Genomic DNA, 44,081 nt, shown 5'->3' with positions numbered 1-44,081 from the left:
GGGGAGGGCTGGGCCCGGGGGTGGGGGCGCAGCGACCGTGTGGCGCGCCCAACCAGAGCGAGAGGAGGTGCAGCGAAGCAAACCGTAGGCGCTGCGCCCGGATCGATCCCGGAGCGAGGGGCCCCGGGGCCCCAGCGAGCGGGCCGTACGTAGGAGCAAGCCTTTTGGGTTACCTTTTCGGCGTTGGGAAAAGGTGACCCGCCGTAAGGGCGGAACCCTGAGTGGCCGTTACCGCAGGAAAGGATATGTACCCAAAACGAAAGACAGCAGCGCATCCAAGATCCATCCCCCTCACCCCAGCCCTCCCGAAACGTCGGACCGCCCCCAAGGGGGCGAGGGGGAAAGGGAGCAGATCTTCGTGCAGTTCAAAATCTCAGCCCGGCTCGGTCAGTTGCTGAGAAACTCGGCTACTTTCTGCGCGGCGCTGGCCAAATGCTGTTCTTGGGTAAACCCGGAAACCTTCAATGGCTTGAGGTCATGATCGCCGGCAGCTAACCACGCCACCTCAATACTCGGTGACAAGGTGTAAGCCTCAACCGCCTCCCGATTGCCAAGCGCATCCCGCTCCCCCTGCACAATCAACGTCCGAGTCTGCAAAGAAGCCAAATGCTCAACCCGAGGCTTCTCCGGCTTCCCCACCGCATAAAACGGATACCCCAGACACACCAACGCATCCGCACCCAATTCGTCAGCCAAAAGACTCGCCATCCGCCCACCCATAGACTTCCCGCCCACGGCCAAAACCCCAGTGACATGACGCCGCACCTCGGCATACACCTCACGCCAACATTCCTGCAGTTTCGCAGCAGGATTCGGCGGCCGCTTCACCCCATCCACCCGCCGCTGCGCCATATACGCAAATTCAAACCGCAACACATTCACCCCAAGCCCGGCAAGGCGCGCAGCCATATCATTCATCCAGTCACTGTCCATCGGCGCCCCGGCACCGTGGGCCAGGATCAACGTCGCCGCAGCCTCACCACTGGCAGCATCCCAAAGCCACCCACGATCCCGCACACACTGCGCCCATTGATCCCCGTCAATACTGGCCTTGTGCTGTTTGTCCATGCTTGCCTCGCTTTTAGTCTGCCTATAACTCCAGACGAAGGATTCGCCGCGTGTTTTGCGCGCGCTCACTTCGGCTGAACCGTGGATGGGGAACCATGAACACTTTTATCAGTACCGCCTACAACTACAAGGTGGTCCGCCAATTCGCCATTATGACGGTGGTGTGGGGCATCGTCGGCATGGGGCTCGGGGTTTTTCTCGCGGCCCAATTGGTCTGGCCCGAACTCAACTTCAATTTGCCCTGGACCAGTTTCGGCCGTCTGCGCCCGCTGCACACCAACGCGGTGATCTTCGCGTTCGGTGGCTGTGCGCTGTTCGCCAGTTCGTTCTACTCGGTGCAACGCACCTGCCAGACCCAATTGTTTGCGCCAAAAATCGCCGCGTTCTGCTTCTGGGGCTGGCAACTGGTGATTCTATTGGCGGCGATCAGCCTGCCACTGGGTTACACCAGCTCCAAGGAATACGCCGAGCTGGAATGGCCGATCGACATCCTGATCACCATCGTCTGGGTCGCCTACGCCGTCGTGTTCTTCGGCACGATCATGCAGCGCAAGACCAAGCATATCTATGTGGGCAACTGGTTCTTCGGCGCGTTCATCATCACCGTGGCGATTCTGCACATCGTCAACAACCTTGAGTTGCCAGTGAGTTTCACCAAGTCCTACTCGGTGTACGCCGGTGCAACCGACGCGATGGTGCAATGGTGGTACGGCCACAACGCCGTAGGTTTTTTCCTCACCGCCGGTTTCCTCGGGATGATGTACTACTTCGTGCCGAAACAGGCCGAACGTCCGGTGTATTCGTATCGCCTGTCGATCGTGCACTTCTGGGCCTTGATCACCCTGTACATCTGGGCCGGCCCGCACCACTTGCACTACACCGCGCTGCCGGACTGGGCACAGTCGCTGGGCATGGTGATGTCGCTGATTCTGCTGGCACCGAGCTGGGGCGGCATGATCAACGGCATGATGACCCTCTCAGGCGCCTGGCATAAGTTGCGCAGCGACCCGATCCTGCGCTTCCTCGTGGTCTCGCTGGCGTTCTACGGCATGTCGACCTTCGAAGGTCCGATGATGGCGATCAAGACCGTCAACGCCCTCTCCCACTACACCGACTGGACCATCGGCCACGTACACGCCGGCGCCCTCGGCTGGGTGGCGATGATTTCCATCGGCGCGCTGTACCACATGATCCCGAAAATCTTCGGCAAGGCGCAGATGCACAGCGTCGGTTTGATCAACGCGCACTTCTGGCTCGCAACCATCGGCACCGTGCTCTACATCGCCTCGATGTGGGTCAACGGCATCGCCCAAGGCCTGATGTGGCGCGCGGTGAACGAGGACGGCACGCTGACCTACTCCTTCGTCGAAACCCTGGTGGCCAGCCACCCAGGCTTCGTCGTGCGGCTGATTGGTGGGGCGATCTTCCTCAGCGGCATGTTCCTGATGGCTTACAACACCTGGCGCACCGTGCGGGCCTCGCAGCCTGCTGACGTCGTCGCTGCCGCGCAGATGGCCTGAGGAGTCGACCATGAAACACGAAACGATTGAAAAGAACGTCGGCCTGTTGATGTTGCTCATGGTGTTTGCCGTGAGCATCGGCGGCCTGACCCAGATCGTCCCGCTGTTCTTCCAGGACGTCACCAACAAACCGGTCGAGGGCATGAAGCCCTACACCGCGCTGCAACTGGAAGGCCGCGACATCTATATCCGCGAAGGCTGCGTCGGTTGCCACTCGCAGATGATCCGCCCTTTCCGCGCCGAAACCGAGCGCTACGGGCACTACTCGGTAGCCGGTGAAAGCGTGTGGGATCACCCGTTTCTCTGGGGGTCGAAACGTACCGGACCGGATCTGGCCCGGGTCGGCGCGCGCTACTCGGATGACTGGCACCGCGCGCACTTGTACAACCCGCGCAACGTCGTACCGGAATCGAAAATGCCGGCCTACCCGTGGCTGGTTACGCAAGCGGTCGACAGCAGCCATACCGAAACCAAGCTCAAAGTCATGCGTACCCTCGGCGTGCCTTACACCGACGACGACATCAGCGGCGCGGTGGCCAGCCTCAAAGGCAAGACCGAAATGGACGCCCTCGTCTCCTACCTGCAAGTGCTCGGCACTGCGATCAAGAGCAAGAGGTGAGCACGATGATCATTGAGATGAGTGCAGGCCTGATTCGCGGTCTCGGCACGGTCGTGGTGTTCGTCGCCTTCGTCGGCCTGACCTTGTGGGTGTTCAACCGCAAGCGCACCCCGGAATTCGCCGAAGCACGTCTGCTACCGTTTGCCGACGAGCCGCAGCCCGAACAAAACCAAGCATCTGAAACAAGGAGTACCCGGCCATGACCACCTTCTGGAGTACGTGGATCTGCGTACTGACCATCGGCAGCCTGATCGGCCTGACGTGGCTGCTGATCGGCACCCGCCGGGGAGAGACCAAAGGCAGCGTCGACCAGACCATGGGCCACAGCTTCGACGGCATCGAGGAGTACGACAACCCGCTGCCGCAGTGGTGGTTCATGCTGTTCGCCGGCACGCTGGTGTTTTCCGTGGGCTATTTAATCCTGTATCCGGGTCTGGGCAACTGGAAAGGCATCCTGCCGGGTTACGAGGATGGCTGGACCGGTGTGCACGAGTGGGAAAAGGAAATGAACAAGGCTGATGCCAGGTTCGGGCCGATCTTCGCCAAGTTCGCCGCCATGCCGGTGGAGGAAGTGGCGAAGGATCCGCAGGCGTTGAAAATGGGTGGCCGCCTGTTCGCTTCCAACTGCTCGGTGTGCCACGGCTCCGACGCCAAGGGCGCGTTCGGTTTCCCTAACCTCGCCGACAGCGACTGGCGCTGGGGCGGCGACGCCGACACCATCAAGACCACCATCATGGGTGGCCGGATGGCGGCGATGCCGGCCTGGGGCGAAGTGCTCGGCGAGGCCGGGGTGAAGAACGTGGCCGCGTATGTGCGTCACGAGCTGGCCGGTCTGCCATTGCCCGCCGACAGCAAGGCCGACCTGCAAGCCGGACAGCAGGCGTTCAGCACCACTTGCGTAGCCTGTCACGGGGCAACCGGCCACGGCACTGAAGCCATGGGCGCGCCGAATCTGACGCACCCGGCCGGGTTTATCTACGGAACCAGCCTGACCCAACTCGAGCAAACCATTCGCCATGGTCGTCAGGGTCATATGCCGGCGCAGAACGAGCTGTTGGGTAACGATAAAGTGCAATTGCTCGCCGCTTATGTGTACAGCCTGTCGCACGGATTGAATACAGAAAAACTGATTACCGAAGACAACAAGAAGTAATCATTGCATACACCTCTGCCGCACCTTTCTCGGTGCGGCAGCATCCTGCCCCTTTGCGACGCATTGTCGCACCCCTTCGCACCCTCTCCTTTCGGTTCCCCGGATTCGGGTCTACGCTTGCTCGATGCGGACTGGCTTGTGCCGGTTCCAGGTCAACGCTGACTGCTGTGTTCTGCGAACCGGCTGACTGATGTGGCCGCAAACGCCGGTAGATACCGGCTGTCGTGCCATTTGCCATCCGTCACCCGAACTGAGCGTTTGAACACACCCCGTTACAAGCGACCTGAACCCCTCGCTTTTTTCGTCCGCTGCGACATTTTGTCCGAGGCCGATTTTGTCCTTACGCGGCGCATGGAAAGGCCGCAGAATCAGCGTTGGAAAGCATTGACCCAGGTCATGGCGCGTTGCAATGACCCCCTGCTCTCTGCATACTTGCGGCCGATTTTAATCCTAATAAAACACCCAAACCGTGGAACCTTAGAATGAGCACAGCAATCAGTCCGACTGCTTATAACTATAAGGTAGTCCGCCAGTTCGCCATCATGACGGTGGTCTGGGGGATCCTTGGCATGGGGCTCGGTGTCTTCATCGCCTCGCAACTGGTCTGGCCGGAATTGAACTTCGGTCTGCCGTGGACGAGCTTTGGACGCCTGCGCCCGTTGCACACAAACCTGGTGATTTTCGCCTTCGGTGGTTGTGCACTGTTTGCCACTTCCTACTATGTCGTGCAGCGAACCTGCCAGACGCGACTGATCTCCGACAGCCTCGCGGCCTTCACCTTCTGGGGCTGGCAAGCGGTGATCGTCGGCGCGATCATTACCTTGCCGCTGGGTTACACCACCACCAAGGAATATGCGGAACTGGAATGGCCGATCGCCATTTTGCTGGCCATTGTCTGGGTCACCTACGGTCTGGTGTTCTTCGGCACCATCACCAAGCGCAAAACCAAGCACATCTATGTGGGTAACTGGTTCTACGGCGCGTTCATCGTCGTCACGGCGATGTTGCACATCGTCAACCACGCTTCCCTGCCGGTGAACCTGTTCAAGTCCTACTCCGCCTACTCGGGCGCGACGGATGCGATGATCCAGTGGTGGTACGGCCACAACGCGGTGGGCTTCTTCCTGACCACCGGTTTCCTCGGGATGATGTATTACTTCGTGCCGAAACAGGCTGAGCGTCCGATCTACTCCTATCGCCTGTCGATCGTGCACTTCTGGGCGCTGATCACCCTGTATATCTGGGCCGGCCCGCACCACTTGCACTACACCGCACTGCCGGATTGGGCACAATCTTTGGGTATGGCGATGTCGATCATTCTGCTGGCGCCAAGCTGGGGCGGCATGATCAACGGCATGATGACCCTGTCGGGCGCCTGGCATAAGTTGCGCACCGACCCGATCCTGCGCTTCCTCGTGGTGTCGCTGGCGTTCTACGGCATGTCGACCTTCGAAGGTCCGATGATGGCGATCAAGACCGTCAACTCGCTCTCGCACTACACCGACTGGACCATCGGCCACGTACACGCCGGCGCTCTCGGCTGGGTAGCGATGATCTCGATCGGCGCGATCTACCACATGATCCCGCGTCTGTTCGGCCGTGCGCAGATGCACAGTGTCGGCCTGATCAACGCGCACTTCTGGCTCGCGACCATCGGCACCGTGCTCTACATCGCGTCGATGTGGGTCAACGGCATCACTCAGGGCCTGATGTGGCGTGCAATCAACGACGACGGCACCCTCACCTACTCGTTCGTTGAAGCGCTGCAGGCCAGCCACCCGGGTTACATCGTTCGTGCCCTGGGCGGCGCTTTCTTCGCCAGCGGCATGTTCCTGATGGCTTACAACGTCTGGCGCACCGTGCGCGCCTCGAACCCGGCTGAAGCCGAAGCCGCTGCCCAGATCGCTGTCGTTGGAGCTCACTGATGAAGCATGAAGCTGTCGAGAAGAATATTGGCCTGCTGGCCTTCTTCATGGTCATCGCCGTCAGCATTGGCGGCCTGACCCAAATCGTTCCGCTGTTTTTCCAGGACGTCACCAACAAGCCGGTCGAAGGCATGAAGCCGCGTTCGGCACTGGAGCTGGAAGGCCGCGACGTTTACATCGCCAACGGCTGTGTCGGCTGCCACTCGCAGATGATCCGTCCGTTCCGTGCTGAAACCGAACGCTACGGCCACTACTCGGTGGCGGGTGAAAGCGTCTGGGATCACCCGTTCCTGTGGGGTTCCAAGCGTACCGGTCCGGATCTGGCCCGGGTCGGTGGTCGTTACTCCGATGACTGGCAGCGTGCGCACTTGTACAACCCGCGCAACGTGGTGCCTGAGTCGAAAATGCCGGCTTACCCGTTCCTCGTGGAAAACAAGCTCGACGGCAAGGAAACCGCCAAGAAAATGGAGGTTTTGCGCACCCTCGGCGTCCCTTACACCGACGAAGACATCGCCGGTGCACAGGATGCCGTGAAGGGCAAAACCGAAATGGACGCGCTGGTGGCCTATCTGCAAGGCCTGGGCACCATCATCAAAAGCAAACGGTGAATTAGATGGATATCGGGATGATTCGTGGCCTGGGCACCGTTGTTGTGATGGTGGCCTTCATCGGTCTGGCGTTGTGGGTGTTCAGCCCCAAGCGCAAGTCGGAGTTTGAAGACGCGACCTTGTTGCCTTTTGCGGATGATCCCGAAGCCATCAAGCACGTCGAGCAAGCTTCTAGGAGTAACAAAGAATGACTACATTCTGGAGTCTGTACGTCACAGTCCTCAGTCTCGGTACGATCTTCGCCCTGACCTGGCTGTTGCTGTCGACCCGCAAGGGCCAGCGCAGCGAACAGACGGACGAGACGGTCGGGCACTCCTTCGACGGGATCGAGGAGTACGACAACCCACTGCCGAAATGGTGGTTCATGCTGTTTGTCGGCACCATCGTTTTCGCCTTGGGTTACCTGGTGCTGTACCCGGGTCTGGGCAACTGGAAAGGCCTGCTGCCGGGTTACAACTACCTCGATAACGACAAGCAGACCGCGTTCGCCAACGGCCAGACCGGCTGGACCGGCGTGCACGAGTGGGAAAAGGAAATGGCCCGTTCGGACGCCAAGTTCGGTCCGATCTTCGCCAAGTTCGCCGCCATGCCGATCGAAGAAGTCGCCAAGGATCCGCAAGCACTGAAAATGGGTGGCCGCCTGTTCGCCTCCAACTGCTCGGTGTGCCACGGTTCCGACGCCAAGGGTGCCTACGGTTTCCCGAACCTGACCGACGCCGACTGGCGCTGGGGCGGCGAGCCGGAAACCATCAAGACCACCATCATGGGCGGTCGTCACGCGGTTATGCCGGCCTGGGCTGAAGTGATTGGCGAGCAAGGCGTGGCCGATGTCGCGGCATTCGTCGTGACCAAACTCGATGGCCGCAAACTGCCGGAAGACACCAAGGCTGACCCGGAAAACGGCGGCAAACTGTTCGCCGCCAACTGCGTGGCCTGCCACGGTCCGGCCGGCAAAGGCACTCCCGCCATGGGCGCGCCTGACCTGACCCACCCGGGTGCATTCATCTACGGCTCGAGCTTCGCGCAACTGCAGCAGACCATCCGTTACGGCCGTCAGGGCCAGATGCCGGCGCAGGAACAACTGCAAGGCAACGACAAGGTGCACCTGCTGGCGGCTTACGTTTACAGCCTGTCCCACGGTGAAAAAGCTCCGGAAGCCGACGCCCGATAAGCCCGGTTTGCGTTGCAACGAAAGCCCTCGCCACTCACCTGGCGGGGGCTTTTTTATAGTCGACTGGTAAAGATCGACTTTACCGGCACCGTTGCCACCGGCGTACGTTTACGCCACTGGTTGCCCTCCACCAGACTCACTTCCAGTTGTTTGCGATCCCTGGAAAAACTGGCAGTCAGGTACGTTTGCCGCGAGGCCCCACCACTGAGGAACATCGGCACGCTGCCGATGTAACTCATGCTGCCGCCATCGGCATGGAAATGGCCGGCGAACATCGCCGTCACCTGGTACTTTTCGATCATCGCGCGAAAGCGCTTTTGCTCATCCCAACTGCCCGCCCAATCATAGGGTTTGTGCATGTTGATAATGATCACCGATCCCTGCATCCGCGCTATCCGCAAATCATTCTCCAGCCAGTCCAGCGACTGCTTGATATCGAACGTGGTTGGATTCAAGGCATGGGAAATCTTCACTTGGTAAGTCGGTTCATTGTTCAGTTGCACCAGATGCACTTCACCAATGCTCTTCGAGTAAGCCAGACTTCCCAGATAATGCTTATTGAGAAATCCTCCGGTAACTGCAAGATCCATCTGATCGACCTTATCAACATGATGATCGCGATAATCGACGATACTGCCCGCTGCGCAACTCTCGCTAAAGCAGTCATTGACATTGTTCTGATAGTCGTGATTACCCAGCCCGTAAAGATAGTCATCAGCAAAATATTTCTGCAGCATCCCCCCCATAAACGAGCGTTGCCAGCCGTGGCCGAACGCGGTCATGTCGCCGTTGATCATCAGCGGTACTGTGCTCTGCCCGCCCATCTCGTTGCGGAACTGTGCAATGCTCGCGAATTGGCTTTCAACCAGCCATTTCGAGCGTTTTTCAAAGTCCGCGCTCGATTCCTCTTCGCCGCTGTCCGATTTTTCCGTCCACGGATATTGGGGGTCCGAGGCAAATACCATGTGCTGTGGAACGCCTTCGTCTGCATGGGCAAAAGAAGCCAGCGATGACAGGCACAGCCCGGCGAGAGTTTTTTTAACATCCTTTATATTCATGAAACTCCATTGTTACCTTGTTCTATAAACATCAATACGCAACTGCCGAAGAACAGCGCAAAAAACTAAGTTATTCGAGAAGCCCGCAACTTTAAAACCTGACAATTAACTGATTATATTTCCAGCACATGGATATCACGCACATAAAGCGGCAAGCAGACGGCCCCGCCAATGTGTATTGGTGGGGCTATTCTGTTGGCGCTTCATACCTTGAGACACTTGTCTGATGGACTCGATTGACCATCGGCGATAGGGTTTTCAGCAGCCCGATGATCCGCATCGGAGTAACTTCAAGGATGAAGCTGCCATGTTGAATGATGACAACACGCAACTACCAGACGAGCAGGACCTCGCTGAAACCGAGCAGTCTTGCGACTCATCGAATCACGCCCTGAGTCCCGCTGTGCTGAGCCTCGGCACGCCGCTGCAACCCGATGCCAACAGCACCACGAAACCGCACAGGAATACCGGCAGTCTCGACAGCCTGGGCGGTGGTCGGCTTCCCTGAGTTTTGAAACGAAGCCTGATTCAAGCCGAGATGGCTTCTACTTCGCGCGAAGCCGTCTCCACACATGCCAGCCATCGCCCGACCAACGGACGTATGAGCCCTGCTCCTTCCAATTGCCGCACTGACGGTGAAGTAGTAACGTTGCTACATCTGCAATCCGAGAGGTCGACCATGATGGCAATCACCACCATCTCCAGCCGTGAGTTCAATCAGGACACCAGCAGCGCCAAGAAGGCTGCACGCCTGGGCCCTGTGATCATTACCGACCGCGGCAAGGCTTCTCACGTCCTGCTGAGCATCGAGGAATATCAGGAACTGAGCGGTACAAACGCAAACATTGTTGATTTGCTAGTCATGCCGGAAGCCGCCGACATCGAATTCGAAACCGAGCGTGCGGTCATCATTCATCGTCCCGTGGATCTATCCTGATGTATTTACTCGACACCAATGTGATATCCGAACTTCGCAAGCCGCAAGCTGATGCCAATGTCGTCAATTGGGCGAAAAGCGTGCTGGCTCCAAGCCTGTATCTTTCGGCCATTACCCTGAAAGAACTGGAAACCGGGGTGCTACGCATGGAACGGCGCGATCCTGCTCAAGGCAAGGTTTTGCGCAGCTGGCTGATGCGCCACGTCATGCCGGCATTCGACGCACGAATCCTGCCGGTGGACGCTGCTGTGGCACTGCGTTGTGCCAGTCTGCATGTACCCGATCAGGCCAATGAAAGCGACGCATTGATTGCAGCCACCGCGCTGGTTCACGGACTCACTGTCGTTACTCGCAATGTCGGTGATTTTCAATCGAGTGGTGTTTCCCTGATAAACCCCTGGGAACAATGAATTAGCGACCACGCCAAAACTGTCCATACTCAACAAGTCAATTGACCTGCATCAGGCTTTGCTACATTCGCTACACCATTCAGGCTTCGCCCCCAACGCGACCAAAGGTCGCACCCTTGAGCCAGAGCGACAGGCGTATCATTGCGCCACTGCAACACCCCATTTTGACCGCGGTTGGCACGTATCGACCGAGGCATTTTTCCACTGCCGTGGGATGCAATGATGAGCAACCAGATTCCGGTACACGACGTCACACCACCGAGCAAAAACGCGAACAACAGCGTCGACCTTTACGCCTCACGAGAAAAAATCTACACCCGCGCTTTCACCGGCCTGTTCCGCAACTTGCGGATGATGGGCGGCGCCGCATTGTTCCTGCTGTATTTCGGTACGGTGTGGCTGAACTGGGGCGGCCACCAGGCCGTGTGGTGGAACTTGCCAGAGCGCAAATTCTTCATCTTCGGTGCAACGTTCTGGCCACAGGATTTCATCCTGCTTTCGGGCCTCTTGATCATCGCTGCGTTCGGCCTGTTCTTCATTACCGTTTATGCCGGCCGCGTCTGGTGCGGGTACACCTGCCCGCAAAGTGTTTGGACATGGATTTTCATGTGGTGCGAAAAGGTCACCGAAGGCGACCGCAACCAGCGCATCAAGCTCGACAAGGCGCCGATGAGCGCCAACAAATTCCTGCGTAAAGCCGCCAAGCACGTGATGTGGCTGCTGATCGGTTTCGTCACCGGCATGACCTTCGTCGGTTACTTCTCGCCGATCCGCGAACTGGTCTTCGAATTCTTCACCGGCCAGGCCGATGGCTGGTCGTATTTCTGGGTCGGCTTCTTCACCCTCGCCACCTACGGCAACGCCGGCTGGTTGCGCGAGCAGGTGTGCATCTACATGTGCCCGTATGCGCGCTTCCAGAGTGTGATGTTCGACAAGGACACGCTGATCGTTTCCTACGATCCGCGTCGCGGCGAAAGCCGTGGCCCGCGCAAGAAAGGTATCGACTACAAGGCCCTGGGCCTCGGTGACTGCATCGATTGCACCATGTGCGTGCAGGTCTGCCCGACCGGCATCGACATCCGCGACGGCCTGCAGATCGAGTGCATCGGTTGCGCCGCGTGCATCGACGCCTGCGACAGCATCATGGACAAGATGGATTACCCGCGCGGCCTGATCAGCTACACCACCGAACACAACCTGTCGGGACAGAAAACCCATAAACTGCGGCCACGCCTGATCGGCTATGCCGTGGTGTTGCTGGCGATGATCAGCCTGCTGGTCACCGCGTTCGTCATGCGTTCGCTGGTCGGTTTCGATGTCAGCAAGGACCGTGTGCTGTACCGCGAAAACGCTGAAGGCCGGATCGAAAACGTTTACAGCCTGAAGATCATGAACAAGGACCAGCGCGATCACACCTATGTGCTGGAAGCCGCCGGGTTGCCGGATCTGCGCCTGCAAGGCAAGCGCGAGATCAAGGTCGCGGCCGGCGACATCGTCAGCATGCCGGTCGAGTTGTCGAGCGCACCGGAACAACTGCCATCGAGCACCAACGAGGTGAAATTCATCCTCAAGGATGCCGATGACGACAGCGTCCACGTTGAAGCCAAGAGCCGATTCATCGGCCCCCAAATCCGTTGAGAGAACTGAACATGCCCGCAGCAAACGCCGCAAGTCCTTGGTACAAGCACCTCTGGCCATGGATCATCATCGGGATTCTGGCCTGTTCGGTGACCCTGACTCTGTCGATGGTGACCATTGCGGTGAACAACCCGGACAATCTGGTCAACGACAACTACTACGAGGCGGGCAAGGGTATCAACCGTTCGCTGGATCGCGAGTTGTTGGCGCAGAATTTGAAGATGCGTGCGGCGGTGCATCTGGATGATGTTACTGGTGAGGTTGATTTGCGCCTGAGCGGCGACAGCCAGCCGAAGACCCTTGAATTGAACCTGATTTCGCCGACACAACCGGAAAAGGATCGCAAGATCGTCCTGACCCGCAGCGAAACCGAAGCAGGCCGCTACATCGGTCAATTGGGCGACAAGGTCGAAGGTCGCCGGTTTGTCGAATTGCTCGGCAGTCAGGATGACCATGTGTGGCGCATGTTCGAAGAAGAGCTAGTGAGCCATGACAAGGATCTGCTGCTGGGTGACGAGCCGCTGCAAGGCGCCGAAGACCTCAAGAAGTAACCCGATACCCCTATGTAGGAGCTGCCGCAGGCTGCGATCTTTTGATCTTGTTTTAAAGTCAAAAGATCGCAGCCTGCGGCAGCTCCTACACGGGGGTGTAGTGAATCAGCAGTATTAGTGAACACTCGATGACCAGCCCACTCCCCTGCTACCACTGCGCCCTGCCCGTTCCGTCTGGCAGCCGCTTCACCGCTGTCGTGCTCGGACAATCCCGCGAGTTCTGCTGCCCGGGCTGTCAGGCTGTGGCCGAAGCCATCGTCGCCGGCGGTCTGGAAAGCTACTACCAACACCGCAGCGAAGCCTCAGCCAACCCCGAAGCATTGCCGGTGCAATTGGTCGATGAACTGGCGCTGTACGATCGCGCCGACGTCCAGCAACCCTTTGTGCGCCACCAAGGGGAGCTGGCCGAAACCACCCTGCTGATGGAAGGCATCAGTTGCGCCGCGTGTGGCTGGCTGATTGAAAAACACCTGCGCACGCTGCCCGCCGTCGCCGAGGCGCGGCTGAACCTGTCCAACCATCGCCTGCACGTGAGCTGGGCCGACGCGCAATTGCCGCTGAGCCAGATCCTCGCCGAACTGCGCCACATCGGTTACGCCGCCCATCCCTATCAGGCTGATCGCGCCAGCGAACAACTGGCCAGCGAAAACCGCCTGGCCCTGCGCCAGCTCGGCGTCGCCGGGCTGCTGTGGTTCCAGGCGATGATGGCGACCATGGCCACCTGGCCGGAATTCAACATCGACCTCAGCCCCGAGCTACACACGATCCTGCGCTGGGTGGCGCTGTTCCTGACCACGCCGATCGTGTTCTACAGCTGCGCGCCGTTCTTCAAAGGCGCGATGCGCGATTTGCGCACACGACACCTGACCATGGATGTCTCGGTGTCGCTGGCGATCGGCAGCGCCTACATCGCCGGGATCTGGACCTCGATCACCGGTGTCGGCGAGTTGTACTTCGACGCAGTGGGCATGTTCGCGCTGTTCCTGCTCGCCGGACGTTACCTGGAACGCCGCGCACGGGAACGCACAGCGGCTGCAACGGCCCAACTGGTCAATCTGTTGCCCGCTTCGTGTCTGCGCCTGGACAACCACGGCCAGAGCGAACGCATTCTGCTCAGCGAATTGCGCCTGAGTGATCAAATCCTCATCCCGCCCGGTTCGATTCTGCCGGCAGACGGCAAGATCATCGATGGCCAATCGAGCATCGACGAATCGCTGCTGACCGGCGAATACCTGCCGCAACCGCGCATGCCCGGTGATGCTGTGACCGCCGGCACGCTGAATGTCGAAGGCGCGCTGACCGTGGAAGTGCAGGCGCTGGGCCAGGACACACGACTGTCGGCTATCGTCCGCCTGCTCGAGCGCGCTCAGGCGGAAAAACCGCGTCTGGCAGAAATTGCCGCCCGCGCCGCGCAATGGTTCCTGCTGCTGTCGCTGATCGCCGCTGCCGCCATCGGCCTGCTGTGGTGGGAGCTGGCTTCTTCGCGCGCGTTCCGGATCGTCCTCGCCATGCTCGTCGCGCCCTGCCCGTGCGCCCTGTCGCTGGCAACGCCGACTGCCCTCACCGCCGCCACCGGCACCCTGCACAAACTCGGCTTACTGCTGACGCGCGGGCATGTGCTGGAAGGCTTGAATCAGATCGACACGGTGATCTTCGACAAGACCGGTACGCTCACTGAAGGCCGGCTGGTACTGCGTTCGATTCGCCCACTCGGCGCGCACGACAGCGACCAATGCCTGAGCCTCGCTGCCGCGTTGGAAAACCGCTCGGAACACCCGATTGCCCGCGCCTTCGGCCGTGCGCCGCTCGCCGCTGAAGACGTCCAGAGTACGCCGGGACTTGGCCTCGAAGGGCTGGTCGGCGAGCAGCGCTTGCGCATCGGTCAGGCCGCGTTTGTCTGTGCTCTCAGCGGCGCCGGTGTGCCGGCCATGCCGAGCGGGGCTGGCCACTGGTTGCGGCCCGGCGACGCTCAAGGCCCGCTGGCGTGGTGCGGCCTCGACGACCGCTTGCGCGACGACGCCCCCGCCCGGCTCGCCGCGTGCAAGGCGCGTGGCTGGCGCACATTGCTGTTGTCCGGCGACAGCTCGCCGATGGTCGCTAGCGTGGCGGCGGAACTGGGTATTGATGAGGCTCGTGGCGGTTTGCGCCCCGACGACAAGCTGCAAGTGCTGCAACAACTGCACAAGGAAGGCCGCAAGGTGCTGATGCTCGGCGACGGCGTCAACGATGTGCCGGTGTTGGCTGCCGCTGATATCAGCGTGGCCATGGGCTCGGCCACGGATCTGGCGAAAACCAGTGCCGATGCCGTGCTGCTGTCCAATCGTCTCGACGCCTTGGTCCAGGCCTTCACCCTCGCGCGGCGAACCCGTCGGGTAATCATCGAGAACCTGCTGTGGGCGGCGCTGTACAATGGCCTCATGTTGCCATTCGCCGCCCTTGGCTGGATCACTCCGGTGTGGGCCGCCGTCGGCATGTCGATCAGTTCGTTGACCGTGGTGCTCAATGCCTTGCGCCTGACTCGCTTGCCGAGCCCGGCGCCAGTCAGCCACCGCTCAGAAACCCGCCCGCTGCCGGCCTGAGCCGCGCGGGCCTGGAGTACAGATGCCAGCTCTCTACGTGATGATCCCGGCCGCACTGCTGATCGTGGCCATCGCCGTGTACATCTTCTTCTGGGCGGTGGACAGCGGTCAGTACGACGATCTCGACGGCCCGGCCCACAGCATCCTGTTCGACGATCAGGATCCGAACCACACTGCTGCGGTGGACGAAGCCAACGCCAGCAAAGCAGACGACAAGGCCCCGCCCGATGCTTGAACTGGTGCCACTGCTGATCTCGGCGCTGATCCTCGGCTTGCTCGGTGGCGGCCATTGCCTGGGCATGTGCGGCGGCTTGATGGGCGCGTTGACCCTGGCGATTCCCAAGGAGCAACGCAGCCGACGTTTCCGCTTGTTGCTGGCGTATAACCTGGGCCGAATCCTCAGTTATGCCACGGCGGGCTTGCTGATCGGGCTGGCGGGGTGGGCGGGGGCGAACAGTCCTGCAGCGTTATTCATGCGTGTATTGGCCGGGTTGTTACTGATCGCCATGGGTTTGTATCTGGCCGGCTGGTGGAGCGGGCTAACGCGCATTGAAAGTCTCGGACGCGGTTTGTGGCGCTACATCCAACCCGTCGCCAACCGTTTGCTGCCGGTGTCGAGTCTGCCCCGCGCGCTGCTGCTTGGCGCGTTGTGGGGCTGGCTGCCGTGCGGGCTGGTTTACAGCACATTGTTGTGGTCGGCGAGTCAGGGCAACGCGCTGGACAGTGCGTTGTTGATGCTTGCGTTTGGGCTCGGCACCTGGCCGGTGCTGCTCGCCACGGGCCTCGCGGCAGAACGCGTCACGGCCATTTTGCGCAAACGCAGCGTGCGCATGGCGGGGGGTTTGCTGGTGATTCTGTTTGGCATCTGGACATTGCCGGGGCCGCATCAGCATTGGTTGATGGGCCATTAAGATCAAAAGATCGCAGCCTTCGGCAGCTCCTACCTTTGGAATGCGTTTCCCTGTAGGAGCTGCCGAAGGCTGCGATCTTTTGATCTTATGCTGTTGATGCAAATCAAGATGCCCCTGCGCGCCCTCCCCTAGACTCGCCACACTGCCAGCCTATCCGGGGGAATGCCCGCATGCTCGACGCCATTCGTTGGGACTCTGATCTGATCCGCCGCTACGACCTGGCGGGGCCGCGCTACACCTCTTATCCGACGGCCGTGCAATTTCACAGTCAGGTCGGCACCTTCGACCTGTTCCATGCCCTGCGTGACAGCCGCAAGGCCCTGCGCCCGTTGTCGCTGTATGTGCATGTGCCGTTCTGCGCGAACATTTGCTACTACTGCGCCTGCAACAAGGTCATCACCAAGGATCGCGGCCGCGCCCTGCCATACCTGCAACGGCTCGAACAGGAAATCCAGCTGATCGCCTGTCACCTCGACCCGACGCAAAAGGTCGAGCAACTGCACTTTGGCGGCGGCACTCCGACTTTTCTCAGCCACGACGAACTGCGCCAGTTGATGGCGCACCTGCGCAAGCATTTCAATTTGCTCGATGACGATTCCGGCGATTACGGCATCGAAATCGACCCGCGCGAAGCCGACTGGTCCACCATGGGCTTGTTGCGCGAGCTCGGCTTCAATCGGGTCAGCATCGGCCTGCAAGACCTCGACCCGACGGTGCAGCGTGCGGTCAATCGCCTGCAAAGCCTGGAAGAAACCCGCGCCGTGATCGACGCCGCGCGCACCCTGCAATTTCGCTCGATCAACATCGACTTGATCTACGGCCTGCCCAAGCAGACCCCGGACAACTTCGCCCGTACCGTGGAAGAGGTGATCAGCCTGCAACCGGACCGGCTCTCGGTGTTCAACTACGCGCACCTGCCGGAGCGCTTCATGCCCCAGCGGCGGATCAATGCCAGTGAATTGCCTGCGCCCGCGCAGAAACTGGAAATGCTCGAGCGCACCATCGAACAGCTCACCGCCGCCGGCTATCGCTACATCGGCATGGATCACTTTGCCCTGCCCGACGACGAACTGGCGATTGCCCAAGAGGAAGAAACCCTGCAACGCAACTTCCAGGGTTACACCACTCACGGCCATTGCGACCTGATCGGCCTGGGCGTTTCAGCGATCAGCCAGATCGGCGACCTGTATTGCCAGAACAGCAGCGACCTCAACGAATACCAGCACACCCTAGCCGCCGCGCAACTGGCAACCAGTCGAGGCCTGGTATGCAATGCCGACGATCGGCTGCGGCGCGCGGTGATTCAGCAACTGATCTGCAATTTCAGCCTCGACTTCGCCGAGATCGAACAGCAATTCAATGTCGATTTTCAGGGATATTTCGGTGCGCTGTGGCCGCAACTGCAAGGCATGGCCAACGACGGCCTGATTGAGCTTGATCGCGAAGGGATCAAGGTGTTGCCGGCCGGGCGCCTGATGGTGCGCTCGGTCTGCATGGTGTTCGACGCCTACCTGGAACAGCAGAACCGACAGCGGTTCTCGCGGGTGATCTAGTTTTTCATCAGCAGCGAACCGACTTTCAGGTTCTGATCTGCCGTGAGGCCCGACTGCCCGACCACTTTCGACAAGGCAAGATTGGCCGTGATCAACCCGGTGTTCAGCGCGGCGATGGCGCCGCGCAGGGTGGCAGTCTTGGTGATCTTTTCTTCGTTGGAAAGACGCTTGTCAGCCATCACCGCTTCGATGAGCGCCTTTTTCTCGGCAATCTCTTTTTGAAATTTACGGATCATCTTCAACAATTGCTGGATGTTCTCAGGCAGACCGCTTTCTTCGATATCGCGATTATCGCCGCCAGCGCCGGCAGATTTTTCGATGGACGCTCCAGACAGCGACACTTTGACACCTTCGACCAAGGTCGGGGTTGCTTCCTCGGTCGAGCCCGCGTCGCGTGCACTGCCCGAAGACGCTTTAAACGTCTCCGGCAATGCCGCAACGTCGCTGCCAGCGGGGCCCAGCGTGCCAATGGCGGCCATCGAATCGTTCCTTGTATGCGTTCTGATACCTGTTTATCGGCGGCTTGCCCTGCGGCTTTATGGCTGTGGGACAAAGTCGCCGTAGACTGGCCTGAATGTCCTCTCGTGGGTTACCCTTACAGCTTATGTGTGTTTTCCCACAAGGATTTAAGAAATGTCCGAGCCAGTCAAACTGCGCGCTCATAACCAGGCCCATTGCAAGGATTGCAGCCTGGCCCCTCTCTGCCTGCCACTTTCTCTGAATCTGGAAGACATGGATGCGCTGGACGAAATCGTTAAACGCGGCCGCCCGCTGAAAAAAGGCGAGTTCCTGTTCCGTCAGGGCGACACGTTCGATTCCGTTTATGCAGTACGCTCCGGCGCCCTGAAAACCTTCAGCCTGAGCGACAGCGGCGAAGAACAACTGACCGGTTTCCACCTGCCGAGCGAACTGGTCGGCCTGTCCGGCATGGACACCGAGAAACACCCGGTGTCGGCCCAGGCGCTGGAAACCACCTCGGTCTGCGAAATCCCCTTCGAACGCCTCGACGAACTGGCCCTGCAATTGCCGCAACTGCGCCGTCAGTTGATGCGTGTGATGAGCCGCGAAATCCGCGACGACCAGCAAATGATGTTGCTGCTGTCGAAGAAAACCGCCGACGAGCGCATCGCCACGTTCCTGGTCAATCTGTCCGCCCGCTTCCGCGCGCGCGGCTTCTCAGCCAATCAGTTCCGCCTGGCAATGTCGCGTAACGAAATCGGCAACTACCTCGGTCTCGCGGTGGAAACCGTGTCCCGGGTGTTCACCCGTTTCCAGCAGAACCAATTGATTGCCGCCGAGGGCAAGGAGATTCACATCCTCGACCCGATCCAGCTCTGCGCGCTGGCCGGTGGCTCGCTCGAAGGTTAATGTCGATCTGCGGTTGAGCGAAGCGTTTCAGCCGCGGGTATACTGCGCCGTTTGCAGCCCTGCCAGGACACCTCGACGATGGTCTTCGACTCCTTCGACATCAAATCGCTTATCCGCCCAGTGATCGACTTCCCGAAACCGGGCGTGATCTTTCGCGACATCACCCCGCTGTTCCAGTCGCCAACCGCCCTGCGCCTGGTGATGGACAGCTTCGCCCACCGCTATGTCGAAGCCGACTTCACCCACATCGGCGCGATGGATGCCCGTGGTTTCCTGATCGGTTCGGTGCTGGCCTATCAGTTGAACAAGCCGCTGGTGTTGTTCCGCAAGCAAGGCAAACTGCCAGCGGACGTGTTGGCCGAAGGTTACGCAACCGAGTACGGTGAAGCGTTTCTGGAAGTGCACGCCGACAGCCTGTGCGAAGGCGACTCGGTGGTGATGTTCGATGACTTGATCGCCACGGGCGGCACGCTGATCGCAGCAGCCAACCTGATTCGCCGCATGGGCGCGCGGGTGCATGAGGCGGCGGCGATTATTGATTTGCCGGAGTTGCAAGGTTCGCAGCGTCTTGAGGACATGGGTATCCCTACCTTCTGCCTGACGCAGTTTGCCTTGACCGATAAGTAAGTAGCGCCCTTCAGGCCGCCATCGCGAGCAGGCTCACTCCTACAATTTGGAATGCGTTCCCCCTGTAGGAGTGAGCCTGCTCGCGATGAGGCCAGTAGCCCCAGCAACCATTCAAAGCCCCATCTGCTTACTGATGATCTCGTTCATCACCTCCCGCGTCCCGCCGCCAATCGACAGAATGCGGTTATCCCGATACAGCCGTTCCACCAGACTCTCACGCATATAACCCAACCCACCCAGAATCTGCACCGCCTCGGTGGTGATCCGGTCCGAAGTGTCCGTGGCAAAGTTCTTCGCCATGGAAATCTCCTTGATCACACTCTGCCCCGCCGCCATCTTCGCCGCTTGCCGGTAAGTGAACTCCCGCGATACCTCCAGTGCAGTCGCCATCTCGGCGAGCCGATGTTTGATCACCTGAAACTTGCCGATCGGTTTGCCAAACGCTTCACGCTCGCGCGCCCATTTCAGGCTCTGTTCCAGCGCAAGCTGTGAGGTCATGTTGGCCATCAGTGCCAGCGCCAGTCGTTCGCTCTGAAAGTTGCCCATGATGCAGGCGAAGCCCATGTTCTCGGCGCCGATCAGATTGCCCACAGGTACACGGCAATCGTCGAAGAACAATTCAGCGGTGTCCGACGCCCACCAGCCCATTTTCTTAAGCTGACGGCCGACGGTGAAACCGGGCGTGCCCTTCTCGATCAACAACAGACTGATACCGCCGAAACCCGGCGCACCGGTACGCACCGCGACGGTGTAGAAATCCGCGCGCACGCCACTGGTGATAAAGGTTTTGCTGCCGCTGACCCGGTAGACATCGCCGTCGCGCACGGCGCGGGTTTGCAGGTTGGCAACGTCAGAGCCACCACCGGGTTCGGTGACTGCCAAGGCGCTGATTTTCTCGCCGCCAAGCACTTGAGGCACAACACGATCCCGCACCTGGGGACGGGCCCATTTGACGATCGGCGGCAAACCGATATCCAGCGAGCCAAGCCCTGCTACCAGCCCGCCTGAGCCACAGCGCATCAGTTCCTCACTGGCGGCAACCTTGGCGAACAGATCGCGTTCATGGCTGCCACCCAGCGCCTCGGGGTAACCGATGCCGAGGATGCCGGCGGCGCCAGCTTTCAGGTACAGCTCACGGGGGAAGCTTGCGGCTTCTTCCCACTGATCGATGTCCGGCAGGATCTCGCGTTCGACGAAACGTCGGACACTGTCGCGGACCAATTGGTGGCTGGGATCGAAGTATTCCTGAAAGGCAAGCATGGGCGAGCTCCACGGAAGGGTTCGCCGAACTTAACCGAGCGCTTGCTTGGTTTACAAGATGCAGAAGATCAAAAGATCGCAGCCTTCGGCAGCTCCTACATTGGAAATACGCGTTTCCCTGTAGGAGCTGCCGAAGGCTGCGATCTTTTGATTTTTATCAGAGAGAAATGGGTTTGCGCCCGGCAAACGAATGCGCCAGCGTGCCGCCATCGACCAGTTCCAGCTCACCGCCCAACGGCACCCCATGGGCAATGCGCGACGCGATCAGGCCTTTGTTCTGCAACAACTGCGCGATGTAATGCGCTGTTGCCTCACCTTCCACGGTCGGGTTGGTTGCGAGAATCACTTCGGTAAACGTCCCCGCTTCTTCAATCCGCGTCATCAACTGCGGAATGCCGATCGCCTCAGGCCCGAGGCCATCGAGCGGCGACAAATGCCCCTTGAGCACAAAGTAGCGCCCACGGAAGCCGGTCTGCTCGACGGCATACACATCCATCGGCCCTTCCACCACGCACAGCAACGTGTCGTCGCGGCGGGTATCGGCGCATTGCGGGCACAGATCGTCTTCGGTCAGCGTGCGGCACTGACGGCAGTGCCCGACGCCTTCCATGGCCTGGCTGAGGGCCTGCGCCAGGCGCAAGCCGCCGCTGCGGTCACGCTCGAGCATCTGCAACGCCATGCGCTGGGCGGTTTTCTGACCCACGCCCGGCAAGGTGCGCAGCGCGTCGATCAGTTGGCGAATCAAAGGGCTGAAGCTCATGGGTAAAAAGTCCGACAAAACAACGAGACGCGGTTTATACCCGCGCCTCTGGCCAGCGTCAAATACTCAGTCCGGTGCAACCCGCACCACCAGTTTGCCGAAGTTGCGCCCTTCCAGCAGACCGATAAACGCCTCGGGCGCCTGCTCCAGACCATCGACCACGTCCTCGCGGAATTTCACCTTGCCGTCGCGCACCCACGGCACCATGTGGCTGATGAACTCCGGCTGACGATCACCGTAGTCGTCGAACACGATAAAGCCCTGAATGCGCACGCGCTTGGTCAACAATGTGCGTTGCAGCATCGGCAGGCGATCCGGGCCTTGCGGCGCCTCGGAGGCGTTGTAACCGGCAATCAGCCCGCACAACGGGATGCGCGCCTTTGGGTTAAGCAGCGGCACTACGGCATCGAATACGTGACCACCGACGTTTTCGTAATAGATGTCGATGCCATCAGGGCAGGCTTTGGCCAGTTGCTCGGCAAAATCGGCAGCCTTGTGATCGATGCAGGCATCGAAACCCAGTTCCTCGACCACGTATTTGCACTTCTCGGCTCCGCCCGCCACGCCGACCGCCCGCAGGCCTTTGATCTTCGCCACTTGACCGACCACTGAGCCCACCGCGCCGGATGCAGCGGCTACGACTAGCGTTTCGCCTTCTTTAGGCTGACCGATGTCCATCAACCCCATGTACGCGGTCATGCCTGGCATGCCCAACACACCCAGGGCCATCGACGGGCTCGGCAGCCCGGCCGGGATCGGAATGATGTTGCGGCCGTCGCTGATGCTGTGGCTCTGCCAGCCGGTGGCGCCAACGACCAGATCACCTTTATGGAATTTCGGATGACGCGAATCCTCGACACGACTGACAGCGCCGCCGGTCATCACTTCGCCGATTTGTACCGGGGCAGCGTAGGACGGTGCATCGCTCATGCGTCCGCGCATGTAGGGATCGAGGGACAGGTACAGGGTTTTCAGCAACACCTCGCCATCCGCAAGATCCGGCAGCGCCTCGCGTTCGAGACGAAAGTTTTCCGGGGTGGGTGCGCCGACCGGGCGCGAGGCGAGGACGAAACGTTGGTTGAGCGTGAGAGGGTCGGACATGTCAGCGTCTCCTGTGAAGTGTGAATTCAGCGGGTATAGGGAGCAGACCGTTGAGGCTTTTGCGCGTTCGATGTTTATTCAGGTGCCGGGGCTGATCGTTCCCATGCTCCGCGTGGGAACGATCAGTCAGAAACAAAAATGCCAGGCGCAAGGCCTGGCATTTGTGTAGCTCATCTGCCGCCGATTGGCGAATCAGAATGGCAGTTTCATACCGGCTGGCAGGTTCATGCCGGCGGTCATGTTGCCCATTTTGTCCTGGCTGTTCTTTTCGATCTTGCGCACAGCGTCGTTGACGGCGGAGGCAATGACCGCTTCCAGCATTTCTTTGTCGTCTTCGCTCATGCCTTCGACCAGGCTTGGGTCGATGCTCACGCTTTTGACGTCGTGACGACCGGTCATCACCACGGTGACCATGTCGCCGCCGGCCTTGCCGGTGACTTCAGCGTTGGCCAGTTCTTCCTGCATCTTGGCCATTTTTTCCTGCATCTGCTGCGCCTGCTTCATCAGGCCGGCCATGCCACCTTTCATCATGGGAATCACCTCAAAAGTACTTGGATCAAAACAGCGCCCGGCCTTCGAGGCCAGGCACCTTCAGTTATTAGCCTTGGGCGACCAAGGCATCGACAGGTTCAATAGTATCGTGTCGCACGACGGCACCGAACTGCTGCACCATCTGCTGGATGAACGGATCACCATGGATCGATTCCTCCGCCTCACGCTGACGGTTGGCACGGCGACGGGACGCGGCCTGAGCCGGGGTTTCCTGCTCGGGCTTGATCAGCTCGATGGTCAGGGTCAACGTGCGACCGTGGAACTGGTTCAACGCATCGTTGAGACGACGCTGTTGCGTGGCGTTGAACAGTGCGCTGTGCGCCGGGTCGAGGTGCATCAGCCAATGGTCGCCATCGACGCCGATCAACGTGCAATTGGCGGCGATGCTGCCGGTCATGCCGGAGATCGGCAATTTCGGGAACAGCTCCAGCCATTGCAATGCCAGACCGGTGGCCGGTGCCGCAGCCGGTTCTGGCTCGGGCTCAGGGGCTGGCTCGGCAGCGTGTTCACTAGCCAGTTCGTCGAGGTAGCTGTAAGCCGAATCCATGTCCGGTTCGATATAGTCCTCGTCGAGCGGCGGCTCGTCGTCCAGGTCCATGCCTGGTGTAGCGGCATCGACGTCGGCGACCGAAGGCTCGGGAATCGGTGCTGCAGCCCATTCTGGGGCCTGCGGAACGACGCTGTCCGGGGTCGGCAACGGCATCGGCGGCAACTCGGGTTGCTCGGCGGCGGTTTCCAGCACCGGTTCGACGGCAGGTTGCTGCGCGGGTTCGGGCTCTGGCTCCGTCTCGGGCTCTACCGGGTCATTCCACGGCAGGTCGACGACGGCTTCGGCAACGACAGGCGCGGGCTCAGGTTCTGGCGCGGCAACAGGAGCAACCGGCGCGGGCTCGGGAGCCGGTGCAGGCGCTGGTACCGCCACGGGTGCCGGAGCTGGAGCCGGCGCAACAGCAGCAGCGACTACCGGCGCAGGTTCAGGCGCGGCAGCCACTGAGTTTGCGGAATCAACTGTGGCCTGGCTGATCCCCACTGGCTTTAGCGGTTGCCTCGGCGCGTCCGCTGTATCAGCGGGCCGGAAGGCGAGCATCCGCAGCAGGACCATCTCGAACCCACCGCGCGGATCCGGCGCCAGCGGCAAATCGCGGCGACCGATCAGGCCCATCTGGTAATAGAACTGCACGTCTTCGGCTGGCAAGGCCTGCGCCAGTGCCAACACGCGATCGCGGTCGCCATGGCCGTTGTCGACACCTTCCGGCAGCGCCTGAGCGATGGCCACACGGTGCAGCACGTTGAGAATTTCCGAGAGCACGCCGTTCCAGTCCGGGCCTTGTTCGGCCAGGTGACGCACGCCTTCGAGTAGCGCTTTGGCGTCCCCCTCGATCAACGAATGCAGGACATCATAGACCTGACCATGATCCAGCGTGCCGAGCATCGCCCGTACGTCGGTAGCGAGCACCTTGCCTTCACCGAAGGCGATCGCCTGATCGGTCAGGCTCATGGCATCCCGCATCGAACCGTCAGCGGCGCGACCGAGCAGCCACAGTGCATCGTCTTCGAACGGCACGTTTTCGGCAGTGAGGACGTGGGTCAAATGCTCGACCACGCGCTCCGGCGTCATGTTCTTCAGCGAGAACTGCAGGCAGCGCGACAAAATCGTTGCCGGAAGTTTCTGCGGATCAGTGGTCGCGAGGATGAACTTGACGTACGGCGGCGGCTCTTCAAGGGTTTTCAGCAGCGCATTGAAGGAATGGCTGGAAAGCATGTGCACTTCGTCGATCAGATAGACCTTGAAGCGCCCACGGCTCGGCGCGTACTGCACGTTGTCGAGCAGCTCGCGGGTGTCTTCGACCTTGGTGCGGCTCGCGGCGTCGATCTCGATCAGGTCGACGAAACGACCTTCGTCGATTTCCCGGCACACCGAGCACTCGCCGCACGGGCTGGAAGTGATACCTGTCTCACAGTTCAGGCATTTGGCAATGATCCGCGCAATCGTGGTTTTACCCACCCCGCGCGTACCGGTGAACAGGTACGCGTGGTGCAGCCGCTGGCTGTCCAAGGCATTGATCAGAGCCTTGAGCACATGGGTCTGGCCGACCATTTCGCGGAACGAGCGCGGACGCCATTTACGTGCAAGAACCTGATAACTCATCGAAAACCGTCGCAGCGAAGGAAGCAGAAGCGGCTAATGCTAGCGGAGCAAGGGCAAAATTGCATCCGGTGTCCTCGTCTAATATGGCTAAGCTGCATCAGCAGAGGCTTTTATCGGCTCAGGAGCGGGAATTACCGGAGCGTTTATGCGGTGGGCTGTGGGGGCGTTGCTGGGAATCAGCCTGAATGTGACGGCAGCGGAAACCCCGTTGCGCTTCGCCATGCCCGACAGCTGGGCCATGCCGATGGTGCAATACGAACGCGGCCGCCCGACTCAGGGCATTCTCTATGATCTGATGCTCAGCCTGGCCACGCAGGTCGGCGTACCGGCCGAGTTTCACGTCCTGCCCCGCGCCCGCGTGCAGACGTCTATGGAGCACGGCGAGATTGATGTGCGCTGCTATGCCGCGCAGTCGTGGCTGCCGAATCAGTCAGGGGATTACATCTGGAGCCTTCCGCTGTTCTTCCAGCGCGATCTGTTGATCAGCCGCAAGGATCAACCCGCCAGCGCCGACCCTGCGCATTTGCCCCGCCAATCCATCGGCACCGTTCTCGGCTACACCTACCCGACCCTGCAACCGTTGTTTGATGCTGATCGACTGCAGCGCGAAGATGCGCGCAACCAAGAACAGGTGCTGGAGAAGCTGATGGCCGGGCGTTATCGCTATGCGGTGAGTAATCAGTGGACGCTGGACTGGTTTAACCAGCGGTTGATGCCGGAGCAGCAACTGCAAGGGGTGGCGGTGCTGCAGGAGCAGAAGGTCGGTTGCTATGTGCGCAATGATCCGAAGGTACCGGTGCAACGGATATTGCGCACGTTGTTGCGGATGAAGATGTCGGGGGAGATTGATGAGATTATCCGGCTCTATACCGGATCCTCTGAAGGCACCCCATAACCCCTGTAGGAGTGAGCCTGCTCGCGATGGCGTCCTGTCTCCCAAAAATGAACTGACTGACACACCGCCATCGCGAGCAGGCTCACTCCTACAAGGAATTTGTGCCGACCTGACAAATCGCAGACACAAAAAAACCGCAGTGGGCGAAACCCATGCAGTTCTGGTTGAAGCGTTCGATTGTTCGTTAAGGTGGTAACCCCACCAGCCACACCCCGGCACACAATGTTCCCGCTGTGGCTGCTGCCTTCCGGCTCTGACCAGGTTCACGGGTAATCGTTGCGGGGGGACCGATGGGGTCACCATAACGACGCTTGCCTGTCGGCGAGCCGCGCCATTGTACCTATCTGAGACGAAGTTACAACCGTTGGTTGTAGATTAAAAATATGAATCGCTTCAAGGACATAAAGATCGTCCGATCGCGGCCCGAGCCTTCGGCAGCTCCTACAGGGCCAGAACCTCGTCCGCCCTGCCGCCCGCCTGCTGGATCACCAGATGAATGAAGTGCAACTTGGCAATCGCCGGTGCCGGCAGCACGAACGGGTAGAAATCCGGCTGGCCCATGCTGCGCGACAATTCGTTGAGCATGCCGGCCAGTTCAATCCAGGCATTGACGAATGACAGAAACGCCGCGCCACCGGGATGCTCAGGGTCGTAGAGCGTGCTGGTCGGAAACGGCTGGTAGTCGAAATCCATTTCCCGCGCGCTCATGCCGAAGCCCAGTGCGGTGTCGACGGCGTCCATCATGTGCAGGTAGTGCGCCCAGGTTTCCGCCCAGTCTTCCCAAGGGTGCATGGTTGCGTAGGCGCTGACGTATTGTTGCGGCCAGTCGAGTGGCGCGCCTTGTTGATAATGGCGACCCAGCGCCTCGGCGTAACTGGCGCGCTCGTCGCCGAATAGATCTCGGAATGAACCGAGCCAGGGGCCGTTGGCGATCAGGCGATCCCAGTAATAATGGCCGACCTCATGGCGAAAATGCCCGAGCAGCGTGCGGTAGGGTTCATGCATCGCCGCCCTCACCTGCTCGCGGTGGGCGTCGTCAGCCTCTTTGATGTCGAGGGTGATCAGGCCGTTGGCGTGGCCGGTCATCGGCGCATTGCCTTCGAGGTCGACACCGATGAAATCGAAGGCCAGACCGGTGTCTTCATCCACGGTTTTCGGGATGACGGTCAGGCCCAGGGTAATCAGTTGCGCGACGAGACGCCGCTTGGCGATTTCGACTTTGCGCCAGCGCTCGGGGTTGTCTGGATCGGACAGGTCGGGGATGGTGCGATTGAGGCTGCAGGCGACGCACAGGCTGTCGTGATCGTTGGCCGGCAGCAGCCAGTTGCACGCAGCAGCGGTGTCGAGGTTGGCGCAACGGCGGAACAATCCCGAGTCGGGATCGGCGTCGAGCGTCCAGGTGCCCTCGTACGGTCCCGGCTGCAGAGAGGTCAGGCGACTTTCTTCGGGTTGATAACCGAGCAAGGCATTACACGCCAGGCACTGGCTGTTGCGAAAGAACAGCGACTGACCGCAGCGGCACGGCCAGACTTTGCTGTTGCGTGAGGATTCGCCCATGAACGGCGCGATGATGCGGGAACTGAGCTGCTCGAAAAAGCGGTGCATGGCGATCTCTCCCTGGGGCTTGCCAAGACTAGATCATTCTCGCGGGTTGATCGTTCCAACGCTCTGCGTGGGAATGCATCCAGTGACGCTCTGCGTCACAACGGACGCGGAGCGTCCGGGGGCGGCATTCCCACGCGGGAGCGTGGGAACGATCACTCAGGCGGAGATACCGTGGGTTTTGAGGAAGGCGATGAAGGTTTCTTCGTCCATCACTTTTACGCCCAGCTCATTGGCCTTGGTCAGTTTGGAGCCAGCGCCGGGCCCTGCGACCACACAATGGGTCTTCGCCGACACCGAACCTGCGACTTTCGCCCCCAGGCTTTCCAGATGCTCCTTGGCGACATCACGGCTCATCAGCTCAACCTTGCCGGTCAGCACCCAAGTCTCCCCGGAAAGCGGCAAGCCCTCGACGACTTTCTTCTCGCTCTGCCAATGCATGCCGAAATCACGCAACTGCTTCTCGGAGGCCTCGGCCAGTTGCCGGTTCTCAGGCAAGGCAAAAAACTCGCGAACAGAATTGGCCTGTTTTTCCGGCAACGCCTGACGCATATCCAGCCAATCGGCGTTCATCACCGCTTCCAGCGAACCAAACTTGTCCGCCAGTTTCTGCGCGCCACCAGGGCCGACCGAAGGAATGTGCAGCTTGTCGAGGAAACCACCCAGCGTGGTGCTGGCGGCAAACTCGGCGCCCAACTCGCCCTGATCCTGAATCTGCAAACCATGACCGAGCAACTCGGTAATCACCTGCTGGTTATGCGCATCTTCGAAGAAACTGTGAATCTCATGCGCCACCTCCAGACCAACGTCCGGCAGGTAAGTCAGCACTTGCGGCAGCGCCTGCTGCACACGCTCCAGTGAACCCAGCGAGCGTGCCAGCACCTTGGCGGTCTCTTCGCCGACATCAGGAATGCCCAGCGCATAAATGAACCGTGCCAGTCCAGGCTTCTTGCTGTCCTCGATGGCCGCCAACAGCTTGTTGCTCGATACCTCGGCAAAACCTTCGAGGTCGACGATGTCGTCGAACTTCAGCGCATACAGATCCGCCGGCGAACTGACCAGACCTTCATCGACCAATTGCTCGACACTTTTGTCGCCAAGGCCTTCAATGTCCATCGCCCGACGCGAGACGAAGTGGATGATCGCCTGCTTCAACTGCGCACCGCAGGCCAGACGCCCGACGCAACGATACACCGCGCCTTCACTGACGGTTTCCTTGCCCTTGCTGCGCTTGATCAGTTGCGTGCGCTCGACGTGGGAGCCACACACCGGGCAGCTCTCGGGAATCTGCACCGCGCGCGCGTTTTCCGGACGCCGATCCATGACCACTTGTACGACTTGCGGAATCACATCACCGGCGCGGCGGATGATCACGGTATCGCCGATCATCAGGCCCAGGCGCGCGACTTCATCCATGTTGTGCAACGTGGCATTGGCCACAGTGACACCGGCAACCTTGACCGGCTTCAGTCGTGCGACTGGCGTGACAGCCCCCGTGCGGCCGACCTGAAATTCGACGTCGAGCAACTCGGTGAGCTCTTCCATCGCCGGGAATTTGTGCGCGATTGCCCAACGCGGCTCACGGGCGCGGAAGCCCAGTTCGCGCTGATCGGCAATGCTGTTGACCTTGAACACCACGCCGTCGATTTCATAGGCCAGATCATTACGTCGCGCGCCGATATCGCGGTAGTAATCCAGGCACTCGTCGATGCCTTTGGCCAATTTCAATTCGTGGCTGATCGGCATGCCCCACTGCTGCAACTGCTTGAGGTTGCCGATGTGGGTGTCGGAAATATCGTGGGAAACCTGACCGATGCCGTAGCAGCAGAATTCCAGCGGACGGTTGGCGGTGATCTTCGAATCGAGCTGACGCAAGCTGCCGGCCGCGGCGTTGCGCGGGTTGGCGAAAGTCTTGCCGCCGACTTCCAGTTGCGAGGCGTTGAGACGCTCGAAACCGGCCTTGGACATGAACACTTCACCGCGCACTTCCAGCGTCGCCGGCCAGCCTTCGCCGTGCAGCTTCAGCGGAATATTGCGCACGGTGCGCACGTTGACGCTGATGTCTTCGCCCGTGGTGCCGTCGCCGCGCGTGGCGCCGCGCACCAATACGCCATCCTGATACAGCAGGCTGACCGCCAGGCCATCAAGTTTCGGTTCGCAGCTGTATTCCACTGCCGCGCCACCGCCGAACAGATCGCCCGCGGGGATATCCAGACCTTCGGTGACGCGGCGATCGAACTCGCGCATGTCGCTTTCTTCGAAGGCGTTGCCGAGGCTGAGCATCGGCACTTCGTGGCGCACCTGGGTGAACGCGGTGAGTGCCACGCTGCCGACACGCTGGGTCGGCGAGTCGCTGCTGATCAGTTCCGGGTTGGCCGCTTCCAGCGCCTTGAGCTCGTGGAACAACCGGTCGTACTCGGCGTCCGGAATGCTCGGCTCGTCGAGAACGTGGTAACGGTAGTTGTGCTGATCGAGTTCAGCGCGCAGCTCGAGAATACGGTTTTTGGCGGCGGTCATGGGTGTTCTCTCATAAAGCAAAAGAGCAGCCGAGGCTGCTCCAGTTTCATCCTTAAAAGATCGCAGCCTCGTTGCACTCGTCAGCTCCTACAGGATCGCGATCCTTTGTAGGAGCTGCCGCAGGCTGCGATCTTTTGATCTGGCCTTAGCGCTTCTGGGTCAGGGCGCGACGTTCGAATTCGACGATGCGCTGACGGTAGTGCTCGATGGTCTGCGCGGTCAGAACACTGCGCTGGTCATCTTTCAATTCACCGTTCAGTTCCTGCGACAGCTTGCGGGCTGCGGCCACCATCACGTCGAAGGCCTGCTTCGGATGACGCGGACCTGGCAAGCCGAGGAAGAAGCTCACCGCCGGGGTGCTGAAATGGTCGATATCGTCCAGATCGAAGATGCCCGGCTTGACCGCATTGGCCATGGAGAACAGTACTTCACCGTTGCCAGCCATGCTTTCGTGACGGTGGAAAATATCCATCTCGCCAAAACGCAGACCGCTTTCCAGGATGTTCTGCAACAGTGCCGGGCCTTTGAAGCCGGCAGCGTCACGGCAGATCACACTGATGACCAATACTTCTTCGGCTTGTGGCTGGTCTTTGTCGACCACCGCCGGCGAAGGCTTGGTGTCTTCAACGAAATCGTCGTCACGGCTGCTGAAGCTCGGGCCGTCGTCCAGATCCAGATCCAGATTCAAGTCGCCCTGCGCCGAACCCTTGCCGCCGCGCTTGCCACGTTTCGAGGCGGTTTCGCGGGGGTCGCCTGCTTCGCGGGCCGGCCTGCTCACCGACGGCAAATCGTGTTCGTCCAGTTGCGGCTCTTTATGCGTATCCAGAACGCGGGCCGGGCCCAACAGCTCAGCGCTGGTGTCCTCGTCCGGCAGGTTGGACAGACTTCGGTCAAGACGGAATTTCAGTTTTCCCTTGCCGCCGCGCATACGGCGCCAGCCATCGAAAAGAATACCGGCTATCACAATGATGCCGATGACGATCAGCCACTCGCGCAGACCGATTTCCATGTAATCCCGTGCCTCTATAAAAAATGCTGAAAAATAAGGGGTTTACATTGTGCAAACCGCTTTAAAACGTGGCGCCAACTCTATGTTCTGACAGGCGTTTTGCCCACGTATACGAAAAATTGACATTAAACTAGCACGACCAAAGACAACTTTACACCGTCTGTCTCATTGGCTTGCACGAATATGTCGATTGGCCAGCAAGTCGAACCCGGTAAAAAAGTCCTACAGCCCTCAATTACCTTTCCGACACCACGCTGGCTCAGGCGTCCACCATCGCCATCGCCTCCTCGACATCCACGGCTACCAGTCGCGAACAACCCGGTTCATGCATCGTCACGCCCATCAACTGCTCGGCCATTTCCATGGCGATCTTGTTGTGGGTGATATAGATGAACTGCACGGTCTGCGACATCTCTTTGACCAAGCGTGCGTAGCGTCCAACGTTAGCGTCATCCAGTGGCGCGTCAACCTCATCGAGCATGCAGAACGGCGCCGGGTTCAACTTGAAGATGGCAAAAACCAGTGCCAGCGCGGTCAGGGCTTTTTCCCCGCCGGAGAGCAAATGGATGGTGCTGTTCTTCTTCCCTGGCGGCTGCGCCATGATCGTTACCCCTGTATCGAGTAGATCTTCGCCCGTCAGTTCCAAATACGCCCGTCCACCACCGAAAACTTTTGGAAAAAGTGCCTGTAAACCGCCATTGATCTGATCAAAGGTATCTTTGAAACGATTACGGGTTTCCTTGTCGATCTTGCGGATGACGTTCTCGAGCGTCTCCAGCGCTTCGACCAGATCGGCGTCCTGAGCATCCAGATAACGTTTACGCTCGGATTGTTGCGTGTATTCGTCGATGGCCGCGAGGTTGATCGCGCCCAAGCGCTGAATCCGCGCATTGATGCGTTCGAGTTCTTCTTCGGCTTCGCGTTCACTGGCCTGCGCGGTTAATGTCGCGAGCACGCCGTTGAGATCGTAGCCGTCTTCGAGCAATTGATCCTGCAAGGCCTTGCGGCGCACGGTCAGGGCTTGCCATTCCATGCGCTGCTGTTCGAGCTGGCCGCGAATCAATTGTGATTGCTGCTCGGCCTGGGTCCGGCGTTTTTCTGCATCGCGCAATTCGCGGTCGGCATCTTCGAGAGCGATCTGCGCAGTCTTGAGTTCTTCGTCGACGGTCATGCGTTTGTCGAGCAGCTCTTCGAGTTTCAGGCGCAGCTCTTCCAGCGGTGCCTCGCCCTCCTCCAGGTTCAGACTCAACTGTTCGCGCTTTTCGGTCAGGCGTTCGGCCTGCATTTCCAGACGTTCGAGGGCCTGACGCGTGGAGTCATGTTGCGCGCGCAACGAGCCAAGACGCACGGCCAATTGATGCGCGTGATCCTTGTGCTGGCGCGCTTCCTGACGCACGCGATCGAGGCGCTCACGCAGGCTGTCACGCTGGGCCAGCAGCAACTCGCGCTGCTCGGTGTCGAGCGCCATGGCATCCAGCGCTTCCTGCAATTGCATGCGCGCTTCGCCGACCTGTTCGTGCTCAAGCTCGCGTTGTTCGCCGAGCTCGACCAGCTCTTCATCGAGACGGGTACGGCGCAATGTCAGCTGCTCGGCCTTGGCTTTACCGGCGGACAGTTGCGCTTTCAACTCGCCCTGCTGACGCGCTTCGTCTTGCAGCAAACGACGCAAATGCTCGCGGCCGTTTTCCTGCTGACGCTGTTGCGCGCGCAGGGTTTGCAGACGGGTTTCCATGGCCTCGACCGTGGCTTCTTTCTCTTCGCGCTCGAGGTGCAGCGCTTCGATTTCCTGGCCCCGGGCGAGCATGCCGCTTTCCGCTTCGCTGGCACGGCGCACACGTAAAAAGTGCCGGCCGACCCAGTAACCGTCGCGACTGATCAGACTCTCACCGGCGCTCAACTGCCCGCGCAAGGCCAAGGCCTGCTCAAGGCTGTCGACCGGTTTGACCTGACCGAGCCACGGCGACAGATCGATCTGCGCATCAACCTTGTCGAGCAAGCTACCCGCGACGCGCACGCCATCGCTGGCCGGGCTGAGCAGGCGCAAATCACCTTGGGTGAAACCGGACAAATCGAAACCGCTGAAATCGTCGACCAGCACCGCTTGCAGGTCAGCGCCGAGCACGGTTTCCACCGCCAGTTCCCAACCGGCCTCGACCTTCAAGCCTTCGGCCAGGCGCGGACGCTCGGCGAGATTGTGCTCCTTCAGCCATTCGGCGGTGCCGGTGCCCGGGTCGAGCGCGGCTTGCTGCAACGCTTCAAGGGACGCCAAGCGACCGTTGAGACGCTGCAAATCACCCTGTGCCTGTTGCTGTGCGGTCAGCGCTTGCTGCAATTCCTGACGCAGTTGTTCGAGTTTTTCGACCTGCGCTTCTTCGCTGGTCTGCAAATCTTCGAGGGTCGCTTCGGACTCGGCGAGCTGCTCGTTGAGTTCCATGATCGCCGCGTCTTCGGGATCAGCCGAGAGCAACGCGCGCTCTTCGCCAAGACGCTTTTGCCGATCAGCCAGACGCTCCATGCTGGTTTCCAGCTGCTGGATGCGCGACTGCTGGACTTCGGCCTGACGGCGCGGCTCGGCGGCGGTCAGGTTGAAGGCGTCCCACTGCTCTTGCCAGCCGTGCATCACGGATTCGGAATCTTCCAGCGCAGCGGCGGCTTCTTCGGCGGCAGCGCTGGTGACTTCCTGCTCGGGGGTGAGCATGTCCAGCTCTTCGCCGAGGGTCAGCAGCAAGGTGCGGTCGTGGCCCAGATGGGATTCAGTTTCCAGACGCGCGCGCTCGGCTTCTTTCAGATCGTCCTGCAACTGACGCAGACGTTGCTGGCCATGCTGGATGCTCTGCTCGACCCGGGCGATATCACCACCGACCGAATAGAAGCGCCCCTGCACCAGATTGAAGCGCTCGGACAGGTCATGGTGACCGTCGCGCAGGCGCTCAATCGCCGCATCGGCATTACGCTGCTCGGCAACCAAGGCTTCGAAACTGATTTCCTGAGTGCCGATGATCGACTCGCGCTGGCCGACCTGATCATTCAGATCCTGCCAGCGCAACGCCGACAGTTGTGCCTTGAGCTGACGCTCCTCGGCTTTGAATTCCTGATACTTCTTCGCTGCTTCGGCCTGGCGGTGCAGGCGTTCGAGTTGCCGCTCCAGCTCTTCGCGCAAGTCAGTCAGACGCGCGAGGTTTTCGTGGGTGCGGCGGATGCGGTTTTCGGGCTCGCGGCGGCGCTCTTTATATTTCGCGATACCGGCGGCTTCTTCGATGAAGTTGCGCAGGTCTTCCGGCTTGGATTCGATCAGCTTGGAGATCATCCCCTGCTCGATGATCGAATAGCTGCGCGGACCGAGACCGGTGCCGAGGAAGATGTCGGTGATGTCGCGACGCCGGCATTTGGTGCCGTTGAGGTAATAGGTGGTCTGGCTGTCGCGGGTGACTTTACGGCGGATGGAAATCTCGGCGTAGGCCGCGTACTCGCCGAGCAGCGTGCCGTCGGAGTTGTCGAAGACCAGCTCGATGCTGGCCTGACTCACCGGTTTGCGGCTGGTCGAGCCGTTGAAGATGACGTCGGTCATCGACTCGCCACGCAGGTTTTTCGCTGAGCTTTCGCCCATCACCCAGCGGACGGCGTCGATGATGTTCGACTTGCCGCAACCGTTCGGCCCGACGACCGCCGCCATGTTACTGGGGAAGTTCACCGTGGTCGGGTCGACAAAGGATTTGAATCCCGCCAGTTTGATGCACTTGAGCCGCACGCTTAGGCGACCGTCAGCGCGGAAACCACCAGATCGCAGCTGCGCTGGGCGTACGCCGTCAGCACGATGCGGATCTGCGGTAAATCACGGGCGAGCACGGCGGCCAGCAGGCGTTCGAACAGTTCGAGGAACTCGCTCATTGAGGCCTTGCGCTGTTCGAGGGCAAGGAAGTACGCGCGGCTCATCGCCGGCTGCAGGTTCTCGACCGTTTCTTGCAGGTACGGATTGTTGGCGAACGGATAGGCGGCGCGCATCACGCTGAAGCTGTCGTCGACAAAGCTGCGGATGTCCTGACGCTCGTAGCTGGCGGTCAGGCGCTGCTGGATCTGCACGAACGGCGCCATGTCCGACTGCACTTGCCAGCCATTGGCCACCGAGTTGCCGAGCAGGATGTACAGCTCGCTCATCAGCGTGCACAGGCTCTGCACCTTGTGCGGCGTCAGTTCGGTGACGTGCGCGCCACGGCGCGGCAGGATCGCGATCAGGTGCCGGCGTTCGAGGATCAGCAAGGCTTCGCGGACCGAGCCGCGGCTGACATTCAGTGCCAGCGTGACCTTCTGTTCCTGGATGCGCTCTCCCGGCTTCATTTCGCCACGAATGATGCGTTCGGCGAGGTGGTGAGCGATTTGCTCGGCGAGGCTGTCCGGCGCCTTGAACGTCATGGTTGTCCTTCAAACTCTATCGATCTGCACAAGCGGCGCAGTGTAGCGCAAATGCGGGCTCATGGCGGAGTGCCCACTCAGCGGTTTTTGGCACGATTCCCGCAAAAAAGCGGGGTGACCAATGAGGGTCAATACTGAATAGACACGTTGTTGATCGACGAAATACACTTTCCTGACCTTTAAGTCAGAAAACCATTGACCGAAAAGTCAGACCTGCTAAATTCGGCTCAAGTCGGTTAACAACAATAATGAGTCTGCGAGGCCTTCCGTGATCCAGTTTTTACTTAACCAGGAACTCCGTAGCGAGCACGCCCTGGACCCGAATCTGACTGTGCTCAACTACCTGCGTGAACACGTTGGTAAATCGGGCACCAAAGAAGGTTGCGCCAGCGGTGACTGCGGCGCCTGCACCGTGGTGGTCGGCGAGTTGCAAACGGATGACGATGGCCGCGAACACATTCGCTATCGCAGCCTCAACTCGTGCCTGACCTTTGTCTCGTCGCTGCACGGCAAACAACTGATCAGCGTCGAAGACCTCAAACACCAGGGCGAATTGCACAGCGTGCAGAAAGCCATGGTCGAGTGCCACGGCTCGCAGTGCGGTTTCTGCACCCCCGGCTTCGTCATGTCGCTGTTCGCCCTGCAAAAGAACAGTGATGCACCGGATCAGGCCAAGGCCCACGAAGCGCTGGCCGGCAACCTCTGCCGCTGCACCGGCTACCGCCCTATTCTGGCCGCTGCCGAGCAATCCTGCTGCGGCAAGCAACCGGATCAGTTCGATGCCCGCGAAGCGGACACCATCGCGCGCCTCAAAGCCATTGCCCCGACCGATATCGGCGAGCTGAACAGCGGCGACAAACGCTGCCTGGTGCCGCTGACCGTTGCTGATCTGGCCGATCTCTACGACGCTTATCCACAAGCGCGCTTGCTGGCTGGCGGCACCGATCTGGCACTGGAAGTTACCCAGTTCCACCGCACCCTGCCGGTGATGATCTACGTCGGCAACGTCGCGGAAATGAAGCGCATCGAAACCTTCGATGACCGCATCGAAATTGGCGCTGCCACCGCCCTCTCCGACTGCTACGAAGCGTTGAACGACGAGTACCCGGACTTCGGCGAATTGCTGCACCGTTTCGCCTCGCTGCAAATCCGCAACCAGGGCACCCTCGGCGGCAACATCGGCAACGCCTCGCCGATCGGTGACTCGCCACCGCTGCTGATCGCCCTCGGCGCGCAGGTGGTGCTGTGCAAAGGCGAAACCCGCCGCACGCTGAACCTGGAAGATTACTTTATCGACTACAAGGTCACGGCCCGTCAGAAAAGTGAGTTCATCGAGAAGATCATCGTTCCACGCGCCAGCGCTGAGCAATTGTTCCGCGCCTACAAAGTCTCCAAGCGTCTGGACGACGACATCTCCGCCGTCTGCGCCGCGTTCAACCTGCGCGTCGAAAACGGCGTGATCACCGATGCGCGCATGGCCTTCGGCGGCATGGCCGCGATCCCGAAACGTGCGGCACATTGTGAAGCCATGCTGGTGGGTCAGCCTTTCAACAACACCGTGGTCGAACGTGCCTGCGCCGCGCTGGCCGAAGATTTCACGCCGCTCTCGGACTTCCGTGCCAGCAAGGAATACCGCCTGCTCAGCGCGCAGAACCTGCTGCGCAAATACTTCATCGAACTGCAAACACCGCACATCGAGACTCGGGTGACCGCTTATGTCTAACCATCACGGCGTAGAAAAAACCCAGGCTGAACTGGCTGAACTGTTCGCCAAGGACCTGACCTCGGGTGTCGGCCGCAGCGTCAAGCACGACAGCGCCGCCAAGCACGTGTCTGGTGAAGCGCAGTACATCGATGATCGCCTGGAATTTCCGAATCAGTTGCACCTGTATGCACGTATGTCGGACCGCGCCCACGCGAAAATCATCAGCATCGACACCTCGCCGTGCTACGCCTTCGAAGGCGTGCGCATCGCCATCACCCACGAAGACGTGCCGGGCCTGAAAGACATCGGCCCGTTGATGCCGGGCGACCCGCTGCTGGCCATCGATGACGTGCAGTTCGTCGGTCAACCGGTGCTCGCCGTCGCTGCGAAAGATCTGGAAACCGCGCGCAAAGCCGCGATGGCCGCGATCATTGAATACGAAGACCTCGAACCTGTGCTGGACGTGGTCGAAGCCCTGCGCAAACGCCACTTCGTGCTCGACAGCCACACCCACCAGCGCGGCGATTCGGTGTCTGCGCTGGCGACCGCTGAACACCGCATTCAAGGCACGCTGCACATTGGCGGTCAGGAACACTTCTATCTGGAGACCCAGATCTCTTCGGTAATGCCGACCGAAGACGGCGGCATGATCGTCTACTGCTCGACGCAGAACCCCACCGAAGTGCAGAAACTGGTCGCCGAAGTGCTCGACGTGTCGATGAACAAAATCGTCGTCGACATGCGTCGCATGGGCGGTGGTTTCGGTGGCAAGGAAACCCAGGCCGCCAGCCCGGCGTGCCTGTGCGCGGTGGTCGCGCACCTCACCGGCCAGCCGACCAAGATGCGCCTGCCGCGCGTCGAAGACATGCTGATGACCGGCAAGCGTCACCCGTTTTACGTCGAATACGACGTCGGCTTCGACAGCACCGGGCGCCTGCACGGGATCAACATGGACCTGGCCGGTAACTGCGGCTGCTCGCCGGACTTGTCCGCCTCCATCGTTGACCGCGCGATGTTCCACTCGGACAACTCGTACTACCTCGGCGATGCGACCATCAACGGTCACCGCTGCAAGACCAACACCGCGTCGAACACCGCTTACCGGGGTTTCGGTGGCCCGCAAGGCATGGTCGCTATCGAAGAAGTGATGGACGCGATAGCCCGTCACCTGCAACTCGACCCGCTCGCGGTGCGCAAGGCCAACTACTACGGCAAGACCGAGCGCAACGTCACCCACTACTACCAGACCGTCGAGCACAATATGCTCGAAGAGATGACCGCCGAACTGGAAGAAAGCAGCCAGTACCACGAGCGTCGCGAAGCGATCCGTCGCTACAACGCCAACAGCCCGATCCTGAAAAAAGGCCTGGCGCTGACCCCGGTGAAATTCGGTATTTCCTTCACCGCGAGTTTCTTGAACCAGGCCGGTGCGCTGATCCACATCTACACCGACGGCAGCATCCACCTGAACCACGGCGGCACGGAAATGGGCCAGGGCCTGAACACCAAAGTCGCGCAGGTCGTGGCCGAAGTGTTCCAGGTCGAAATCGACCGCGTGCAGATCACCGCGACCAACACCGACAAGGTGCCAAACACCTCGCCGACAGCGGCGTCCAGCGGCGCTGACCTGAACGGTAAAGCGGCGCAGAACGCGGCGGAAATCATCAAGAAACGTCTGATCGAATTCGCTGCGCGGCACTACAAAGTCACTGAAGAAGACGTTGAATTCCACAACGGCCACGTGCGGGTTCGCGACCACATCCTGACCTTTGAAGCGCTGATCCAGCAGGCGTATTTCAATCAGGTGTCGCTGTCGAGCACCGGCTTCTACAAGACCCCGAAAATCTACTACGACCGCAGCCAGGCGCGTGGCCGTCCGTTCTACTACTTCGCCTTCGGCGCGGCGTGCTGCGAAGTGATCGTCGACACCCTGACCGGTGAGTACAAAATGCTGCGGACCGACATTCTTCACGATGTCGGCGCCTCGCTGAACCCGTCCATCGACATCGGTCAGGTCGAAGGTGGTTTCATCCAGGGCATGGGCTGGCTGACCATGGAAGAGCTGGTCTGGAACAACAAAGGCAAGCTGATGACCAACGGCCCGGCCAGCTACAAGATCCCGGCGGTGGCGGACATGCCGCTGGACCTGCGGGTGAAACTGGTGGAAAACCGCAAGAACCCCGAAGACACGGTGTTCCATTCCAAGGCTGTCGGTGAACCGCCGTTCATGCTCGGGATTGCCTCGTGGTGTGCGATCAAGGATGCGGTGGCGAGCCTCGGTGATTACAAGCACCAGCCGCAGATTGATGCGCCGGCGACGCCGGAGCGGGTGTTGTGGGGTTGCGAGCAGATGCGGCAGTTGAAGGCGGTGAAAGCCGTCGAAGCTGAAACCGAGTTGGCTCCGCTCTAGAACCGAGGCGCGGCTATCGCGAGCAGGCTCACTCCTACAGGGGAACGCATTCCAAATGTAGGAGTGAGCCTGCTCGCGATGAGGCCCGAACAGACAACGAAGATGTCGAGGTGAACATGTACAACTGGATCGACGCCCTCGCCGACCTGCAGAACCAGGGCGAACCCTGTGTGCTGGTGACGATCATCGAAGAACTCGGCTCGACGCCACGCAACGCCGGCTCGAAAATGGTCATCAGCGCTAACCAGAGCTTCGACACCATTGGTGGCGGGCATCTGGAATACAAAGCCATGCAGATCGCCCGCGACATGCTCGCCAGCGGCAAGCAGGAGACCCATCTGGAGCGCTTCAGCCTCGGCGCCAGCCTCGGCCAGTGCTGCGGCGGCGCCACCGTGTTGCTGTTTGAACCGATGGGCCAGGTGCAGGCGCAAATTGCCGTGTTCGGTGCCGGTCATGTTGGCCGCGCTTTGGTGCCATTGCTCGCCAGCCTGCCCTGCCGGGTGCGCTGGATCGATTCGCGCGATGCCGAATTCCCCGAACAGATCCCCCACGGCGTGCGTAAAATCGTCGCCGAAGAGCCTGTGGATGAAATCGATGACCTGCCCGCCGGCAGTTATTGCATCGTCATGACCCACAACCATCAGCTCGACCTTGAACTCACTGCTGCAATCCTTAAACGCAACGACTTCGCCTACTTCGGCCTGATCGGTTCGAAGACCAAACGCGTGAAGTTCGAACACCGTTTGCGCGATCGCGGTTTCGACAGCAGCGTCGTGCAACGCATGCGCTGCCCGATGGGCATCGGCGAAGTCAAAGGCAAACTGCCTGTGGAAATCGCCATATCCATCGCCGGCGAAATCATCGCCACCTACAACGCCAACTTCGGCCAGCAGACTGCCAGCGCCGAACCGATTGCCAAACTGCTGCCGGTTTCGCGGCGCAGTCAGGCCGCCAAACTCAAAGCCTCAAACTGATTAGAGAACCCTCATGCCTCTGACTCGCAAAGCCTACCGCGCCGCCATCCTGCACAGCATCGCCGACCCCGCCGAAGTCGGGATCGAAGCCTCCTACGAATATTTCGAGGATGGCCTGCTGGTGGTCGATGGCGGCAAGATCAGCGCCCTCGGCCACGCCAGCGACCTGCTGCCGACCCTGCCGGCGGACATCGAAATCGAGCATTACCAAGACGCGTTGATCACCCCGGGCTTCATCGACACGCACATTCACTTTCCGCAAACCGGCATGGTCGGTGCCTACGGCGAGCAACTGCTCGACTGGCTGAACACCTACACCTTCCCGTGCGAAAGCCAGTTCGGCGACAAGGCTCACGCCGACGAAGTCGCTGACATTTTCGTCAAGGAGCTGCTACGCAACGGCACCACCACCGCGCTGGTGTTTGGCAGCGTGCACCCGCAGTCGGTGAACTCGTTCTTTGAAAAAGCCGAGCAGCTCGACCTGCGCATGATCGCCGGCAAGGTGATGATGGATCGCAACGCACCGGATTATCTGACCGATACCGCTGAATCCAGCTACGTCGAGAGCAAGGCGCTGATCGAGCGCTGGCATGGCAAGGGTCGTTTGCACTATGCAGTCACTCCGCGCTTCGCGCCGACAAGTACCCCGGAACAACTGACCCTCGCCGGGCAATTGCTGACCGAGTATCCGGATCTGTACATGCAGACCCACATCAGCGAGAACCTCAAGGAAATCGAGTGGGTCAAGGAGCTGTTCCCGGAGCGCAAGGGCTACCTCGACGTTTACGACCACTACAATCTGCTCGGCGAGCGCTCGGTGTTCGCCCACGGTGTGCACCTGTGCGACGACGAATGCGCACGACTGGCGGAAACCGGTTCGGCGATCTCGTTCTGCCCGACCTCGAACTTCTTCCTCGGCAGCGGCTTGTTCAACTTGCCGATGGCCGAGAAGCACAAGCTGAACGTCGGCCTGGGCACTGACGTTGGCGGCGGCACCAGTTTCTCGCTGCTGCAGACGCTGAACGAAGCGTACAAAGTGATGCAATTGCAAGGTGCGCGACTGAGCCCGTTCAAGTCGTTGTACCTGGCGACTCTGGGTGGCGCACGGGCGCTGCGCCTGGAAGACAAGATCGGCAACCTGCAACCGGGTTCCGACGCCGACTTCCTGGTGCTGGATTACAACGCCACGCCGTTGCTCAGCTATCGCCTGAAACAGGCCAACAACATTGCCGAGTCGTTGTTTGTGTTGATGACGCTGGGCGATGACCGCACGGTGCAGCAAACGTATGCGGCGGGGGTATTGGTGCATCAGCGCTAAGCTTTCCCCGCCCCATGATCGTTCCCACGCTCTGCGTGGGAACGATCAAAGGCATAAAAAATCCCCCGGAGGTATTCACCCCCCGAGGGATTTTTATTGCCTGTCAGATTGCTATCGCTGGCAAGCCAGCTCCCACAGGATTTGTGCTGTAACGCAAATCGGGTGAACCCCACAAAACCCTGTGGGAGCTGGCTTGCCAGCGATTGGAGCAGCTCGGTCTTCTTTAGAGCTTGGCGCTCGGGCGCCCAGGCTTCTTGGTCTGCAACAAATGCGAGAACACCGCATGCAGATCATCCGACGCGCCTTCCTCGTCGAGGTTGAGCTTGCTGTCGATGTGATCCATGTGATGCATCATCAGATTCACCGCCAACTCGCCGTCGCGCTTCTCGATCGCGTCGATCAACTGCGTGTGTTCGTCATACGAACAGTGCGAGCGGTTGCCGCTTTCGTATTGGGCAATGATCAGCGAGGTCTGCGAAACCAGGCTGCGCTGGAAACTCACCAGCGGCGCGTTTTTCGCCGCTTCGGCCAGTTTCAGGTGGAATTCGCCCGACAGACGAATGCCGGCGCCACGATCGCCGCGAGAGAAACTGTCGCGTTCATCGTTGACCATCTGGCGCAGTTCAGCGATCTGCTCGGCGGTGGCGTGCAGCACGGCCAGTTCAGTGATCGCGCGCTCGACCAGACGACGGGCCATGAACACCTGACGCGCTTCTTCAACGCTCGGGCTGGCGACGACAGCGCCACGGTTGGGCCGCAACAGCACCACGCCTTCATGGGCCAGACGCGACAGCGCGCGGCGAATGATGGTGCGGCTGACCCCGAAGATTTCCCCCAGCGCTTCTTCGCTCAATTTTGTGCCGGGCGCCAGACGCTGTTCGAGGATGGCCTCGAAGATATGCGCGTAGACAATATCGTCCTGGGTTCCGCTGCGGCCGGCTTTGCCTGCTCGCGGTTGTTTCTTGAGGGGTTGCAACTGTTCGTTCATGGGCACTCGAGTCGGGAGAACTGCGGCGAATAGACCGTGACTGTAATACGGCACAGTAGGTCGCTGGCAAGTATCGCGTAAAAAACAGCGCGATTGTACACAATGAAAGGTGGCAACACGACTGTACGGCAATTTGTGACTTTGGCTGTATTGCAACGATCCGTTACGAATGAGTTTAGGCTTGATCACAGAATCCGCTGCCAGAACACCGCCTCCCCTGTAGGAGCTGCCGAAGGCTGCGATCTTTTGACTTTGATTTTAAGAAGCAAGATCAACAGATCGCAGCCTTCGGCAGCTCCTACAAGGGTTTGCGTCAGGGCGGACATCTTCATTGGTATAAGGAACACCGTTGTCATGAACGACGCCACCCACACTCAACTGCGCCCCTTGGCCGACACTTCGCCTTCAGCCATCGTCGCCGGTTTCATCGCGATGATGACCGGCTACACCAGCTCCCTGGTGCTGATGTTCCAGGCCGGGCAAGCGGCGGGCCTGACCAGCGGGCAGATTTCTTCGTGGATCTGGGCGATTTCAATTGGCATGGCCGTATGTTCGATCGGCCTGTCACTGCGCTACCGGACGCCGATCACCATCGCCTGGTCGACACCCGGCGCGGCGTTGCTGATCACCAGTCTGGGCGGCGTCAGTTACGGCGAAGCCATCGGTGCCTACATCACCTGTGCCGTACTGGTGACGATCTGCGGGCTAACCGGCAGCTTCGAACGGCTGGTGAAA

39 protein-coding genes and 1 other RNA gene (1 of these 40 only partly in view) are annotated in these 44,081 nt (G+C 60.1%); 25 read left to right on the top strand and 15 right to left on the bottom strand.

Annotated elements, in window-relative coordinates; translation table 11 throughout:
- Positions 1 to 387 precede the first annotated feature (387 nt).
- Complete coding sequence (locus tag AK821_RS20400) at positions 388 to 1,068, bottom strand: alpha/beta family hydrolase (RefSeq protein ID WP_064391311.1); 681 nt, start codon at positions 1,066 to 1,068, stop codon at positions 388 to 390.
- A gap of 95 nt (positions 1,069 to 1,163) precedes the next feature.
- Here AK821_RS20400 and ccoN (AK821_RS20395) point away from each other — a divergent pair, with 95 nt between their 5' ends.
- The 8 genes from ccoN (AK821_RS20395) (at position 1,164) to ccoP (AK821_RS20360) (ending at position 8,064) form a co-directional block, all read left to right on the top strand.
- Complete coding sequence (gene ccoN, locus AK821_RS20395) at positions 1,164 to 2,588, top strand: cytochrome-c oxidase, cbb3-type subunit I (RefSeq protein ID WP_064391310.1); 1,425 nt, start codon at positions 1,164 to 1,166, stop codon at positions 2,586 to 2,588.
- A gap of 10 nt (positions 2,589 to 2,598) precedes the next feature.
- Positions 2,599 to 3,207: a cytochrome-c oxidase, cbb3-type subunit II gene (gene ccoO, locus AK821_RS20390; RefSeq protein WP_008082031.1), complete on the top strand. Its 609-nt coding sequence runs from the start codon at positions 2,599 to 2,601 to the stop codon at positions 3,205 to 3,207.
- A 5-nt stretch (positions 3,208 to 3,212) separates the two neighbouring features.
- Positions 3,213 to 3,410 carry a cbb3-type cytochrome oxidase subunit 3 gene (locus AK821_RS20385; RefSeq protein WP_007917155.1) on the top strand — a complete coding sequence of 66 codons (198 nt, stop codon included), beginning with the start codon at positions 3,213 to 3,215 and terminating at the stop codon, positions 3,408 to 3,410.
- Entirely contained in the window at positions 3,407 to 4,360 is a 954-nt protein-coding gene (ccoP, locus tag AK821_RS20380) for a cytochrome-c oxidase, cbb3-type subunit III (protein WP_064391309.1), read from the top strand. The genes AK821_RS20385 and ccoP (AK821_RS20380) overlap by 4 nt, the downstream gene beginning before the upstream one ends.
- A gap of 482 nt (positions 4,361 to 4,842) precedes the next feature.
- The gene (ccoN, locus tag AK821_RS20375) at positions 4,843 to 6,285 is read left to right on the top strand and encodes a cytochrome-c oxidase, cbb3-type subunit I (protein WP_064391308.1); all 1,443 of its coding nucleotides are present in this window, start codon (positions 4,843 to 4,845) and stop codon (positions 6,283 to 6,285) included.
- Positions 6,285 to 6,893, top strand: a complete 609-nt coding sequence (gene ccoO / locus AK821_RS20370; protein ID WP_064391307.1) for a cytochrome-c oxidase, cbb3-type subunit II — start codon at positions 6,285 to 6,287, stop codon at positions 6,891 to 6,893. Before ccoN (AK821_RS20375) ends, ccoO (AK821_RS20370) begins: the two co-directional genes overlap by 1 nt.
- 5 nt (positions 6,894 to 6,898) lie before the next feature.
- Positions 6,899 to 7,084, top strand: coding sequence for a CcoQ/FixQ family Cbb3-type cytochrome c oxidase assembly chaperone (locus tag AK821_RS20365; RefSeq protein ID WP_003175465.1), 186 nt, complete (start codon positions 6,899 to 6,901; stop codon positions 7,082 to 7,084).
- The gene (ccoP, locus tag AK821_RS20360) at positions 7,081 to 8,064 is read left to right on the top strand and encodes a cytochrome-c oxidase, cbb3-type subunit III (protein WP_064391306.1); all 984 of its coding nucleotides are present in this window, start codon (positions 7,081 to 7,083) and stop codon (positions 8,062 to 8,064) included. Before AK821_RS20365 ends, ccoP (AK821_RS20360) begins: the two co-directional genes overlap by 4 nt.
- 53 nt (positions 8,065 to 8,117) lie before the next feature.
- On the opposite strand, the gene AK821_RS20355 is transcribed toward ccoP (AK821_RS20360), so the two are convergent.
- Positions 8,118 to 9,122 (bottom strand): metallophosphoesterase family protein, encoded by a 1,005-nt coding sequence (locus tag AK821_RS20355; RefSeq protein WP_064391305.1) that lies wholly within the window; start codon positions 9,120 to 9,122, stop codon positions 8,118 to 8,120.
- A 307-nt stretch (positions 9,123 to 9,429) separates the two neighbouring features.
- Here AK821_RS20355 and AK821_RS20350 point away from each other — a divergent pair, with 307 nt between their 5' ends.
- The 9 genes from AK821_RS20350 (at position 9,430) to hemN (ending at position 17,701) form a co-directional block, all read left to right on the top strand.
- On the top strand, positions 9,430 to 9,630 hold the full coding sequence (locus tag AK821_RS20350) for a hypothetical protein (RefSeq protein WP_064391304.1): 201 nt from the start codon (positions 9,430 to 9,432) through the stop codon (positions 9,628 to 9,630).
- A 174-nt stretch (positions 9,631 to 9,804) separates the two neighbouring features.
- On the top strand, positions 9,805 to 10,059 hold the full coding sequence (locus AK821_RS20345) for a type II toxin-antitoxin system Phd/YefM family antitoxin (protein WP_064391312.1): 255 nt from the start codon (positions 9,805 to 9,807) through the stop codon (positions 10,057 to 10,059).
- The gene (locus tag AK821_RS20340; RefSeq protein ID WP_064391303.1) at positions 10,059 to 10,469 is read left to right on the top strand and encodes a type II toxin-antitoxin system VapC family toxin; all 411 of its coding nucleotides are present in this window, start codon (positions 10,059 to 10,061) and stop codon (positions 10,467 to 10,469) included. The genes AK821_RS20345 and AK821_RS20340 overlap by 1 nt, the downstream gene beginning before the upstream one ends.
- A gap of 222 nt (positions 10,470 to 10,691) precedes the next feature.
- The gene (ccoG, locus tag AK821_RS20335) at positions 10,692 to 12,107 is read left to right on the top strand and encodes a cytochrome c oxidase accessory protein CcoG (protein WP_064391302.1); all 1,416 of its coding nucleotides are present in this window, start codon (positions 10,692 to 10,694) and stop codon (positions 12,105 to 12,107) included.
- An 11-nt stretch (positions 12,108 to 12,118) separates the two neighbouring features.
- Complete coding sequence (locus AK821_RS20330; RefSeq protein ID WP_064391301.1) at positions 12,119 to 12,658, top strand: FixH family protein; 540 nt, start codon at positions 12,119 to 12,121, stop codon at positions 12,656 to 12,658.
- Positions 12,659 to 12,786: 128 nt separating this feature from the next.
- Positions 12,787 to 15,237: a heavy metal translocating P-type ATPase gene (locus tag AK821_RS20325; protein WP_064391300.1), complete on the top strand. Its 2,451-nt coding sequence runs from the start codon at positions 12,787 to 12,789 to the stop codon at positions 15,235 to 15,237.
- Between the two features lie 22 nt (positions 15,238 to 15,259).
- The gene (gene ccoS, locus AK821_RS20320; protein WP_064391299.1) at positions 15,260 to 15,472 is read left to right on the top strand and encodes a cbb3-type cytochrome oxidase assembly protein CcoS; all 213 of its coding nucleotides are present in this window, start codon (positions 15,260 to 15,262) and stop codon (positions 15,470 to 15,472) included.
- Positions 15,465 to 16,148, top strand: a complete 684-nt coding sequence (locus tag AK821_RS20315; protein ID WP_064391298.1) for a sulfite exporter TauE/SafE family protein — start codon at positions 15,465 to 15,467, stop codon at positions 16,146 to 16,148. Before ccoS ends, AK821_RS20315 begins: the two co-directional genes overlap by 8 nt.
- 170 nt (positions 16,149 to 16,318) lie before the next feature.
- The gene (gene hemN, locus AK821_RS20310; RefSeq protein WP_064391297.1) at positions 16,319 to 17,701 is read left to right on the top strand and encodes an oxygen-independent coproporphyrinogen III oxidase; all 1,383 of its coding nucleotides are present in this window, start codon (positions 16,319 to 16,321) and stop codon (positions 17,699 to 17,701) included.
- Here hemN and AK821_RS20305 read toward each other — a convergent pair.
- Positions 17,698 to 18,180 carry a hypothetical protein gene (locus tag AK821_RS20305; RefSeq protein WP_064391296.1) on the bottom strand — a complete coding sequence of 161 codons (483 nt, stop codon included), beginning with the start codon at positions 18,178 to 18,180 and terminating at the stop codon, positions 17,698 to 17,700. The two genes, hemN and AK821_RS20305, sit on opposite strands and share 4 nt — an antisense overlap.
- Positions 18,181 to 18,334: 154 nt before the next feature.
- Between AK821_RS20305 and fnr the strand changes: the two genes are divergently transcribed.
- Entirely contained in the window at positions 18,335 to 19,069 is a 735-nt protein-coding gene (gene fnr / locus AK821_RS20300) for a fumarate/nitrate reduction transcriptional regulator Fnr (protein WP_008088813.1), read from the top strand.
- Positions 19,070 to 19,147: 78 nt separating this feature from the next.
- Positions 19,148 to 19,696 (top strand): adenine phosphoribosyltransferase, encoded by a 549-nt coding sequence (locus tag AK821_RS20295; RefSeq protein WP_007918333.1) that lies wholly within the window; start codon positions 19,148 to 19,150, stop codon positions 19,694 to 19,696.
- 111 nt (positions 19,697 to 19,807) lie between these two features.
- On the opposite strand, the gene AK821_RS20290 is transcribed toward AK821_RS20295, so the two are convergent.
- From AK821_RS20290 to dnaX, 5 genes are all read right to left on the bottom strand, one after another.
- Positions 19,808 to 20,956, bottom strand: coding sequence for an acyl-CoA dehydrogenase family protein (locus AK821_RS20290; RefSeq protein WP_064391295.1), 1,149 nt, complete (start codon positions 20,954 to 20,956; stop codon positions 19,808 to 19,810).
- A gap of 157 nt (positions 20,957 to 21,113) precedes the next feature.
- Positions 21,114 to 21,716: a recombination mediator RecR gene (gene recR, locus AK821_RS20285; RefSeq protein ID WP_064391294.1), complete on the bottom strand. Its 603-nt coding sequence runs from the start codon at positions 21,714 to 21,716 to the stop codon at positions 21,114 to 21,116.
- 66 nt (positions 21,717 to 21,782) lie between these two features.
- Positions 21,783 to 22,817: an NADP-dependent oxidoreductase gene (locus tag AK821_RS20280; RefSeq protein WP_064391293.1), complete on the bottom strand. Its 1,035-nt coding sequence runs from the start codon at positions 22,815 to 22,817 to the stop codon at positions 21,783 to 21,785.
- 192 nt (positions 22,818 to 23,009) lie between these two features.
- Positions 23,010 to 23,348, bottom strand: coding sequence for a YbaB/EbfC family nucleoid-associated protein (locus AK821_RS20275; RefSeq protein ID WP_016984747.1), 339 nt, complete (start codon positions 23,346 to 23,348; stop codon positions 23,010 to 23,012).
- A gap of 67 nt (positions 23,349 to 23,415) precedes the next feature.
- Positions 23,416 to 25,518, bottom strand: a complete 2,103-nt coding sequence (dnaX, locus tag AK821_RS20270) for a DNA polymerase III subunit gamma/tau (RefSeq protein WP_064391292.1) — start codon at positions 25,516 to 25,518, stop codon at positions 23,416 to 23,418.
- 145 nt (positions 25,519 to 25,663) lie between these two features.
- Here dnaX and AK821_RS20265 point away from each other — a divergent pair, with 145 nt between their 5' ends.
- Positions 25,664 to 26,413 (top strand): substrate-binding periplasmic protein, encoded by a 750-nt coding sequence (locus AK821_RS20265; RefSeq protein WP_064391291.1) that lies wholly within the window; start codon positions 25,664 to 25,666, stop codon positions 26,411 to 26,413.
- A 196-nt stretch (positions 26,414 to 26,609) separates the two neighbouring features.
- Here the strand turns inward: AK821_RS20265 and ffs are convergent.
- From ffs to AK821_RS20235, 6 genes are all read right to left on the bottom strand, one after another.
- Positions 26,610 to 26,706: signal recognition particle sRNA small type (gene ffs / locus AK821_RS20260), an RNA gene on the bottom strand.
- A gap of 148 nt (positions 26,707 to 26,854) precedes the next feature.
- On the bottom strand, positions 26,855 to 28,018 hold the full coding sequence (locus tag AK821_RS20255) for a zinc-binding metallopeptidase family protein (protein ID WP_064391290.1): 1,164 nt from the start codon (positions 28,016 to 28,018) through the stop codon (positions 26,855 to 26,857).
- A gap of 156 nt (positions 28,019 to 28,174) precedes the next feature.
- On the bottom strand, positions 28,175 to 30,532 hold the full coding sequence (ligA, locus tag AK821_RS20250; protein ID WP_064391289.1) for an NAD-dependent DNA ligase LigA: 2,358 nt from the start codon (positions 30,530 to 30,532) through the stop codon (positions 28,175 to 28,177).
- Positions 30,533 to 30,677: 145 nt separating this feature from the next.
- Positions 30,678 to 31,541, bottom strand: a complete 864-nt coding sequence (gene zipA, locus AK821_RS20245) for a cell division protein ZipA (RefSeq protein WP_064391288.1) — start codon at positions 31,539 to 31,541, stop codon at positions 30,678 to 30,680.
- A gap of 259 nt (positions 31,542 to 31,800) precedes the next feature.
- Positions 31,801 to 35,289, bottom strand: coding sequence for a chromosome segregation protein SMC (gene smc / locus AK821_RS20240; RefSeq protein WP_064391287.1), 3,489 nt, complete (start codon positions 35,287 to 35,289; stop codon positions 31,801 to 31,803).
- 2 nt (positions 35,290 to 35,291) lie between these two features.
- Entirely contained in the window at positions 35,292 to 35,951 is a 660-nt protein-coding gene (locus AK821_RS20235; RefSeq protein ID WP_038365421.1) for a GntR family transcriptional regulator, read from the bottom strand.
- 268 nt (positions 35,952 to 36,219) lie between these two features.
- On the opposite strand from AK821_RS20235, the gene xdhA reads away from it, so the two are divergent.
- From xdhA to guaD, 4 genes are all read left to right on the top strand, one after another.
- Positions 36,220 to 37,674, top strand: coding sequence for a xanthine dehydrogenase small subunit (gene xdhA, locus AK821_RS20230; protein WP_064391286.1), 1,455 nt, complete (start codon positions 36,220 to 36,222; stop codon positions 37,672 to 37,674).
- A complete protein-coding gene (gene xdhB / locus AK821_RS20225) occupies positions 37,667 to 40,066 on the top strand; it encodes a xanthine dehydrogenase molybdopterin binding subunit (protein ID WP_064391285.1) in 2,400 nt (799 codons plus the stop codon). The genes xdhA and xdhB overlap by 8 nt, the downstream gene beginning before the upstream one ends.
- A 116-nt stretch (positions 40,067 to 40,182) precedes the next feature.
- Positions 40,183 to 41,040 carry a xanthine dehydrogenase accessory protein XdhC gene (xdhC, locus tag AK821_RS20220; protein ID WP_064391284.1) on the top strand — a complete coding sequence of 286 codons (858 nt, stop codon included), beginning with the start codon at positions 40,183 to 40,185 and terminating at the stop codon, positions 41,038 to 41,040.
- 13 nt (positions 41,041 to 41,053) lie between these two features.
- Positions 41,054 to 42,358: a guanine deaminase gene (gene guaD, locus AK821_RS20215; protein ID WP_064391283.1), complete on the top strand. Its 1,305-nt coding sequence runs from the start codon at positions 41,054 to 41,056 to the stop codon at positions 42,356 to 42,358.
- 223 nt (positions 42,359 to 42,581) lie between these two features.
- Here guaD and AK821_RS20210 read toward each other — a convergent pair whose 3' ends face one another.
- Complete coding sequence (locus AK821_RS20210; RefSeq protein WP_064391282.1) at positions 42,582 to 43,346, bottom strand: GntR family transcriptional regulator; 765 nt, start codon at positions 43,344 to 43,346, stop codon at positions 42,582 to 42,584.
- 354 nt (positions 43,347 to 43,700) lie between these two features.
- On the opposite strand from AK821_RS20210, the gene AK821_RS20205 reads away from it, so the two are divergent.
- Positions 43,701 to 44,081, top strand: partial view of a benzoate/H(+) symporter BenE family transporter gene (locus AK821_RS20205; protein WP_064391281.1) — the 5' portion only. The gene runs 810 nt beyond the window's last position; the window shows 381 of its 1,191 coding nt (coding positions 1–381); its start codon is at positions 43,701 to 43,703; its stop codon lies beyond the right edge, outside the window.

Source organism: Pseudomonas sp. RIT-PI-r, assembly GCF_001297015.1.
GTDB lineage: Bacteria > Pseudomonadota > Gammaproteobacteria > Pseudomonadales > Pseudomonadaceae > Aquipseudomonas.
Note: the sequence above shows the minus strand (reverse complement) of the source record. Positions and strands in the feature narration are given on the sequence as shown.

Excerpts from the sequence above, each read along its gene's own strand:
- ccoO (WP_064391307.1), top strand. The coding sequence starts at position 6,285 with ATGAAGCATGAAGCTGTCGAGAAGAATATTGGCCTGCTGGCCTTCTTC.
- AK821_RS20255 (WP_064391290.1), bottom strand. The coding sequence starts at position 28,018 with ATGCACCGCTTTTTCGAGCAGCTCAGTTCCCGCATCATCGCGCCGTTC.
- dnaX (WP_064391292.1), bottom strand. The coding sequence starts at position 25,518 with ATGAGTTATCAGGTTCTTGCACGTAAATGGCGTCCGCGCTCGTTCCGC.
- AK821_RS20385 (WP_007917155.1), top strand. The coding sequence starts at position 3,213 with ATGATCATTGAGATGAGTGCAGGCCTGATTCGCGGTCTCGGCACGGTC.
- AK821_RS20365 (WP_003175465.1), top strand. The coding sequence starts at position 6,899 with ATGGATATCGGGATGATTCGTGGCCTGGGCACCGTTGTTGTGATGGTG.
- AK821_RS20235 (WP_038365421.1), bottom strand. The coding sequence starts at position 35,951 with ATGACGTTCAAGGCGCCGGACAGCCTCGCCGAGCAAATCGCTCACCAC.
- AK821_RS20350 (WP_064391304.1), top strand. The coding sequence starts at position 9,430 with ATGTTGAATGATGACAACACGCAACTACCAGACGAGCAGGACCTCGCT.
- AK821_RS20345 (WP_064391312.1), top strand. The coding sequence starts at position 9,805 with ATGGCAATCACCACCATCTCCAGCCGTGAGTTCAATCAGGACACCAGC.
- ccoP (WP_064391309.1), top strand. The coding sequence starts at position 3,407 with ATGACCACCTTCTGGAGTACGTGGATCTGCGTACTGACCATCGGCAGC.
- hemN (WP_064391297.1), top strand. The coding sequence starts at position 16,319 with ATGCTCGACGCCATTCGTTGGGACTCTGATCTGATCCGCCGCTACGAC.
- recR (WP_064391294.1), bottom strand. The coding sequence starts at position 21,716 with ATGAGCTTCAGCCCTTTGATTCGCCAACTGATCGACGCGCTGCGCACC.
- AK821_RS20325 (WP_064391300.1), top strand. The coding sequence starts at position 12,787 with ATGACCAGCCCACTCCCCTGCTACCACTGCGCCCTGCCCGTTCCGTCT.
- xdhB (WP_064391285.1), top strand. The coding sequence starts at position 37,667 with ATGTCTAACCATCACGGCGTAGAAAAAACCCAGGCTGAACTGGCTGAA.
- AK821_RS20305 (WP_064391296.1), bottom strand. The coding sequence starts at position 18,180 with ATGGCCGCCATTGGCACGCTGGGCCCCGCTGGCAGCGACGTTGCGGCA.
- AK821_RS20280 (WP_064391293.1), bottom strand. The coding sequence starts at position 22,817 with ATGTCCGACCCTCTCACGCTCAACCAACGTTTCGTCCTCGCCTCGCGC.
- zipA (WP_064391288.1), bottom strand. The coding sequence starts at position 31,541 with ATGGAAATCGGTCTGCGCGAGTGGCTGATCGTCATCGGCATCATTGTG.
- xdhC (WP_064391284.1), top strand. The coding sequence starts at position 40,183 with ATGTACAACTGGATCGACGCCCTCGCCGACCTGCAGAACCAGGGCGAA.
- AK821_RS20290 (WP_064391295.1), bottom strand. The coding sequence starts at position 20,956 with ATGCTTGCCTTTCAGGAATACTTCGATCCCAGCCACCAATTGGTCCGC.
- AK821_RS20265 (WP_064391291.1), top strand. The coding sequence starts at position 25,664 with ATGCGGTGGGCTGTGGGGGCGTTGCTGGGAATCAGCCTGAATGTGACG.
- AK821_RS20275 (WP_016984747.1), bottom strand. The coding sequence starts at position 23,348 with ATGATGAAAGGTGGCATGGCCGGCCTGATGAAGCAGGCGCAGCAGATG.
- ccoN (WP_064391308.1), top strand. The coding sequence starts at position 4,843 with ATGAGCACAGCAATCAGTCCGACTGCTTATAACTATAAGGTAGTCCGC.
- ccoG (WP_064391302.1), top strand. The coding sequence starts at position 10,692 with ATGAGCAACCAGATTCCGGTACACGACGTCACACCACCGAGCAAAAAC.
- ligA (WP_064391289.1), bottom strand. The coding sequence starts at position 30,532 with ATGACCGCCGCCAAAAACCGTATTCTCGAGCTGCGCGCTGAACTCGAT.
- AK821_RS20355 (WP_064391305.1), bottom strand. The coding sequence starts at position 9,122 with ATGAATATAAAGGATGTTAAAAAAACTCTCGCCGGGCTGTGCCTGTCA.
- ccoN (WP_064391310.1), top strand. The coding sequence starts at position 1,164 with ATGAACACTTTTATCAGTACCGCCTACAACTACAAGGTGGTCCGCCAA.
- AK821_RS20315 (WP_064391298.1), top strand. The coding sequence starts at position 15,465 with ATGCTTGAACTGGTGCCACTGCTGATCTCGGCGCTGATCCTCGGCTTG.
- guaD (WP_064391283.1), top strand. The coding sequence starts at position 41,054 with ATGCCTCTGACTCGCAAAGCCTACCGCGCCGCCATCCTGCACAGCATC.
- AK821_RS20340 (WP_064391303.1), top strand. The coding sequence starts at position 10,059 with ATGTATTTACTCGACACCAATGTGATATCCGAACTTCGCAAGCCGCAA.
- ccoS (WP_064391299.1), top strand. The coding sequence starts at position 15,260 with ATGCCAGCTCTCTACGTGATGATCCCGGCCGCACTGCTGATCGTGGCC.
- AK821_RS20330 (WP_064391301.1), top strand. The coding sequence starts at position 12,119 with ATGCCCGCAGCAAACGCCGCAAGTCCTTGGTACAAGCACCTCTGGCCA.
- AK821_RS20210 (WP_064391282.1), bottom strand. The coding sequence starts at position 43,346 with ATGAACGAACAGTTGCAACCCCTCAAGAAACAACCGCGAGCAGGCAAA.
- AK821_RS20295 (WP_007918333.1), top strand. The coding sequence starts at position 19,148 with ATGGTCTTCGACTCCTTCGACATCAAATCGCTTATCCGCCCAGTGATC.
- ccoP (WP_064391306.1), top strand. The coding sequence starts at position 7,081 with ATGACTACATTCTGGAGTCTGTACGTCACAGTCCTCAGTCTCGGTACG.
- fnr (WP_008088813.1), top strand. The coding sequence starts at position 18,335 with ATGTCCGAGCCAGTCAAACTGCGCGCTCATAACCAGGCCCATTGCAAG.
- ccoO (WP_008082031.1), top strand. The coding sequence starts at position 2,599 with ATGAAACACGAAACGATTGAAAAGAACGTCGGCCTGTTGATGTTGCTC.
- AK821_RS20400 (WP_064391311.1), bottom strand. The coding sequence starts at position 1,068 with ATGGACAAACAGCACAAGGCCAGTATTGACGGGGATCAATGGGCGCAG.